52 protein-coding genes and 2 tRNA genes (2 of these 54 cut by a window edge) are annotated in these 55707 nt (G+C 68.4%); 28 read left to right on the top strand and 26 right to left on the bottom strand.

Annotated features, from left to right (window positions below):
* From truA to AABM56_RS13090, 11 genes are all read left to right on the top strand, one after another.
* A protein-coding gene (truA, locus tag AABM56_RS13140; RefSeq protein ID WP_133860858.1) for a tRNA pseudouridine(38-40) synthase TruA crosses the window boundary here: on the top strand, nt 1-522 show its 3' portion. It extends 330 nt beyond the left edge of the window; the window shows 522 of its 852 coding nt (coding positions 331-852); its start codon lies off the left edge, out of view; the stop codon is at nt 520-522.
* Nucleotides 523-576: 54 nt separating this feature from the next.
* Nucleotides 577-1206 carry a phosphoribosylanthranilate isomerase gene (locus AABM56_RS13135; protein ID WP_133860857.1) on the top strand — a complete coding sequence of 210 codons (630 nt, stop codon included), beginning with the start codon at nt 577-579 and terminating at the stop codon, nt 1204-1206.
* A gap of 211 nt (nt 1207-1417) precedes the next feature.
* Nucleotides 1418-2287, top strand: a complete 870-nt coding sequence (gene accD / locus AABM56_RS13130; protein WP_133860856.1) for an acetyl-CoA carboxylase, carboxyltransferase subunit beta — start codon at nt 1418-1420, stop codon at nt 2285-2287.
* On the top strand, nt 2287-3579 hold the full coding sequence (gene folC / locus AABM56_RS13125) for a bifunctional tetrahydrofolate synthase/dihydrofolate synthase (RefSeq protein WP_133860855.1): 1293 nt from the start codon (nt 2287-2289) through the stop codon (nt 3577-3579). The genes accD and folC overlap by 1 nt, the downstream gene beginning before the upstream one ends.
* A 3-nt stretch (nt 3580-3582) precedes the next feature.
* Nucleotides 3583-4248 (top strand): SPOR domain-containing protein, encoded by a 666-nt coding sequence (locus tag AABM56_RS13120; RefSeq protein WP_133860854.1) that lies wholly within the window; start codon nt 3583-3585, stop codon nt 4246-4248.
* Nucleotides 4249-4302: 54 nt separating this feature from the next.
* Nucleotides 4303-4848 (top strand): CvpA family protein, encoded by a 546-nt coding sequence (locus AABM56_RS13115; RefSeq protein WP_017641289.1) that lies wholly within the window; start codon nt 4303-4305, stop codon nt 4846-4848.
* Nucleotides 4849-4930: 82 nt separating this feature from the next.
* The gene (purF, locus tag AABM56_RS13110; RefSeq protein ID WP_133860853.1) at nt 4931-6439 is read left to right on the top strand and encodes an amidophosphoribosyltransferase; all 1509 of its coding nucleotides are present in this window, start codon (nt 4931-4933) and stop codon (nt 6437-6439) included.
* A gap of 10 nt (nt 6440-6449) precedes the next feature.
* The gene (locus tag AABM56_RS13105) at nt 6450-7661 is read left to right on the top strand and encodes an O-succinylhomoserine sulfhydrylase (protein WP_133860852.1); all 1212 of its coding nucleotides are present in this window, start codon (nt 6450-6452) and stop codon (nt 7659-7661) included.
* The gene (locus tag AABM56_RS13100; RefSeq protein WP_133860851.1) at nt 7658-8425 is read left to right on the top strand and encodes an SDR family oxidoreductase; all 768 of its coding nucleotides are present in this window, start codon (nt 7658-7660) and stop codon (nt 8423-8425) included. The genes AABM56_RS13105 and AABM56_RS13100 overlap by 4 nt, the downstream gene beginning before the upstream one ends.
* An 80-nt stretch (nt 8426-8505) precedes the next feature.
* Nucleotides 8506-8581: transfer RNA gene (locus AABM56_RS13095), tRNA-Val, on the top strand.
* A 38-nt stretch (nt 8582-8619) separates the two neighbouring features.
* Nucleotides 8620-8696 (top strand) — tRNA-Asp (locus tag AABM56_RS13090).
* 146 nt (nt 8697-8842) lie between these two features.
* Here AABM56_RS13090 and AABM56_RS13085 read toward each other — a convergent pair.
* Nucleotides 8843-10468, bottom strand: a complete 1626-nt coding sequence (locus tag AABM56_RS13085; RefSeq protein WP_347883342.1) for a methyl-accepting chemotaxis protein — start codon at nt 10466-10468, stop codon at nt 8843-8845.
* A 198-nt stretch (nt 10469-10666) separates the two neighbouring features.
* Nucleotides 10667-11449: a DNA-binding transcriptional regulator KdgR gene (gene kdgR / locus AABM56_RS13080; RefSeq protein ID WP_133860849.1), complete on the bottom strand. Its 783-nt coding sequence runs from the start codon at nt 11447-11449 to the stop codon at nt 10667-10669.
* Between the two features lie 193 nt (nt 11450-11642).
* On the opposite strand from kdgR, the gene AABM56_RS13075 reads away from it, so the two are divergent.
* The 9 genes from AABM56_RS13075 to AABM56_RS13035 all read left to right on the top strand — a co-directional run bounded on the left by AABM56_RS13075 (nt 11643) and on the right by AABM56_RS13035 (nt 22686).
* On the top strand, nt 11643-12938 hold the full coding sequence (locus tag AABM56_RS13075; protein ID WP_263259649.1) for an MFS transporter: 1296 nt from the start codon (nt 11643-11645) through the stop codon (nt 12936-12938).
* A complete protein-coding gene (locus AABM56_RS13070) occupies nt 12925-13836 on the top strand; it encodes an SMP-30/gluconolactonase/LRE family protein (RefSeq protein WP_347883341.1) in 912 nt (303 codons plus the stop codon). Before AABM56_RS13075 ends, AABM56_RS13070 begins: the two co-directional genes overlap by 14 nt.
* Nucleotides 13833-14816, top strand: coding sequence for a sugar kinase (locus AABM56_RS13065; RefSeq protein WP_347883340.1), 984 nt, complete (start codon nt 13833-13835; stop codon nt 14814-14816). Before AABM56_RS13070 ends, AABM56_RS13065 begins: the two co-directional genes overlap by 4 nt.
* A gap of 4 nt (nt 14817-14820) precedes the next feature.
* Nucleotides 14821-16032, top strand: coding sequence for a D-mannonate dehydratase ManD (gene manD, locus AABM56_RS13060; protein WP_347883339.1), 1212 nt, complete (start codon nt 14821-14823; stop codon nt 16030-16032).
* Between the two features lie 14 nt (nt 16033-16046).
* Nucleotides 16047-17075 carry a Zn-dependent oxidoreductase gene (locus AABM56_RS13055; protein ID WP_347883338.1) on the top strand — a complete coding sequence of 343 codons (1029 nt, stop codon included), beginning with the start codon at nt 16047-16049 and terminating at the stop codon, nt 17073-17075.
* 70 nt (nt 17076-17145) lie between these two features.
* On the top strand, nt 17146-18423 hold the full coding sequence (locus AABM56_RS13050) for an MFS transporter (RefSeq protein ID WP_133860844.1): 1278 nt from the start codon (nt 17146-17148) through the stop codon (nt 18421-18423).
* Nucleotides 18420-19853: a mannitol dehydrogenase family protein gene (locus AABM56_RS13045; protein WP_133860843.1), complete on the top strand. Its 1434-nt coding sequence runs from the start codon at nt 18420-18422 to the stop codon at nt 19851-19853. The genes AABM56_RS13050 and AABM56_RS13045 overlap by 4 nt, the downstream gene beginning before the upstream one ends.
* Nucleotide 19854: 1 nt before the next feature.
* Nucleotides 19855-21039, top strand: a complete 1185-nt coding sequence (gene uxuA, locus AABM56_RS13040) for a mannonate dehydratase (RefSeq protein ID WP_133860842.1) — start codon at nt 19855-19857, stop codon at nt 21037-21039.
* A 90-nt stretch (nt 21040-21129) separates the two neighbouring features.
* Nucleotides 21130-22686 carry a UxaA family hydrolase gene (locus AABM56_RS13035; protein ID WP_133860841.1) on the top strand — a complete coding sequence of 519 codons (1557 nt, stop codon included), beginning with the start codon at nt 21130-21132 and terminating at the stop codon, nt 22684-22686.
* A 45-nt stretch (nt 22687-22731) separates the two neighbouring features.
* Here AABM56_RS13035 and AABM56_RS13030 read toward each other — a convergent pair whose 3' ends face one another.
* Genes AABM56_RS13030 through AABM56_RS13015 form a run of 4 tightly spaced genes read right to left on the bottom strand, consistent with a single transcriptional unit; the run spans nt 22732 to nt 29098 of the window.
* On the bottom strand, nt 22732-25746 hold the full coding sequence (locus AABM56_RS13030) for an efflux RND transporter permease subunit (protein WP_347883337.1): 3015 nt from the start codon (nt 25744-25746) through the stop codon (nt 22732-22734).
* 3 nt (nt 25747-25749) lie between these two features.
* Nucleotides 25750-26847, bottom strand: coding sequence for an efflux RND transporter periplasmic adaptor subunit (locus tag AABM56_RS13025; protein ID WP_133860839.1), 1098 nt, complete (start codon nt 26845-26847; stop codon nt 25750-25752).
* A 14-nt stretch (nt 26848-26861) separates the two neighbouring features.
* Nucleotides 26862-27647 (bottom strand): MipA/OmpV family protein, encoded by a 786-nt coding sequence (locus AABM56_RS13020; RefSeq protein ID WP_347883336.1) that lies wholly within the window; start codon nt 27645-27647, stop codon nt 26862-26864.
* An 11-nt stretch (nt 27648-27658) separates the two neighbouring features.
* Entirely contained in the window at nt 27659-29098 is a 1440-nt protein-coding gene (locus AABM56_RS13015; RefSeq protein ID WP_133860837.1) for an efflux transporter outer membrane subunit, read from the bottom strand.
* Nucleotides 29099-29194: 96 nt separating this feature from the next.
* Between AABM56_RS13015 and AABM56_RS13010 the strand changes: the two genes are divergently transcribed.
* Both AABM56_RS13010 and AABM56_RS13005 read left to right on the top strand, forming a co-directional pair.
* Nucleotides 29195-29869 carry a response regulator gene (locus tag AABM56_RS13010; RefSeq protein WP_133860836.1) on the top strand — a complete coding sequence of 225 codons (675 nt, stop codon included), beginning with the start codon at nt 29195-29197 and terminating at the stop codon, nt 29867-29869.
* Nucleotides 29866-31035, top strand: coding sequence for an ATP-binding protein (locus AABM56_RS13005; protein WP_347883335.1), 1170 nt, complete (start codon nt 29866-29868; stop codon nt 31033-31035). Before AABM56_RS13010 ends, AABM56_RS13005 begins: the two co-directional genes overlap by 4 nt.
* 55 nt (nt 31036-31090) lie before the next feature.
* Here the strand turns inward: AABM56_RS13005 and AABM56_RS13000 are convergent, their stop codons facing one another.
* From AABM56_RS13000 to AABM56_RS12960, 9 genes are all read right to left on the bottom strand, one after another.
* Nucleotides 31091-31645 (bottom strand): ProQ/FinO family protein, encoded by a 555-nt coding sequence (locus AABM56_RS13000; RefSeq protein WP_133860834.1) that lies wholly within the window; start codon nt 31643-31645, stop codon nt 31091-31093.
* Nucleotides 31646-32040: 395 nt separating this feature from the next.
* Nucleotides 32041-33492 (bottom strand): aldehyde dehydrogenase family protein, encoded by a 1452-nt coding sequence (locus AABM56_RS12995; protein WP_347883334.1) that lies wholly within the window; start codon nt 33490-33492, stop codon nt 32041-32043.
* Nucleotides 33493-33545: 53 nt separating this feature from the next.
* Nucleotides 33546-34733 (bottom strand): hypothetical protein, encoded by a 1188-nt coding sequence (locus tag AABM56_RS12990; protein ID WP_347883333.1) that lies wholly within the window; start codon nt 34731-34733, stop codon nt 33546-33548.
* Between the two features lie 22 nt (nt 34734-34755).
* Nucleotides 34756-35376 carry a hypothetical protein gene (locus tag AABM56_RS12985; protein WP_133860831.1) on the bottom strand — a complete coding sequence of 207 codons (621 nt, stop codon included), beginning with the start codon at nt 35374-35376 and terminating at the stop codon, nt 34756-34758.
* 8 nt (nt 35377-35384) lie between these two features.
* Nucleotides 35385-36866: an aminotransferase class III-fold pyridoxal phosphate-dependent enzyme gene (locus AABM56_RS12980; protein WP_347883332.1), complete on the bottom strand. Its 1482-nt coding sequence runs from the start codon at nt 36864-36866 to the stop codon at nt 35385-35387.
* Between the two features lie 8 nt (nt 36867-36874).
* The gene (locus tag AABM56_RS12975; RefSeq protein ID WP_133860829.1) at nt 36875-37531 is read right to left on the bottom strand and encodes a class II aldolase/adducin family protein; all 657 of its coding nucleotides are present in this window, start codon (nt 37529-37531) and stop codon (nt 36875-36877) included.
* A complete protein-coding gene (locus tag AABM56_RS12970) occupies nt 37528-39162 on the bottom strand; it encodes an FGGY-family carbohydrate kinase (RefSeq protein ID WP_133860828.1) in 1635 nt (544 codons plus the stop codon). Before AABM56_RS12970 ends, AABM56_RS12975 begins: the two co-directional genes overlap by 4 nt.
* 10 nt (nt 39163-39172) lie before the next feature.
* The gene (locus tag AABM56_RS12965; RefSeq protein WP_133860827.1) at nt 39173-40057 is read right to left on the bottom strand and encodes a TorF family putative porin; all 885 of its coding nucleotides are present in this window, start codon (nt 40055-40057) and stop codon (nt 39173-39175) included.
* Nucleotides 40058-40078: 21 nt separating this feature from the next.
* Entirely contained in the window at nt 40079-40498 is a 420-nt protein-coding gene (locus tag AABM56_RS12960) for a DUF2147 domain-containing protein (RefSeq protein WP_133860826.1), read from the bottom strand.
* Nucleotides 40499-40644: 146 nt separating this feature from the next.
* Here AABM56_RS12960 and AABM56_RS12955 point away from each other — a divergent pair, with 146 nt between their 5' ends.
* Nucleotides 40645-41292 (top strand): helix-turn-helix domain-containing protein, encoded by a 648-nt coding sequence (locus AABM56_RS12955; protein WP_347883331.1) that lies wholly within the window; start codon nt 40645-40647, stop codon nt 41290-41292.
* An 81-nt stretch (nt 41293-41373) separates the two neighbouring features.
* A complete protein-coding gene (locus tag AABM56_RS12950; RefSeq protein ID WP_133860824.1) occupies nt 41374-42021 on the top strand; it encodes a transferase in 648 nt (215 codons plus the stop codon).
* On the opposite strand, the gene AABM56_RS12945 is transcribed toward AABM56_RS12950, so the two are convergent.
* On the bottom strand, nt 42006-42554 hold the full coding sequence (locus AABM56_RS12945; protein ID WP_133860823.1) for a cysteine hydrolase family protein: 549 nt from the start codon (nt 42552-42554) through the stop codon (nt 42006-42008). The genes AABM56_RS12950 and AABM56_RS12945 overlap by 16 nt on opposite strands.
* Before the next feature lie 106 nt (nt 42555-42660).
* Between AABM56_RS12945 and AABM56_RS12940 the strand changes: the two genes are divergently transcribed.
* Nucleotides 42661-43647, top strand: a complete 987-nt coding sequence (locus AABM56_RS12940) for a GlxA family transcriptional regulator (protein WP_133860822.1) — start codon at nt 42661-42663, stop codon at nt 43645-43647.
* Nucleotides 43648-43980: 333 nt separating this feature from the next.
* On the opposite strand, the gene AABM56_RS12935 is transcribed toward AABM56_RS12940, so the two are convergent.
* On the bottom strand, nt 43981-44541 hold the full coding sequence (locus tag AABM56_RS12935) for a hypothetical protein (protein WP_347883330.1): 561 nt from the start codon (nt 44539-44541) through the stop codon (nt 43981-43983).
* A 374-nt stretch (nt 44542-44915) separates the two neighbouring features.
* Here AABM56_RS12935 and AABM56_RS12930 point away from each other — a divergent pair, with 374 nt between their 5' ends.
* Nucleotides 44916-45383, top strand: coding sequence for a DUF1566 domain-containing protein (locus AABM56_RS12930; RefSeq protein WP_166655891.1), 468 nt, complete (start codon nt 44916-44918; stop codon nt 45381-45383).
* Nucleotides 45384-45435: 52 nt separating this feature from the next.
* On the opposite strand, the gene AABM56_RS12925 is transcribed toward AABM56_RS12930, so the two are convergent.
* From AABM56_RS12925 to AABM56_RS12905, 5 genes are all read right to left on the bottom strand, one after another.
* Entirely contained in the window at nt 45436-46146 is a 711-nt protein-coding gene (locus AABM56_RS12925; protein ID WP_347883329.1) for an SOS response-associated peptidase family protein, read from the bottom strand.
* A gap of 87 nt (nt 46147-46233) precedes the next feature.
* Nucleotides 46234-46680: a YeeE/YedE family protein gene (locus tag AABM56_RS12920; protein WP_263259408.1), complete on the bottom strand. Its 447-nt coding sequence runs from the start codon at nt 46678-46680 to the stop codon at nt 46234-46236.
* Entirely contained in the window at nt 46677-47087 is a 411-nt protein-coding gene (locus AABM56_RS12915) for a YeeE/YedE family protein (protein ID WP_133860818.1), read from the bottom strand. The genes AABM56_RS12920 and AABM56_RS12915 overlap by 4 nt, the downstream gene beginning before the upstream one ends.
* The gene (bigR, locus tag AABM56_RS12910) at nt 47084-47380 is read right to left on the bottom strand and encodes a sulfite-sensing transcriptional repressor BigR (RefSeq protein WP_218568710.1); all 297 of its coding nucleotides are present in this window, start codon (nt 47378-47380) and stop codon (nt 47084-47086) included. The genes AABM56_RS12915 and bigR overlap by 4 nt, the downstream gene beginning before the upstream one ends.
* A gap of 72 nt (nt 47381-47452) precedes the next feature.
* The gene (locus tag AABM56_RS12905) at nt 47453-48397 is read right to left on the bottom strand and encodes an NmrA family NAD(P)-binding protein (RefSeq protein WP_347883328.1); all 945 of its coding nucleotides are present in this window, start codon (nt 48395-48397) and stop codon (nt 47453-47455) included.
* A gap of 106 nt (nt 48398-48503) precedes the next feature.
* On the opposite strand from AABM56_RS12905, the gene AABM56_RS12900 reads away from it, so the two are divergent.
* Both AABM56_RS12900 and AABM56_RS12895 read left to right on the top strand, forming a co-directional pair.
* Nucleotides 48504-49382, top strand: coding sequence for a LysR substrate-binding domain-containing protein (locus tag AABM56_RS12900; RefSeq protein ID WP_347883327.1), 879 nt, complete (start codon nt 48504-48506; stop codon nt 49380-49382).
* A gap of 109 nt (nt 49383-49491) precedes the next feature.
* A complete protein-coding gene (locus tag AABM56_RS12895) occupies nt 49492-51693 on the top strand; it encodes an OsmC domain/YcaO domain-containing protein (RefSeq protein ID WP_347883326.1) in 2202 nt (733 codons plus the stop codon).
* Nucleotides 51694-51734: 41 nt separating this feature from the next.
* Here AABM56_RS12895 and AABM56_RS12890 read toward each other — a convergent pair whose 3' ends face one another.
* The 4 genes in view from AABM56_RS12890 to AABM56_RS12875 are tightly spaced (at most 16 nt apart) and all read right to left on the bottom strand, a layout consistent with a single transcriptional unit that may run on beyond the window.
* Nucleotides 51735-53351 carry a gamma-glutamyltransferase family protein gene (locus tag AABM56_RS12890; RefSeq protein WP_347883325.1) on the bottom strand — a complete coding sequence of 539 codons (1617 nt, stop codon included), beginning with the start codon at nt 53349-53351 and terminating at the stop codon, nt 51735-51737.
* 16 nt (nt 53352-53367) lie between these two features.
* The gene (locus tag AABM56_RS12885; RefSeq protein WP_347883324.1) at nt 53368-54456 is read right to left on the bottom strand and encodes a polyamine ABC transporter substrate-binding protein; all 1089 of its coding nucleotides are present in this window, start codon (nt 54454-54456) and stop codon (nt 53368-53370) included.
* A gap of 13 nt (nt 54457-54469) precedes the next feature.
* On the bottom strand, nt 54470-55246 hold the full coding sequence (locus AABM56_RS12880; protein WP_187979483.1) for an amino acid ABC transporter ATP-binding protein: 777 nt from the start codon (nt 55244-55246) through the stop codon (nt 54470-54472).
* 2 nt (nt 55247-55248) lie between these two features.
* On the bottom strand, nt 55249-55707 hold the 3' portion of the coding sequence (locus tag AABM56_RS12875) for an amino acid ABC transporter permease (protein WP_132832225.1). It continues 309 nt past the right edge of the window; 459 of the gene's 768 nt are visible here — the last part of the coding sequence; its start codon lies beyond the right edge, outside the window; the stop codon is at nt 55249-55251.

Here is a 55707-nt window from a genome sequence, read left to right as displayed (position 1 = left end):
TTCCATGCCCGCTTCAGCGCCATGGCGCGGCGCTACCGCTATGTGATCTACAACGATCCCATCCGACCCGCGCACCTGGCGGAGGAGGTCACCTGGAATCACCGTCCGCTGCGGATCGAGCCGATGCGCGAGGCGGCCCAGGTGCTGCTCGGTACCCATGATTTCACCTCCTTCCGAGCAAAGGCCTGCCAGGCGAAGTCGGCGATCAAGACCATCCATCATCTGCGTCTCTGGCAGAGCGGACGGCTGATCGTCCTCGACATCCGCGCCAATGCCTTCCTGCACCACATGGTGCGCAACATCGCCGGGGTGCTGATGGCGGTGGGCTGTGGCGAGCGGCCGGTGGAATGGGTGGGCGAGGTCCTGGCCGCGCGCGAGCGGCGGCTGGGTGGCGTCACCGCCCATCCCTATGGCCTCTACCTGGTGGACGCCGAGTATCCCGAGAGCACGCCCGTGCCGAAGCGGCCGCTGGGTCCGCTGTTCCTGGGGCATATCCCCGAGCTGGATGACCCCCAAGGCTGACGCTGCGCGGGTGGTCTGCTAACATCCATCGATTTGGAACGAGGTCATTCCGGTTTGGCTAACGTTCGAGTGAAGATCTGCGGGATCACCCGGGTCGAGGATGCACTGGCTGCGGCTGCTGCCGGCGCCGATGCCATCGGCCTGGTGTTCTATGCGCGCAGCCCGCGGGCGGTCAGCGCTGCCCAGGCCCGCCAGATCGTGGCGGCCCTGCCGCCCTTCGTGACCAGTGTCGGGCTGTTCGTCGATGCCTCGCCCTGCGAGATCGAGGAGACGCTCGACGCCGTGCCCCTGGACCTCCTGCAATTCCATGGCGACGAGTCACCGGCGCAGTGCGCCCGTTATCGCCGTCCCTACATCAAGGCCCTGCGCATGCGCGAGGATATCGACCTCGCCGCCGTCGCCCGGGACTATGCCGGCGCCCGCGGGCTGCTGCTCGACACCTATGTCGCCGGCGTGCCCGGGGGCACCGGCCAGGCCTTCGACTGGACCCGGGTGCCGCAGGACCTGTCGCTGCCACTGATCGTGGCGGGCGGGCTCGAGGCGGATAACGTCGCCACGGCCATCGCCGCGTCCCGGCCCTTTGGGGTGGACGTGAGTGGCGGCGTGGAGCAGGCCAAGGGCATCAAGGATGCCGCCGAGATCGCCCGTTTCATGGCGGCCGTGCGGGGTGCGCCAATCGCCTGATGTGACCCCCGTCGGGTGGTTGCCGTCCACACCTGCGACATATTCAAGCAGACCCGCCCCGGGTGGGTCTGACGTCCGGCTCCCCGGGAGCCGGCATGCGACAAGAGGGTAGCGGCCCGGGATACAGCGGGCGCTGCCGAACCTATTACAGATGCTCAAGGAAGGCGTGGCCCAGGCCACGCTGGGAGCCCATGCAAGTGGAGAGAGATGCATGAGCAATTGGCTGGTCGACAAACTGATTCCTTCCATCATGCGGTCCGAGGTGAAGCGCAGTTCGGTGCCGGAAGGTCTTTGGCACAAGTGTCCGGCCTGCGAAGCGGTCCTCTACCGTCCGGAGCTGGAAAAGAATCTGGACGTGTGCCTCAAGTGCGGTCACCACATGCGCATCAACGCGCGACGCCGCCTGGACATCTTCCTCGACGCCGAGGGTCGTGAAGAGCTGGGTACCGAGCTGGAGCCGGTGGATCGCCTGAAATTCCGCGACAGCAAGAAGTACAAGGACCGTTTCACCGCGGCGCAAAAGGAAACCGGCGAAAAAGACGCGCTGATTTCCATGCGAGGCACCCTCAAGGGCATGCCGGTAGCGGTCTGCGCCTTCGAATTTTCCTTCATGGGCGGCTCCATGGGTGCCGTGGTCGGCGAGCGTTTCGTCCGCGCGGCCAATGTGGCCCTGGAAGAGCGCTGCCCGTTGATCTGCTTCTCCGCCTCGGGCGGTGCGCGGATGCAGGAAGCCCTGATCTCCCTGATGCAGATGGCCAAGACCTCCGCGGTGCTGGCGCGTCTGCGCGAAGAGGGCATTCCCTTCATCTCGGTGCTGACCGATCCGGTCTATGGTGGTGTCTCCGCCAGTCTGGCGATGCTGGGCGACGTCATCGTCGCCGAGCCCAAGGCGCTGATCGGCTTCGCCGGTCCGCGCGTGATCGAACAGACCGTGCGCGAAAAGCTGCCGGAAGGCTTCCAGCGCAGCGAGTTCCTGCTGGATCACGGCGCCGTCGACCTCATCGTCTCGCGCAAGGAATTGCGTGATCGCCTGGCGCGCCTGCTGGCGACCTTCCAGCACCAGCCGGTCCCGGCGGCCTGATGGCTTCGCGCAGCCTCGCGCAATGGCTGGCCTATCTCGAGCAGCTGCATCCGTCGGCGATCGACATGGGCCTGGACCGGGTGCGCGAGGTCGCGCAGCGGCTGGGCCTGACCCGGCCGGCGCCGCGGGTGGTGACCGTGACCGGCACCAACGGCAAGGGCTCCACCTGCGCCTTTCTCGCCAGCCTGCTGCGCGCCAGCGGTCAGCGGGTCGGCGTCTATGCCTCGCCGCACCTGGTGCGCTACAACGAGCGCGTGGACGTGGACGGCACCCTCGCCAGCGATAGCGATCTCTGCACCGCCTTCGCCGCGGTGGAAGTCGCCCGCGGCGAGATCAGCCTGACCTATTTCGAAGTGGGTACCCTGGCCGCCTTCTGGCTGTTCGAGCGTGCCCGGCTGGATGTCGCCGTCCTCGAGGTCGGTCTGGGCGGACGCCTGGATGCGGTCAACCTGATCGATGCCGATCTGGCGCTGGTCACCAGCATCGGCCTGGATCACGCCGAATGGCTGGGCGACACCCGCGACAGCGTCGCCGTGGAAAAGGCCGGGATCTTCCGCGCCGGCAAGCCGGCCCTCTGTGGCGATCTGGAGCCACCCGCACCGCTGATCGACGCCGCCGAGCGCCTGGGCGCGCCCATGCTGCTGCGCGGCGAAGCCTTCGATCTGCGCATCGAGAGCGCCGGCTGGTTCTGGCGTGGGCGCGATGCCCAGGGCAACGACCTGGCGCTGCCGGGCCTGCCGCTGCTCGATCTGCCCATGGAAAATGCCGCCCTGGCCTTGCAGGCCTACGCGTTACTCGAACAACCCTGGCTGCCGCAGCAGATCGCGGCGGCGCTCCAGGCCACGCGCATGACCGGACGGCTTGATCGCCGTCAGGTCGAGCGGGCAGGGCAGAGGCGCAGCGTCCTGCTGGACGTGGCCCATAATCCTCATGCCGCCGAATACCTGGCCCGCCGCCTGGCGATGAAGCCGGTCGCCGGCGTACGGCGCGCGGTGTTCGGCGTCCTGGCCGACAAGGACCTGGACGGCATCCTGGCGCCCCTGGAAAGCCTGTTCGCCAGCTGGGCGGTGGCGAGTCTGCCGACCCCGCGCAGTTGCGACGGTGCCGAGGTGGCCGCTCTCCTGGCGGCGCGCGGTGCGCGCGCCGAGGCCCATGCCTCGCTGCTGGCCGCCTTCGAGGCGCAACTGGCCGCCAGTGCAGCTGACGACGAGGTGGTGGTGTTCGGCTCCTTCTACAGTGTCGCCGAGGTCCTCGCGCAGCTCTCTTCTCCATCCGAATCCGCGGAGGCATAACCCATGCTCAAGCAAAGAGTCATCGGTGCGCTGGTGCTGCTGGCGCTGATCATCATCTTCGTCCCCATGCTCTTCAATCGCCAGGACGATGCCCGCAAGGTGGCGGTCGAGGCGCCGGCCCAGCCGGCCGCACCCACGGTGCCCAGTACCGAGGTGCAGCCGGTGCAGACACCCGAGGCGCCGCCGGTGGTGGTAGTGCCGGACGAGCCGGCCAAGCCGCTCGGCAAGCCGCAGACGCCGATCGCCGGCACCTCCGGCCAGGCGCCGACGCAGAATGCGCCGGCGAACCCCGCGCCGGCGCCATCCCAGCCTGCCGCGCCGGTCGCCAAGGCGCCCGCCGCCAGCGCACCCGTCGCCAGTCCTCCGGCGGCACCTGCGGCGGCCCCGGCACCCGTGGCCAAGCCGGATTCGCGCCTGGGCGCGGCCAATCTACCCAACAGCTGGTCGGTCCAGCTCGCCAGCCTGTCGTCGCGGCCCAGCGCCGATGCCCTGCAGGCCAAGCTGCGCAGCCAGGGCTACAACGCCTATGTACGGACCGCCGACGGCATGAACCGGGTCTTCGTCGGGCCGGTGATAGAGCGCAGCGAGGCGGATCGCCTGCGCGACCAGCTCAACAAGCAGAATGGCGTCAAGGGCTTCGTAGTCCGCTTTCAGCCGGAGCGCGGTTAACCCGGTCACAAGGCTCTGCTAGAATGCAGGGCCTTTTTGTAAGTGGACCTTGCCGTGGGCTTCACCTGGGTGGACTGGGCGATCGTCGCCGTTGTCATCGTTTCCTGCCTGATCAGTCTCAGGCGCGGCTTCGTCAAGGAAGCGTTGTCATTGGCCACCTGGATCGTGGCCGGTGGCGTGGCCTGGGTCTTCGGCGGGGCCCTTTCCAATTACCTGGTGGACTATATTCAGGTGCCGTCCGGACGGGTGATCGCCGCCTGTGTCATTCTCTTCGTGCTGACACTGCTCGTCGGCGCCCTGGTGAGCTTCTTGCTTGGCGAATTGATCCGCGTCACCGGCTTGTCGGGCACCGATCGCTTTCTCGGAATGGCCTTTGGCGCCGCCCGCGGTGCGTTGCTGATCACCGTGGCGGTGGGGCTGCTGAGCCTGGGGCCGGTCCAGCAGGACGGCTGGTGGCAGCAGTCGGTGCTGGTTCCACATTTTCTCCTGGTGGCCGATTGGTCGAAGAATCTGCTGTTGGGCTTTGCCGGCCAATGGCTGGGCGCGACGCCCATGCCCAGTCTGCAACTGCTGCCACAGCTGGGGCCCAAGGCTCCTTGAACGGTTTTCCAGGCCTCGCACTGCCGGGGTCATCCTGCGATGGTTCGCCGTCGCATCACTTGAAACAGTGGGGTCGCGTCGCATGTGTGGCATCGTAGGTATCGTGGGCAAGACGAACGTCAACCAGTCGTTATACGACGCGCTCACCGTCCTTCAACATCGCGGTCAGGATGCCGCCGGTATCGTCACCAGCCTGGACGGTAAACTCTTCCTGCGCAAAGACAACGGCCTGGTCCGCGACGTCTTCCAGCAGCGGCACATGCAGCACCTGGTCGGCCGCATGGGCATCGGCCATGTGCGCTACCCCACGGCCGGCAGCTCCAGCTCCGCCGAGGCGCAGCCGTTCTATGTCAACTCGCCCTATGGCATCACCCTCGCGCACAACGGCAACCTGACCAACGTCGAGCAGCTGTCCCGCGAGATCTACGAATCCGATCTGCGCCACGTCAACACCAATTCCGATTCCGAGGTGCTGCTCAACGTCTTCGCCCACGAACTGGCGGTGCGCAACAAGCTGCAGCCGACCGAGGACGACGTCTTCGCCGCGGTCTCTGAAGTCCATGAGCGCTGCCGTGGTGGCTATGCCGTGGTGGCCATGGTGACGGGTTACGGCATCGTCGGCTTCCGCGATCCCAATGCCATCCGGCCCATCGTCTTCGGCCAGCGTCACACCGAATACGGCGTGGAATACATGATCGCCTCCGAGAGCGTCGCCCTCGACGTGCTCGGCTTCACCCTGATCCGCGACCTGGAACCGGGCGAAGCGGTGTACATCACCGAAGACGGACGGCTCTACACCCGCCAGTGCGCGCAAAATCCGCAGTACGCGCCCTGCATCTTCGAGCACGTCTACCTGGCCCGTCCGGATTCCATCATCGATGGCATCTCGGTCTACAAGGCCCGCCTGCGCATGGGCGAGAAGCTCGCCGAGAAGATCCAGCGCGAGCGGCCCGAGCACGACATCGACGTGGTCATCCCGATCCCGGACACCAGCCGCACCGCGGCCCTGGAGCTCGCCAACCACCTGGGCGTCAAGTTTCGCGAGGGCTTCGTCAAGAATCGCTACATCGGCCGGACCTTCATCATGCCCGGCCAGGCCGCGCGCAAGAAGTCGGTACGCCAGAAGCTCAACGCCATCGAACTGGAATTCCGCGGCAAGAACGTGATGCTGGTGGACGACTCCATCGTCCGCGGCACCACCTGCAAGCAGATCATCCAGATGGCCCGCGAAGCCGGCGCCAAGAAGGTCTATTTCTGCTCGGCGGCTCCGGCGGTGCGCTTCCCCAACGTCTACGGCATCGACATGCCCAGCGTGCACGAGCTGATCGCCCACGGCCGCACCACCGAGGAAGTCGGCGAGCTGATCGGCGCCGACTGGCTGATCTACCAGGACCTGCATGACCTGCAGGAAGCCGTGCGCACCCGCAAGGCACCCAAGGTCGAGCAGTTCGACTGCGCGGTGTTCGATGGCGAGTACATCACCGGCGACGTCGATGCCGCCTATCTGAATCGGATCGAGCAGGCGCGCAACGACGCGGCCAAGGTCAAGCACAAGGCCGTCAGCGCCATCATCGATCTTTACAACGACTAAGGAGCTGCACATGAGCCAAGACTGGGATGCCGGACGCCTGGACAGTGATCTCGAGGGCGCGGCCTTCGAGACCTTGGCGGTGCGGGCAGGGCAGCAGCGCTCGCCGGAAGGCGAGCATGGCGAAGCCCTGTTCCTGACCAGCAGCTACGTGTTCCGGACCGCTGCGGATGCCGCGGCGCGCTTCGCCGGCGAGGTGCCGGGCAACGTCTATTCGCGCTACACCAATCCCACGGTGCGTACCTTCGAGACCCGCATCGCGGCCCTCGAAGGGGCCGAGCAGGCGGTGGCCACCGCCTCGGGCATGTCGGCCATCCTGGCCATGGTCATGAGCCTGTGCAGCGCTGGCGACCACGTGCTGGTCTCGCGCAGCGTGTTCGGCTCGACCATCAGCCTGTTCGAGAAGTACTTCAAGCGCTTCGACATCGAGGTGGACTATCCGCCGCTGGCCGACCTGGACGCCTGGCAGGCGGCCTGCAAGCCCAATACCCGGCTGTTCTTCGTCGAGTCGCCGTCCAATCCCCTGGCCGAGCTGGTGGACATCGCCGCCCTGGCCGAGATCGCCCATGCCCAGGGTGCGCTGCTGGCGGTCGACAACTGCTTCTGCACCCCGGCGCTGCAGAAGCCGCTGGCGCTGGGTGCCGATATCGTCATCCATTCGGCGACCAAGTACATCGATGGTCAGGGCCGGGGCATGGGTGGCGTGGTCGCCGGCCGTGCCGAGCAGATGAAGGAAGTGGTGGGTTTCCTGCGTACCGCCGGTCCGACCCTGAGCCCCTTCAATGCCTGGCTGTTCCTGAAGGGCCTCGAGACGCTGAAGATCCGCATGCAGGCGCACAGCCAGACCGCACTGGAGCTGGCGCGCTGGCTGGAAGGCCAGCCCGGCGTCGAGCGGGTCCACTACGCCGGCCTGGAAAGCCATCCGCAGCATGGGCTGGCGTGCCGCCAGCAGAGCGCCTTCGGCGCCGTGGTGAGCTTCGAGGTCGCCGGTGGACGTGACGCCGCCTGGCGCTTCATCGATGCCACCCGGATGATCTCCATCACCACCAACCTGGGTGATACCAAGACCACCATCGCCCACCCGGCGACGACCTCGCACGGGCGGCTGTCGCCGGCCGAGCGTGCCAACGCCGGGATCCGCGACAGCCTGATCCGTATCGCCGTGGGTCTCGAAGACCTGGGCGATCTGCGCCAGGACCTGGCCCGCGGACTGGCGGCCCTATGAGTCTGACGTTCGCACCGGTTGAATTGCGCGTCGCCCTGGTCACCGGCGCGGCGCGTGGGATCGGGCTGGGCATCGCCGCCTGGCTGGTAGCCGAAGGCTGGCGGGTAGTGGTGGCCGACATCGAGCAGGAGCGCGGCGCCAAGGTGGCCGCCGCCCTTGGCGACCGCGCCTTGTTCGTCGCCCTGGACGTGGCTGACGAGAGTCAGGTGGAGTCCGCCGTCGCCCAGGTGATCGGCCAGTTCGGGCGGCTGGATGCCCTGGTCAACAATGCCGGTCTCGCCACTGCCCAGGGCCAGCCGCTGGAAAGCCTGGCACTGGCCGAATGGCGCAGGGTGCTCGGGGTGAATCTGGACGGCCCCATGCTGCTGGCCAAGCATTGCGCACCCTATCTGCGCGAGCAGCAGGGCGCCATCGTCAACATCGCCTCGACCCGTGCCCAGCAGTCCGAGCCCCATGGCGAGGCCTATGCCGCGAGCAAGGGCGGGCTGCTGGCCCTGACCCACGCCCTGGCCATCAGCCTGGGTCCGGAAGTGCGGGTGAATGCGCTCTCTCCGGGCTGGATCGATGCGCGCGATGCCCATGTCCGCGCGGCCGAGCCGCTGTCCGCTGCCGACCACGAGCAGCATCCGGTCGGGCGGGTAGGGACGGTGGAAGACGTCGCGGCCTGCGTGGCCTGGCTGCTGAGCGGCAACGCCGGCTTCATCAGCGGCGAGGCCATCACCCTGGACGGCGGCATGACCCGCAAGATGATCTACCGAGAATAGCGCCTCGTAGAAAATTAAATTGGAAAAATCCTTGACGGATCAAGGGGCTACGAGGAGAATGCGCGTCACCCGAAGGGGATGGCTGATTAGCTCAGCTGGGAGAGCACCTGCATCACACGCAGGGGGTCGGCGGTTCGATCCCGTCATCAGCCACCAAACTCTTCGGGAAGTGTTCCGCAAGGTACACGCAATGCGCGGCGGTAGTTCAGTCGGTTAGAATACCGGCCTGTCACGCCGGGGGTCGCGGGTTCGAGTCCCGTCCGCCGCGCCATACAAGTTGTTCCGGGTCCTCTGAACTGCCCGAACGACGCAAGAGAAGCTGCCCCAGGGCAGCTTTTTTTGTGCCTGAAGAAAAGGCCGGTCGATCGTTCGCGGGCTGGCGCCGCTCTGGCGGCCAGCGCCAGCCGGCGGCTCCGTTCAGATCACGAATTCCGCCACCACCTGCCGGAGACCGGCCGCCAGGCGCGACACCTCGGTGCTGGCGCTGGAGGTCTGGCTGGCACCTGCCGCGGTCTGGTCGGACAGGTCCTTGATGCTGATCAGGCCACGGTCGATGTCCTTGGCCACCAGCGCCTGTTCTTCGGCGGCCGTGGTGATCAGCGCCGTGCGCTCATCGATGCCGCCCATGGCGCCGGCGATGGCCCGCAGGGCACCATTGGCCTCCCGCGCAACGGCGAGGGATTGCTCGGCGGTCTGGCTGCTCTGCTGCATGGCCTTCACCGCGTCCGTAGAATCGTGCTGGATGGTGCCGATCATGGCTTCGATCTCCCGCGTCGACTGCTGGGTGCGATGGGCGAGGGCGCGGACTTCATCCGCGACCACGGCGAAGCCGCGGCCCTGATCACCGGCGCGGGCGGCCTCGATGGCGGCGTTGAGCGCCAGCAGATTGGTCTGCTCGGCAATGGCGCGGATGACGTCGACGACGTTGCTGATTTCCTGGGCGCGACCCGACAGCGTCTGGATCTGACCGCTGCTCCGATCGACCTGGGTGGCCAGTCGTTCGATGGCGGTCAGGGTCGCGGCCACGTGCTCCAGGCCGGCCTGGGTAAGGGCGCTGCCCCGTTGCGAGGCGCCGGCGCTTTCCTCCGCATGGCGTGCCACCTCGTCCACCGCGACGCTCATCTCCGTCACCGCTGTGGCGACCTGGCCGATCTCGTCGTTTTGCCTGAGCAGGCCGCGATTGCCATCGTCAATCACCGCGGTCATCTCCTCGGCGGCGGCGGCCAGTTGACTGGAGCTGTCCGCCAGATGGGCCACGGTGGCGCGCAGGTTGGCCTGCATGCCGGCCAGGGCGGTCAGCAGGCCGGCGGCCTCGTCGCTGCCCGCTACCTGGATGTCTTCGGCGAGATCCTTGTTGGCGATCCGCTGGGCGATGCGCAGGGCTTCGCCGATGGGCACGGTGATGCTGCGCGTCAGCAGGATGGCCAGGGCGACGGTGGCCAGCAGGGTGGCGAGGATCAGGCCGACGACCCAGGCCAGGCCGTGGTCGTAGATCCGGCCCGCCTCGATTCCCGACGCGACCGCACCACGGTCGTTCAGCGCGGCCAGGCTTTCGATCTGCGCCTGTACCTGGTCGGCGGCGATCCGCATGTTGCCATCGGCCAAGGCGGTGGCGCCTGCCAGGTCACCGCTGCGATAGAGGGTCTCGAAGCTGTCCAGCAGGCTCAGGTAGCCCGCGGCGCCGTTCTGTACGGCCTGGTAGAGCTGCTGTTCCGCGTCGCTGGACACCAGCGGCGCATAGTCCGCGATTTCCTTGGCGAAGCGGCTGCGCAGCTCGACCAGTGCAGTGGCCATTTCCGACCTGCGCCCCGAATCCTGCGTGCCCAGGCTTCTCAGGCTTTCGAGGCGCAATCGGAGCAGCGCCGCGGTCATCTGCCCGGCCTGGCGCACGCTGGGCATCCAGTCCGTCTCCACCTCGATTTCCGACTGCCTGAGTTGCCGCATCTGGATCAGGGCGATGGCCCCAAGCGCGATGACGATTGCTACGATAACCGAAAAGGTCAAGGTCGACCGACGACCCACCTTTAGTGTGCGCATCATCATGACAGTCACCATGAAGGAGGCCCGAGGGAACACCGGGCTGGAGTTGTGATGTGCATCACACGCTATAGGGGGTGGCTTAGCGGCGGCTTAAGGCTGAGCCGCCCATCGGACCAGTGGTCTGACGATGGCGGTGCGCCCTGAACAGGGCCGGGCGCAGCGAGGCAGCTGTCGCTTCAGGCGCGGCGATCCCTGGCGGCGCTAGCGGGCCGGGGCACCCATCTGCGCCGAGATGCGCGCCGTGGTAGCGAGCATCTGCTCGACGTACTCGGCCTTGAGATCTTCACGAAAGCGGAAGCAGGGAAAGGACACGCTCAGGCCGGCCACGACCTGGCCGAAGCGGTCGCGGATCGGCGCCGCCAGGCACCTCATGTTGGCCTCGAATTCCTCGTGGTCTTCGGCGAAACCCAGCTCACGAACCCGCGCCAGCTCCGTCAGATAGGCGGCCAGGCTGTCGAGGGTGTTGGGCGTGCGGCGGACAAAGGTCTCCTGGGCGAGGATCTGGCGTACCTCGGCTTCCGCTCGCCAGGCCATCAGCACCTTGCCGATCCCGGTGCAGTACAACGGCGCCCGCCGACCGATGCGCGAATACATGCGCAGGGTGTAGCGCGAGTCGAGCTTGTGCACATAGACGATGGCGCCCTCGTCGAAGATGCCGAGGTGGACGGTCTCGCCGGTGAGGTCGTTGAGCAGGCGCATGCCCGGCTCGGCCTCGCGGACCAGCTCCAGCTGGGGCAGGGCGCGGGCTCCCAGTTCGAACAGTTTGACGCTCAGCCGGTAGCGGTCTTCGGCGTCCTGGACCACATAGCCCAGGGCCTTGAGCGTCTGCAGGAAGCGGTGGACGGTGCTCTTCGACAGGTCCAGCTGCTGCGCCAGCTCCGAGACGCCGCAGTCGTCCTCGCGCTCGCCGAGGGCTTCGAGCACCGCCAGGGTACGCCCGACGGCGCTGACCATGTCGTTGCCGAGAATCTGATTCTTTTCCATGTAACCGCCGGTCGCCTGATTGCCGGAACACTGTTCCATTCTGATTGACGAACGCAGGAAAGGCCAGCAACACTGTCTTCCAGCGAATGGAACAACGTTCCAAAGTATTTCGCGCGTAAGGGTCTCTTTCCACCGCTGGCGGTCGCCGGGGGTGCGAACAAAAACAACAACGGAACCTGCGACGATGAAATCCATGACCAAAGTCCCGGGCGCTCTGGCGCCTGCCGCTCGTACCCCTGGCTGGTTGCCCCGTGCCCATCCGGTGTCCTGGCAGATGCTCGGCATCACCACCCTGGCGATGCTGATGATCTCGGTGGATCGCCAGCTGTTGCCGACCGTGTTGCCGGCGATCATGCAGGAATTCGGACTGGACGCCGCCCAGGGTGGCTGGCTCAGTTCGCTGAGTTTCGTCGGCACCCTGATCGGCGCCCTGGTGGTGGGGGTGCTGGCCGACAGCGTCGGCACCGGCCACCGCCGTGCCTGGAGCTGGGTGGGGGCCTGCGCCCTGACCATAGGCTCGGCCTTCGCCACCGTCTATGCGCGTTCGCTGGGCGCCCTGCAGGTGCTGAGGTTCACCATGGGCCTGGGCACCGGCGCCATGGAACCGGTCAACATCGCCGTGGCCAGTGAATTCTGGCAAAAGGAAAATCGCGGCTTCGCCCTCGGCGTCCACCACACCGGCATGCCGTTGGGGCAATTCGTCGGTCCGGTCCTGATGGGGCTGATCCTGGCCAATGGCGACTGGCGCGCCACCTTTCTCTGGATCCCGCTGATCGGCCTGCCGATCATCCTGCTGCAACTCTACCTGGGCCGCCGGCGCAACGAGGAGCAGGTCTATGCCTGGATCCGCGAGGAGGGGCTGACCGTTCCGGTCGATACCGCCGCGCCCGTCTCGCGCAATCCGCTGAGCAACCTGCGCCAGGCCTTCGCCGAGCGCAACGTGCGCCTCTGCCTGGTGATGAACTTCCTGTTTCTCTGGACCGAAATGGGCGTGGCCACCTTTCTGACCTACCAGCTCACCAGCCAGCTGGGGCTGAGTCTGGCCGAGGCCGCGGTGATCTCGGGCGCCTCGGGACTGGTGGGCTGGGCGGGACAGATCTTCTGGGGGACGCTGAGCGATCACCGTGGCCGCAAGTTCGCCCTGGGCATCCTGACCATCGGCTTCTCGGTCTGCGTCGCCCTGTGCATGTTCATCGACAGCCGCGCCATGGCCTGGACCCTGCTGCTGGCCTGGGGCCTGTTCCGCAATTCGCCCTATGTGGTGCTCTATTCGCTGGCGGTGGATTCCTCGCCGCGCGCGGCCGGCAGCGGCCTGGGGCTGCTCATCGGCGTGGGGCTGGGCCTGGCGGGCTTTCTGGTGGGGCCGGTGGCCGGTTACGTGATCGAGCATTTCGGCTGGCACTGGAGCTACGCCATGCTCGCCCTGAGCTGCCTGCTGGCGCTGATACCGCTGCGCTTCGTGGAGGAGACCCGCCATGGCGCCACCTGAGTGCCTGTTCGACCATAGGGATGAACTGGGCGAAGGCCCGGTCTGGGATGCCCGGCAGCAGCGGCTGCTGTGGGTGGATATCCTCGCCGGGCGGCTGTTGCGCGCGGCGCCCCGGCCGGCGGCCCCGGTCGACATACTGGGCTTCGGCCGACCGCTGGGTTGCGCCGTGCCCCATGTCGACGGCTCCACCTGGCTGGCCCTGAGCGATGGCGTCTGGCGCCTGGCCGCCGGTGCCTCCCAGCCGGTGCCGATCGCGCAGCCGCCCCAGGCGATCCATGGATCGCAGCACCGCTTCAATGACGGCAAGTGCGATGCGCTCGGTCGTTTCTGGCTGGGTACCACGCTGCTCGACGAGGCACCCGGCGGCGGCCGGCTGTATCGCCTGGACCTGGATGGCCAGCTGCAGCCGATGCTCGACGGCATCACCGTGTCCAACGGCCTGGGCTGGAGTCCGGACAACCGCACCTTCTACTACATAGATTCGCCCACCCGCCGGGTACAGGCCTTCGATTTCGATCTCGCCAGCGGCGCGCTCGGCCGCGGGCGCACCCTCATCGACTTCGGCGAGCAGCCCGGCGTGCCCGATGGCCTGGCCGTGGACAGCGAGGGGGCGCTGTGGATTGCCCACTGGGACGGCTACCGCCTGAGTCGCTGGAGCGCCGAAGGCGAATTGCTCGCCTGGGTGGAGCTGCCGGTGGCGCGGGTGACCTCCTGCGCCTTCTATGGCGAGCGCCTGGAGCAGCTGCTGATCACCACCGCCCGGGTGGGCCTCGATGAGTCCGCCCGCCAGGCGCAACCCCTGGCCGGGCGCACCTTTCGCCTCGATCCCGGCGTGACCGGCCTGGCGGTGTCCGCCTGCCGCGTGCGGGTTCCGGAGCACCTTCAGGAGTCTGCATGACGCTACCCCTCGTTTCGTCCCCGCTGACCCGCATCGGCCTCATCGGCGAATGCATGGTCGAGTTGCGCAGTCAGGGGGATGGCCAGCTGGGCCAGGCCTTTGGCGGTGACACCCTCAATACGGCCGTCTATCTGCGGCGGCTGCTCGGGGATGACCCGGTGCAGGTCGATTACCTCACCGCGGTGGGCGACGACAGCCTGAGCCAGGCCATGCGCGCCCGCTGGCGCGAGGAGGGGCTGAGTGACGCGCGGGTGCGGGTGCTGCCCGGGCGCCTGCCAGGCCTCTATCTGATCCAGACCGATGCCTACGGCGAGCGGCGCTTTCTCTATTGGCGCGGCGAGGCGGCGGCGCGGGAATGTTTCGACGGCGCCGAGGCCCAGCCGCTGCTGGCGGCCCTGGCGGAGTACCAGGTGCTCTATCTCAGCGGCATCAGTCTGGCGGTGTTGACCGACACCGGGCGCGAGCGGCTGCTGGAGGCGCTGCGCCTGGCGCGCGCCGCCGGCACCCGCATCGTCTTCGACAACAACTACCGGCCGCGGCTATGGCCGAACCTGCAGGCGGCGCGCACGGCCTATCACCGGCTGTTGCACCTCACCGATGTGGCGCTGGTGACCTGGGAAGACGACGCCGCGCTGTTCGGCTTCGCCGACGAGGCGGCGCTGTTCGCCCAGTACGCCGAATGGGGCGTGGCCGAGGTGGCGCTCAAGCGCGGTGCGCGCAGTTGCCTGCTGCAGCATCGCCAGGGGCGCCAGGAGGTGGCCGGCGAAGCCGTGGCCCGGGTGGTGGATACCACCGCCGCCGGGGATTCCTTCAGCGCCGCCTACCTGGCCTGCCGCCTCCAGGGCGGGGCCCCCGAGGCGGCCGCCGCCTGGGGTCATCGCCTGGCGGCCACGGTCATCCAGCATCCCGGGGCGCTCATTCCGCGCGCGGCCATGCCGGCGCTGCCGCCCCTGATTCCCGCTCTCACTGCCCAGGCCTGAAGCCATGAAGATCACCGAAGCCCGCGTCATCGTCACCTGTCCCGGTCGCAACCTGGTCACCCTCAAGATCGTCACCGACGAAGGCCTTTATGGCCTCGGCGACGCTACCCTCAATGGCCGCGAGCTGGCGGTGGTGGCCTATCTGGAAGAGCACGTGCTTCCAGCGCTGATCGGTCGCGATGCCCATCGCATCGAAGACATCTGGCAGTACCTCTACCGGGGCGCCTACTGGCGCCGCGGACCGGTCACCATGACCGCCATCGCCGCGGTGGACGTGGCGCTCTGGGACCTCAAGGCCAAGGCCGCTGGTATGCCGCTGTACCAGCTGCTCGGCGGCAAGAGTCGCGAGCGGGTGATGGTCTATGGCCACGCCACCGGCAAGGACATCGAGAGCTGCCTGGACGAGGTCGCCCGCCATGTGGAGCAGGGCTATCGCGCGGTGCGAGTGCAGTGCGGGGTGCCGGGCATGCCCACCACCTATGGCGTGGCCAAGCGCGAAGGCGAGCGCTACGAGCCGGCCGACAGCGATCTGCCGGCCGAGCACGTCTGGGACACCGCCAAGTACCTCAATCACGTACCCAAACTGTTCGCCGCGGTGCGTGAGCGCTTCGGCGACGACCTGCACCTGCTGCACGACGTGCACCACCGGCTGACGCCCATCGAGGCGGGGCGGCTGGGCAAGAGGGTCGAGGAATACAACCTGTTCTGGCTGGAGGACTGCACCCCGGCGGAAAATCAGGAGGCCTTCCGCCTGATTCGCCAGCACACCACCACGCCGCTGGCGGTGGGCGAGGTGTTCAACTCCATCCACGACTGCCGCGAGCTGATCCAGGAGCAGTTGATCGACTACATCCGCGCCACCCTGGTGCATGCCGGCGGCATCACCCATATGAGGCGCATCGCCGACCTCGCGGCGCTCTACCAGGTGCGCACCGGCTTCCATGGCGCCACCGACCTGTCGCCGGTGTGCATGGGCGCGGCGCTGCACTTCGACACCTGGGTGCCCAACTTCGGCATCCAGGAGCACATGCCCCACGAGGCGCGCATCGAGGAGGTCTTTCCCCATGCCTATCGCTTCGCGGACGGCCATTTCACCCCGGGCGAGGTGCCCGGCCACGGCGTGGACATCAATGAAGACCTCGCCGCCCGTTATCCGTACCAACGCGCCAGCCTGCCGGTGAACCGGCTGGTGGATGGCACCCTGTGGCACTGGTGAGCGAGGAATCCCGGATGAAAGCCTTTCAGGTCAGAGCACCCCACGAATTCAGCATCGAAGAGGTCGCGGTACCCACGCTGGCACCCGGCGAGGTCCGCGTCGGGGTGGCCTATGCCGGCATCTGCGGCTCGGACATGCACATCATCCATGGGCAGAACGCCTTCGTGCGCTTTCCCCGCGTCACCGGCCACGAATTCGCCGGCGTGGTGCGCGAGCTGGGCGCGGGCGTGAGCGGCCTGGCGGTGGGCGATCCGGTCTGCGTCGATCCGGTGATCGCCTGCGGCAGCTGCTATCCGTGCCGCATCGGTCGGCCCAATGTCTGCAGTCGCCTGCAGGTGCTGGGAGTACACCGCGATGGCGGCTTCAGCGAAGAGGTCTGCGTGCCCGCGGCCAATGCCCATCGCCTGCCGCCCGGTTTGCCGCTGGCCCAGGCCGCGCTGGTCGAGCCCTACAGCATCGCCCTCAATGTGCTGGAGCGGATGCAGTTTCTGCCCGGGGATTCCCTGCTCATCTACGGCGCCGGCGTGATGGGCCTGACCCTGGTGCAGATGGCCCGGGCGCTGGGCATCGCCGATATCACGGTGACCGATGTGCTGGACGATCGCCTGGCCACCGCCCGGACCCTGGGCGCGACCCGCACCCTCAATGGCCGCGAGACCAACGTCGAGGCGGCCATACGCGAGGCCACCGGCGGCGAGGGCGTGCCGCTGATCGTCGACGCCGCCTGCCATCCGGCCCTGCTGCCGGAGATCGTCCGGCTGGCGTCGCCGGCCGGGCGCATCGGCCTGCTGGGCTTCAGCGCCACGCCCAGCGAGCTGGTGCAGCTGGAGATCATCAAGAAGGAGCTGACCCTGGTGGGTTCGCGGCTCAACAATGGCCGCTTTCCCCGGGTCATCGAGCTGCTGGCGGCGGGCAAGCTGGATGCCGCGGCGCTGATCAGCCACCAGGTGGCCAGCCAGGAGATGCCGGGTGCCATCGAGCTGATCGAAAGGCACCCCGAGCAGACACGCAAGGTGCTGGTGCAGTGGGGTGGCAACGCCTGACAACGCGCGCTCCGCAAGGGGCGTCGCTTCGATGCCTTACCGAATAAAGACAATGAGCGGGAGGTAACAAATGGCTGGACAAGGTCGTGGACTGGTACTCGTCATGCTGTTCCTGGCGGGGGTCGTCAACTATCTGGATCGCTCGGCGCTGTCGGTGGCAGCGCCCCTGATCCAGAAGGACTTCGGGCTGGGCGCCGGGGAGATGGGGCTGCTGTTCAGCGCCTTCTTCGTCGGCTATGCGGCGTTCAATTTCATCGGCGGCTGGGCCGCCGACCGCTATGGCGCCAAGACCACGCTGCTGCTGGCCATGGTGCTCTGGTCGGCGTTCAGCGGCCTGACGGTGCTGGCCTCGGGCTTCGCCGCGCTGATCGTGATCCGGGTGCTGTTCGGCATGGCGGAGGGGCCCCTGAGCGTCTCCACCAGCAAGATGGTCAACAACTGGTACGCGCCCCACAACCGGGGTCGCACCCTGGGCCTGTCGATGTCGGGTACGCCTCTGGGCGGCGCCATCTCCGGCCCCATCGTCGGAGTGATCGCGGTGACCTACGGCTGGAAGGTGTCCTTCGTCGTCATCATGCTGATCGGCTTCGTCTGGGCGGTGGCCTGGTACCTCTGGATCAAGGACAAGCCCACCGGTCAGCTGGCCGCCGACATCGCCGCCGAGGAGCGCGCCGTGGCCGTGGTGGATACCGAGGTGCGACCGCTCAAGTACTACCTGCGCCAGCCCACGGTACTGTTCACCGCCCTGGCGTTCTTCGCCTACAACTACACCCTGTTCTTCTTCCTGACCTGGTTCCCCAGCTACCTGATCCAGGCCTACGGCCTCAATGTGAAGGACATGAGCATCGCCACGGTGATCCCCTGGGTGCTGGGCTTCATCGGCCTGGCGGTGGGCGGCTATCTGTCCGACTGGGTGTTCCGCAAGACCGGTCGCCTGATGTTTTCGCGCAAGGTGGTGCTGGTGACCTGCCTGCTGGCCTGCGCCCTGTGCATCGGCGTGGCCGGCCTGGTCAGCACCCTCTATGCCGCGGTGGCCCTGGTGGCGCTCTCGGTGTTCTTCCTCTATCTGACCGGCGCCATCTACTGGGCGATCATCCAGGACACCGTGCCGGCGGCACGGGTGGGCGGGGTGAGCGGTTTCATGCACTTCCTGGCCAACACCTCGGGCATCATCGGCCCGGCGGTGACCGGCTATCTGGTGCAATTCACCGGCGCCTTCACCAGTGCCTTCCTGCTCGCCGGCACCCTGACCGTGATCGGTTCGCTGTGCGTGGCGCGCTTCGTCAAGCCGCTGGCCGAGCGGCCGGCGGAGGCACCCGCCACGCTGGCTACCGGAGGCGTCCGATGAGCGATTTCGAACGCATTCCCTCGCGCTATCCGGCGCCGGCCATCGGCATCGTCCACCTGGGGCTGGGCGCCTTCCATCGCGCCCACCAGGCGGTCTACCTGGAGCGCAATCTGGCCCGCCACGGCGGCGGCGCCTGGGGCCTGTGCAGCGCCAACCTGAGATCGGGGCGGGCGCTGGTGGAGACCCTGAACGCCCAGCAGGGCCGCTATCACGTGGCCGAATACCGCAACCGGCGCGAAGGGGTGCTGCGCGAGATCGGTGCCCTGCGCGAGGTGCTCTACGCCGGCGACGGTGGGGCCGGGCGCGAGGCCCTGCTGGCGCGGCTGGCCGATCCCGGGGTGCGCATCGTCACCCTGACGGTCACGGAGAAAGGCTATTGCCTGAGTCCGGCCAGCGGCGCCCTGCGCCGTGACGATCCCGGCATCGTCCATGACCTGGCCGAACCGCGGGCGCCGCGCACCGCGCCGGGGCTGCTGGTGGAAGGCCTGCGCCGGCGCCGCGCGGCCGGTATCGCGCCCTTCACCGTGCTCTGCTGCGACAACATGCCGGACAACGGCCAGCGGACCCGCCAGGCAGTGGTGTCCCTCGCCGAGGCCCAGGACGCCGGGTTGGCGGCCTGGATAGCCTCTACCGTGGCCTTTCCCTGCAGCATGGTCGATCGCATCGTCCCGGCCATGGACGAGGCGGCCTTCGCGCGGCTGCGCGATCTCGGCTGCGATGATCCGGCCGCCGTGGTGGGCGAGGCCTTCAGCCAGTGGGTGGTCGAGGACCGCTTTCCGCAAGGGCGCCCGGACTGGGAACGGGAAGGGGTGCAGATGGTGGCGGACGTCCGCCCCTTCGAGACCATGAAGCTGCGCCTGCTCAATGGCAGTCATACGCTGCTGGCCTATGTCGGCAGCCTGGCCGGCCACGGCACCGTGGCCGAGGCCATGGCCGACGAACGCCTGGCGGCGCTGGTGCACCGCTACATGAGTCGCGAGGCGGCGCCGACCCTGGACATGCCGGAGGGCGTGGATCTGCAGGCCTATGCCGCGGCGCTGGTCGCGCGCTTCCGTAACGACGCCCTGCAGCACCGCCTGCAGCAGATCGCCATGGACGGCTCGCAGAAGCTGCCCCAGCGCTGGCTGCTGGGCGCCCAGCGGCTGCTGGAGCAAGGTGGCGAACTGGCCTGCACCGCGCTCGGCGTGGCGGCCTGGATTCACTATGGTGAAGGGGAGGGCGAGGCGCTGGACGATCCCCTGCGCGCCACCCTGGCCGCCTTGCCTGCTGGCGCGGCGCGGGTGGACGCCGTGCTGGCGCTGGCCGAGGTCTTTCCACCGGCCCTGGTCGCGCAACCCGTCTTTGGCGACGCGGTGCGACGGGCCCACGCGCGCATCGCCACGGCGGGTATCGCCGCGGCCATTGCCGATCTCACCGAACAAGGAGTCTGACATGGAACACACCTGGCGCTGGTTCGGCCCGCGCGATCCCATCTCCCTCGCCGACATTCGCCAGACCGGGGCCACCGGCATCGTCACGGCGCTGCACGAGCTTCCCAATGGCGAGGTCTGGCCGCTGGCGGCCATCGCCGAGCGCAAGGCGCTGATCGAGGCGGCGGGACTGACCTGGTCGGTGGTGGAAAGCGTCCCGGTCCACGAAGACATCAAGCGCGGCCTGCCAGGGCGCGAGCGCTATCTGGACAACTATCGGCAGAGCCTGCGCAACCTCGCCCAGTGCGGCATCGACGTGGTCTGCTACAACTTCATGCCGGTGCTGGACTGGACCCGCACCCAGCTGGCCCATCGACTGCCCGATGGCGGCTGGGCGCTGAGATTCGATCAGGACGCTTTCGCCGCCTTCGATCTCTGCATCCTGCAACGGGAGGGCGCCGAGGCCGAGTACGCCGCCGCGGAGATCGAACGCGCGCGCCGCTATCACGCCGGGCTCGACGACGCCGGGCGCGAGGAGCTGGTGCGTACCCTCATCGCCGGTCTGCCGGGCGCCGAGGAGGGCTACTCGGTCGCCGACCTGCGCACCCTGCTGGCCACCTATGCCGGCATCGATGCCGCGCGGTTGCGCGAGCACCTGGCGGTCTTTCTCCAGGCCGTGGTGCCAGTGGCGGAAGAGGTGGGCATTCGTCTGGGGGTGCACCCGGACGATCCGCCGCGACCGCTGCTGGGCCTGCCACGGGTGGTCTCCACCGCCGCCGACGCCCAGTGGTTGCTGGACGCGGTACCGAGCCCGGCCAACGGGCTGACCTTCTGTACCGGCTCCTATGGCGTGCGCGCCGACAACGACCTGGTGGCCATGGCCCGCCAATTCGCGCCGCGCATCCACTTCGTCCACCTGCGGGCGACCCGGCGCGAGGCGGATCCGCGCAGTTTCCACGAGGCCCATCACCTGGACGGCGACGTGGACATGGTCCGGGTGATCCGCGAACTGGTACGCGAGGAGCGTCGCCGCGAACGCGCAGGCGGGGCGCGGCTGCCCATGCGTCCGGACCACGGCCATCAGCTGCTGGACGACCAGGGGCGGCGGACCAACCCCGGCTATTCGCTGATCGGCCGGCTCAAGGGCCTGGCGGAATTGCGCGGCGTGGAACAGGCCGTGCGGCGGCTGGAAGAGGCGCGTGACTGATGCGGATCGGCGTCTCTCGGATATACCTCGTGCCGGACCCCGCCACCGGCGCGGTCACGGCCTACCTCGAATGCTGACGTGGAGACCCCTATGGAATTGATCACCCGCAGCGGCGCCGCGGCCGCTGCCCGCGCCACCCTGCGCCTGCATCCGCAAGACGATGTACTGATCGCCCGCCAGGCGCTGGTGCCGGGCCTCGAATTGCCGGAGGAGGGCGTGCAGGTCCGCGAGCCGGTACCGGCCGGCCACAAGGTCGCCGTGCGCGCCATCGCCGCAGGCGCGCCGGTACGCCGCTATGGCCAGATCATCGGCTTCGCCCGCGAGGCCATCGCCGCCGGCAGCCATGTGCACGTGCACAACCTGGCCATGGGCGACTTCACCCGCGAGCACGCTTTCGGGATCGAGGCCCGCGGCGCACCAGCGCCCATCGAGCGCAGCTTTCTCGGCATCGTCCGCCCGGATGGCCGGGTGGCGACCCGCAACTACATCGGCATCCTCACCTCGGTGAATTGCTCGGCTACGGTGGCCCGGGCGGTGGCCGACCATTTCCGCCGCGACGTCCATCCCGCGGCGCTGGGGCCCTATCCCAACGTCGACGGCGTGGTCGCCCTGACCCATGGTGTCGGCTGTGGCATCGATACCCAGGGCGAGGGCATGGCGGTGCTGCGCCGGACCCTGGGCGGCTATGCGTCCCATCCCAACTTCGCCGCGGTGCTGTTCATCGGCCTGGGTTGCGAAGCCAACCAGATCCCCACGCTGCTGGCCGATCAGGGCCTCAGCGAGCACGCGGGACTGCGCACCCTCAATATCCAGGACAGCGGCGGCACCACCGCCACCGTGGCCCGGGGCATCGCCGCCGTGGAAGCCTTGCTGCCCGCGGCCAATGCGGTGGCGCGCGAACCGGTCAGTGCCCGCCATCTGATCCTCGGCCTGCAGTGCGGTGGCTCGGACGGCTATTCCGGCATCAGCGCCAACCCGGCGCTGGGCCGGGCGGTGGATATGCTGGTGGCCGCCGGGGGCACCGCCATCCTCTCGGAAACCCCGGAGATCTACGGCGCCGAACACCTGCTCACCCGGCGCGCCGCCAGCCCGGCGGTGGGCGAACGCCTGGTGGAGCGCATCCGCTGGTGGGAAGACTATTGCGCGCGCTTCGGCGCCAGCCTGGACAACAACCCCTCGGCGGGCAACAAGGCGGGTGGCCTGACCACCATCCTGGAAAAATCCCTCGGCGCGGTGATCAAGGCCGGCTCCACCGATCTCATGGCGGTCTATGGCTACGCCGAGCCGGTGTGCAGCCCGGGCCTGGTGTTCATGGACACCCCCGGCTACGACCCTGTCTCGGCCACCGGCCAGGTGGCGGGGGGCGCCAACCTCATCGCCTTCACCACCGGCCGGGGTTCGGCCTATGGCTGTGCGCCGACGCCGTCGCTGAAGATCGCCACCAACACCCGCCTCTGGGAAAGCCAGCGCGACGACATGGACGTGGATTGCGGCGGCCTGGTCGACGGCAGCACCACCCTGGAAGAGCGCGGCGCCTTCATCTTCGAACGGTTGCTGGCACTCGCGTCGGGCGAGCGCAGCCGCAGCGAGTTGCACGGCTACGGGCAGAACGAATTCGTCCCCTGGCAACTGGGCGCCACCACCTGAGCCCGAGCTTGCGGGAGGGGGCCAGCCACGCCGCCGGTGCCTCGCTCAGCTGTCCTGGCGCCGGCCATACAGCAGGGCGTAGAGCACCGGGATCAGCCCCAGGGTCACCAGGGTGCCCAGCGCCAGGCCGCCGATCATGCTGATGGCCATGCCGGTCCACAGCGGACCGGCAAAGAGCATCAGAGGGATGAGGCCGAGGATGCAGGTGAGCTTGGTCATGATGATCGGCCGCAGGCGCTCGCCGGCGGCGTCGAGCAGCGCCGGGACGAGGGGCTTGCCGGCCTGCCTTTCGGCTTCTATGCGTTCGAGCAGCAAGACCGCGTTGTTGACGATGATGCCGGCCAGGGACAGCAGGCCGAAGGTGGCCATGAAGCCGAAGGGATGGCCGCTCAGCCACAGCGCCAGGGCCACGCCGATGAGGATGAAGGGGATGCTGGCGACAATGATCAGCACCTTGCGCCAGGAATCGAATTGCCAGAGGAACAGCAACAGCATGGCCACGGCGGCCAGCGGCAGATAGCGCAGCAGGGCGTCGTTGGCGGCGGCGGAATCCTCGCTCTCGCCGCCCAGCTCCAGGCGGTAACCGGGCGGCAGCTGCAGGGTGGGCAACTGGGGCGCGAGGGTGGCGACCAGGGTGGCGGCGGTCATGCCGGGATTGCGCGCGCTGACCGTGAGGGTGCGCTGCAGGTTGCGCCTGACCTTGACCCCGGCCTCGCTGGCCAGCTCGATCCGGGCCACCGCCGCCAGCGGCAGCGGCGTGGCGCCGCCCTGGGGATAGACCAGCAGGGTGCTCGGATCCCCAGCGCGGGGCGTGCTGCGCGCCGCGATCTCGACCGGATACTGGCCGTCGCGCAGCTGGGCGCCGCTCAGGCCGTCGCCGGCCAGTTGCAGCGCCTGGGCCAGGTCGCGCCGGTCGAGTCCGGCGGCGCGGGCCCGGGCCGGGTCGACCTCGACCTGGTAGCGCAGCAGACGCGGACCCCAGTCGTCCTGGATGTCGCGGGTCCCGGGGACGGCGGCGAGCAGGTCGGCGAGGTTGGCACCCAGCTGACGCAGGACCGTCTCGTCCGGACCGCTCAGGCGATAGACCGCCAGGCCGCTTTCGGTGGTGCCCAGGGAAAAGCGCTTGGGTTGGGCGCGCACCTCGGGATAGGCCCGGGTCAGCTGATCGCCGACCCGGGCCATGACCTGGGCGAGATCGGCGTCCGGGCGGGTGGTGACGGTGAAATAGGCGACATTGGGACCGGGCAGCGGCGGATTAAGGCCCAGCACGATGCGTGGTCCGCCCTCGGCGACGTAGCCGATGCTCTCGACGATATCGGCATCCTCGCCCAGCCAGCGGCTGAAGCCCTGCATGAGTTCCAGGGTGCGCTGGGCCGAGGTGCCCGGTTCCAGCTGCAGGGGGATCTGGAACTGGTTGCGATCCGAGGGCGGCAGGAAGTCGTAGGGCAGGCTGAGCACCTTGAGGGTGGCCAGGGCCAGCAGCCCGAGCATGGCCAGCAGATAGGCCAGCCGATGCCGCAGCAGGACCTCCAGCAGGCGGCGATAGCCGCGGTGCAGGGCGCTGTCGGTGCTGGTACTGGTATGACTGGGGTCCGGCACCAGGCGCAGGCAGAGCAGCGGTGTCACCGTCAGGCTCAGCGCCCAGGAACCCAGCAGGGTCAGCGCCAGCACCACGGCCAGGGACCTCAGGTATTCATTGGTGCTGGTCTGGCCGAGAAAGAAGGGCGAGAAGGCCAGGATGATCACCAGCGAAGAGGTCAGCAGCGGGATGGCCAGGGTCCGGCCGGCGGCTGCGCAGGCGGCGCGGCGCTCTTCGCCCGCGCGCAGGCGCCGTTCGATGTCCTCGGCGATGACGATGCCGTTGTCCACCAGCAGCCCCAGGGCCAGGATCAGCGCGGCGATGGACACCGTCTGCAACTCGATGCCCACGGCGCGCATGACCAGCAGGGTCGCCAGCACCGTGAGCGGGACGATGGCGCCGACGATCAGCCCCAGGCGCCAGCCCAGGAACAGCATGACCACGGCCATGACGATCACCATGGTTTCCATCAGCACGTGCTGCATGCGCGCCATGGCGTGGTGCACCACCTCGGCCTGGAAGGTCACCCGATGCAGGGCGAAGCCGGTGGGCAGGGTGGTCGCCAACTCCTCCAGCCGGTCGTGCAGCGCGGCGCCGAAGGCTTCGACGTTGCGGCCCGGGGTCATGGCGATGCCCAGCACCAGGGCGCGTTCGCCGCGATAGAAGGCGGCGCTGCGCACCGGTTGCTCGGGCTCGACCCGAAGCTGGGCCAGCTCGGCCAGGGGCACGGCGCGGCCTTTACCCAGCTGGATCGGCACGGCGCGCAGCGCGGCGGGATCGGCCAGTTCGCCGCTGATGGCCAGGCTGAGCACACGTTCTCCCGCGCGCAGGCTGCCGCCGCTGACCAGTTCGTTACGGGTGCGCAGTTGCGCCAGTAGCGCCTGGGGCGACAGGCCCAGGCGGGCCAGCGCCGTGGCGTCCAAGGTCAGGACGACGCGCTCGTCCTGCAGGCCATAGAGGGCGATACGGTCGACCCCGGGCAGGCCATAGAGGGCGCGGCGCAGGCCTTCCACCTCGCGGCGCAGTTCGCTCGGTGAAAAGCCGGGCGCGGTCACGGCGATGGACGCCACCGCCACCCGACCGAAATCATCGTCCACCCGCGGGCCCTGGGTACCCTCGGGCAGGCCTGGCGCCACCTCGGCGACCTTGTTGCGGACGCGCTGCCAGAGCGCCGGCAGGTCCTTGATCTCGTCCCGGGCGGTGAGCTGGATGATGGACTGCCCGGGTCTCAGGGTGGTCACCAGGGTCTTGAGTTCGGGTAATTCGCGCAGCCGGTCTTCCAGCGGCTTGGCCAGCAGTTCCTCCACCCGGTCGCTGGGCAGGCCGGGCAGGGCGACGCTGACCAGGGCGTCGCGCACGGTCACGCTGGGTTCCTCCTGGGACGGAAAGCCGAGAAAGGCGTAGATCCCGCCCAGCAACAGGGCCAGAGCGATGCAAAGCACCAGGCGACCCCGGCGCAGGGCGAAAGCGGTCAGGGACATGGCCTACTCCCCCGTGAGCACGGTGCTGGGCTGATAGGGCAGCACATGCTCGCCGGCGCGCAGAAAGGCGGCGCCGGCCACCACGATCTGCTCGCCCTCGGCAAGACCGCTGGCGATCAGCGCCTGGTCCTGCCGCAGTGCCGCCACCGTGACCGGACGCGGCTTCACCTGCTGGGTCTCCGGCTGGTAGACATAGACCTGACCGGCGGTGCCGCGCTGTCCGGGCAGCAGCGCCCCCAGGGGTACGGCCAGCTGCGCCTGGGCCGGCAGCGGCAGGCGCACGTCCAGCAGACTGCCGCTGGGCAGGGCCGGCGCCTCGCTGCCAAGGGCGAAGACCGCTTCCTGTAGCAGGCCCTGCTCGGCACGCGGCGAAAGACCGATCAGCCGGAGCGCCAGGGGCGCGCCGTCGCGCGTGGCATAGGCCTGCGCCTGGGCGCCCGGTGTCAGCCCCTGGGCCAGGGCGGCTGGCACCTGCACCACCACCTGGCGTTCACCCTCGGCCTGCAATCCGAGCAGGGTCTCGCCCGCGCCCAGTAGCCGCAGCGGCTCCGGCGCGCGCAGGATGATCTGGCCCGCGAAGGGCGCCACCAGCCGGGTCTGGGCCAGGGCGCGGCGCGCCAGCGCCAGCTCCGCCTCGGCGCCCCGTTGCTGCGCCTGGGCTGCGCCCAGGGCGGCATCGGCGCCTTCCAGCTCGGCCTTGGCCAGGTTGCCCTCGGCGAACAGCTGCCGTGCCCGTCGCTGCCCGGCGCGGCGCTGATCCAGCTCCACTCGGGCAGCCTGCACCCGGGCGCTGGCCTGGTCGAGGCGCAGACGCGCCGACTCGCCATCCTGCTCGGCGAGCAACTGACCGGCCGCAACCTGGGCGCCCACGTCCACGGCCACCCGCAGCACCCGCCCGCCATTCTCGAAGGCCAGCGCCGTACTGCGCGGCTGGCGCACCAGGCCGGGCAGCAGCGGCGCCTGGGCCGTCAGCCGGGCGACCGGCGCGAGCTTGACGGTGCGCAGGGGCAGCGGACCGGGGCGTTCATCCGGTGAGCAGCCGCCCAGCAGGGGGAGCAGCAAGAGGAGGGTGAGGGCGGAGGTCAGGCGCGGGCCGGGCATGGCGGGCTCCAGGATCAGAAGCTGTAGGTCAGGGCGACTTGGGCGGTGGTGGCGGTGACGCGCTGCCGCAGCGGGCTGTCGCGTGCCTGGTCGCCGTAATAGGTGGTGGTCAGGGTCGCCACCGAACTCCAGTGCGGATCGAAGGTGTGCAACCAGTTCAGCGCGACGGAATAGGCATAGATGCCCTGGTCGAGACGCGCCGGGGCGAAGCCGCTGGCGGCGCTCTGGGCGGCGGTGACGCCGAAATAGGTCTGGTTGAAGCGGCGGTCGCCGGCGTGGGCGTCGAGATCCAGCGCCAGGGTGTCCTGGTCGGTGTGCAGGCCGATGGCTTCCACCCCCAGCCGATAGCGAGTGCCGCGCTGGGCCCCGGCCAGCCGCCATTCGCCCTCGGCGTTGAGACTGAGCCAGGGCGCCAGGGCCTGGCTCAGGGTGAGGTCCAGCACCGTGGCGCCGTCGACCTCGCCCATCCCCCGCAGCCGGTCGGCGCCTGGCCGCGAGGCGTTGTCGCGGTCATCGCGGCCGACGTCGTAGTTCAGGGCGCCGCTGAGGGTCAGCCCCTGGACCGACTGCCATTGCAGGCCGAGGCCGCGACTGGTGTCGGCAAAGAACGGCCCACGCTGTACTACCACCAGCGGCAGCAACTGTGGCCGATAATCGGCCGAACCCAGGTAGCGACTGACCGCGCCGGCCACCAGGCCGAGGCTGACATCGGTGTGGTCGCCCCAGGGCGAGGCGTCGGCCGCCTGGCCGGCCAGGGGCGTCAGGCAGAGCAGCAGCGGCAGCAGGGGGGTGTGGGTCATGGCAGGTCCTCTCAGGTGGCGGAAGGGTGGTCCAGGCCGTGCAGGGCGCGGTGCAGGCGCAGGCGATTGAGGCGCAGCGCCTCCTCGGTCTGGCGCAGCGTCTCGCCGGCGCGTAGGTCGTCGAGACCGGCCTGCAGACTGGCGCCGGGATCGCCAGCTCCGGCCTGCCACTGGTGCGCCAGGCGCTGGCGGCGCTGGTGGCTCAGTTGCAGCTGGGCGTCCAGGGTCTGGCGCTGCGCGAGCAGCAGGCGGCGCTCTTCCAGGCCGTCGGCCAGTTCGCGAAAGGCGTCCTGCAGGGTGCGTTCGTAGGCGGCCAGGGCCAGGTCGCGAGCAGCCTTGGCCGCATCCAGATTGGCGCTGTTGCGCCCGCCGTCGAACAGCGGCAGGGACAGCGACGGCGTCAGCAGTCGCAGCCCATGGCCGGCGCTGAACAGATCCTGCAATTGCGGACTGGCCAGGCCCACCGCGGTGCTCAGGCGGATGGTCGGGAAAAAGGCGGCGCGGGCCGCGCCGATGCTGGCGTTGGCCGCCTGCAGACGTTCCTCGGCGGCGCGCACGTCGAGACGCTCCAGCAGGCGGCTGGAGGGCAGGTCGGCCAGCTCGCCGGGCAGCTCCGGCGGAGGACCGGCGAGGGCAGGCGCAGCGCCCGGCGAGGGCGCCAGCCGGTAGCCGGTGACCCAGGCCAGCGCTCCATAGGCCTGGGTGCGCTGACTCAGCCGCTGTTGCAGCTGCTGGCGCGCCTCGAGGGCAGCCTGGGTCAGGGGCTCCAGCGCGGCCGGAGCCAGGTCGCCGGCGGCGATGCGCGCCTGGGTCCGGTGCGCCAGCTGGTCGCTGAGCGCGGCCATGGCCTGGGCGCTGGCGACCTGGGCATCGGCCTCGCGGGCCAGCAGGAAGAGGCGCGCCACCTCGACCACCAGGGCGCCGCGCGCGGCCTGCTGACCATAGGCACTGGCCAGCAGCTGGTGGCGGGCTTCTTCCCCCAGACTGGCCACGCGGCCGAAGAAATCCAGTTCGAAGGCGTCCACGCCCAGGGTGGTGGTGGCCAGGTCCTGCTGGTAGCGCTCGTCCAGCGCCTGATCGGCGAAGCGCTGACGCGGACGCTGCGCCGCCAGGCCCAGGGTGGGCCAGCGCTCGGCCTGGCGGGCTCCCAGTTGCGCCCGCGCCTGCTCGACCCTGAGCTGGATTATCCGGTAGTCTCGATTGCCCGCCAGCGCCTGGCTCGCCAGCGTTGGCAGGAGGGCTTCAGCGCTGACCGCGGCCAGCAGTTGGCGCTCCTCCGGACTGAGGTCGACGACCGCCGCGGACGCCGCATCCTGCCGTTGCCACTGCCCCAGATGCGCGGGCACCGGCAGTGCCGGCCGCTGGTAGTCGGGAATCAGTGAGCAACCGCTGAGGCCCAGCAGGCTGATCAGCAGCAGCGGGCAGGTGACGGAAGCGGCGAGTGAAGGCATGGCAGGCAGACCCGGTGCAAGGCATGGATCGCAGCCTAGGGACGCCGAATCAAGATTCCTTCGGCGAATTGTCGAGATTCGATCAAGAGAGCGGACGTGGGCGACAAACTCATACTCATCGTCGAAGACGACGCCGACAGCGCCAGCGTGCTGGAGGCCTATCTGCTGCGCGACGGCTTCACGGTGATGCTCGCCGAGGACGGCCGCCAGGGGCTGGACCTGTTCCAGCGCGAGCGACCCGATCTGGTCCTGCTCGACATGATGCTGCCGCGCCTCGGTGGCACCGAGGTGCTGGCGCAGATTCGCCGCGCCGGGGATACCCCGGTGATCATGGTGACCGCCATCGGTGACGAGCCGGAAAAGCTCGGCGCCCTGCGCTATGGCGCCGACGACTATGTCGTCAAGCCCTACAACCCCAAGGAGGTGGTGGCGCGGGTGCACGCGGTGCTGCGTCGCTGTCATCAGGCGCCGCGCGATGACCGCTGGCTGCGCCATGGCGCCCTGACGGTGGATCTGGAGCGTTTCAGCGCCACGGTCGAGGCACGCCTCCTGGAGCTGACGCCTACCGAGTTCGGCCTGCTCGCCACCCTGATGCGCACCCCGCACAAGGCCTTTACCCGCGAGGAATTGCTGGAGCGCTGCCTGCCGGAGAGCGAGGCGCTGGCGCGGGTGGTGGACACCCACCTGCACAACCTCAGGCGCAAGCTGGAGGCGGCCGGCATTCCCGGCGTGCCGGTGACGGTACGCGCCATCGGCTATCGCTTTTCATGAAGCGCCAGGCCCCGCTGGGACGCTGGGTCGGCTGGCGCATGAGCCTGCTGGCACTGGGCGCGGTACTGCTGATCGCCGCCGGCATGTACCTCTGGTTTCTCTTCGGCGACTGGTGGGTGCTGCGCCAGGTGCCCCAGGCGGCGCGGGCGGAGATCCTCCAGCTGCGCGCCGATCCGCAGGAAAACGAGGCAAGGCTCTGGGCGCTGTTCAGCCACTACTATCCGGTGCGCTATTTCCTGCCCGGTATCGCCAGCCGCGACTGGTGGGTGCTGGCGGGCCTGGTGCTGGCAGCCGTGCCGTTGATCCTGCTGGCCGGCTTTCGGCTGTCACGCCCGCTGTCGAGCCAGTTCTCCGCCATCGCCGCGGCGGCGCGGCGAGTGGCGTCGGGCGATCTGGACACCCGGCTGGAGGTGGCCGAGACGGCCTCCGCGGAGTTGCGCCGCCTGGCGCTGGACTTCAACAGCCTCACCGCGCGGTTGCAGCAATACGAACGCGACGTACGGGATTCCAGCGCCATCCTCGCCCATGAGCTGCGCACCCCGCTCAACGCCGCCTCGGTGCGGGTGCAGGGCATCCTCGACGAGGTCTTTCCCGCGGATGCCCGCCAGTTGCAGATGGTCAAGCGCCAGCTCGACCTGCTCAACACCCTGGTCGGCGATCTGCATACCCTGTCGCTGGCCGAGGCCGGGCAACTGGCGCTGGACCAGCGGCCCTTCGCCCTGGCGGCGCTGGTGGAAGAGCGACTGGCCTGGTTCGCGCCCCAGCTGCAGGCCGAGGCGATACGACTCCACCTGGAACTGGATCCCCGCCAACGGCTGTACGCCGACCGCGATCGCATCGGCCAGTTGCTCAACATCCTGCTGGAAAATTTCCTGCGCTATGGCGCCAGCGGCGGCGAACTGGAGATCGTCCAGCGGGCCCTGGCCGAAGGCCTGGTGCTGGAATTCCGCGATCGCGGCCCGGGCATCGCCGAAGCCGACCGTGAGCGGGTCTTCCACCGCTTCTGGCGCACCGACAGCTCCCGGGCGCGTCACCTGGGCGGCAGCGGCCTGGGCCTGTCCATCGCCCGCGCCATCTGCGCGGCGCATCAGGGCCGCATCGTCGCCCTGGTGCGCGAGGGTGGCGGCACGGTCATGCGGATCGAGTTGCCGGGACGGCTGTCCTAGCGCGGCAGGCGTCTTGGAACGACTGCCCCTGTCAGAGCGACAGGGGCAGCGGGCCTCAGGCGGAGGCGTCGTCCGCAGGGGCGGCGACGGCCTCGGCCGCTGCAGGCGCCTCAGCTTCGACCGGCGTGGCGGTGTCCGCCTTGGCCTTGGCCTGCTCACGGCGGGCCTGGGCGCGCTGGCGGCGTGCCTGCTGCTTGGCATAGACCGCCTGGGAAGCGGTCACGGTGCCAGCCGGCTGGCCATCCAGATCCACGCGCGGGGCGTTTTCGGTCATGGCCGCCCAGTAGCGGGTGCCACGGCACCAGGTGGCGATCGACTGCTTGAGCTGGTCACCGGTGATGCCCAGGCGCTCCAGGTGCTGCTCGGCGTCCTTCAGGATGCCTTCCTTGAGCGGCACCTTGGGGGCCGGATTGACCGGGAAGGCCAGCGGGAAGTGCTTCTGCAGACGACGGATGCCTTCGACCACCGGATCCTGCTCGCGGGGCTTCTGCTCGCGGGGCTTGGCTTTCGGTGAAGGTCTCCGCGCCGGCCGCTCGTTGCTCTCGGTCTTTACCTGCGCTTTTTCGGCCCGCAGGCGGTCGCGTAGTTCAGCTAGTTGCTCAAAGCCCATCGTTCAGCTCACCGCTCCAATAGAATTCACGTGCAAGGGTAACCCATGCCGGGCTTGGACCGCGCCGATTGCAGATTGGCACGCCCAAGGCTGGCGGCCCGTCATTCTAAAGGCTGGTTTGCCGCTCGTGCATCCTCGGAAGCGTCATTCCCGGCGGATGGTGTGCCCTGCTGGGCGTTTTCTCGGCCCTTTACGAACGCCGCCGAGCGCAGGTGAGGCGAGTTGAAACGACCTTGGGGAGTAACGGCCCAGGGCGACTCGAAGGCTGAGCGCGCCCGAACCGGAAGGTCGAGGAAGGGCCGTGCAGGTGCGGTGAACGAGGCTTCCGACCGGGCTGGCGCTCCAGGCCTTGCAACAAAGCATCGCCGATGATGCAGGCACTTCTCGTCCTGGATCTAGCCGCCTCCGGTCAGGCGCGACACCCACTGCGCCAGTCGCAGCTTGAACGGCGAATAGGGCGGCAACAGCAGACGAACGGCCAGCAGCGGACCGGCGGCGAGCACGCTGCGCTCGTGGGAAAAGGTGCGAAAGCCCGCCTGGCCATGGGCGCTGCCGCTGCCGGAGTGATTGACGCCGCCAAAGGGCAGATGCAGCTGGGTGTACTGCTGCATGCACAGATTGAGGCCGACGCTGCCGGAGCTGGTACGGGCGACGACCCGTCGCTGCACCGCGCGATCACGACTCCAGAGATAGAGCGCCAAGGGCTTGGGACCGGCGTCGATGCGCTGCAGCACCTCCTCCAGGTCGTCGTAGGCGATCACCGGCAGGAGCGGACCGAACAGCTCCTGGCTGTCCAGGGGGCTGTCGACGGCCGAGCAATCCAGCAGCGTCGGGGCGAGATAGCACCCGGCCGCATCGTGCGCGCCGCCGTGGATCAGCTGGGCGCCGGCGGCCTGGGCCTGTTCCAGCAGCCCGATCAGCTGGCTGGCGTGGCGCGGGTGGATGAGCCGGGCGTAGTCCGGGCTGGCGGCGGCATCGGTGCCGTAGCGCTGCACCAGCAGGGCACGACAGCGTTCCTTGAAGGCTGGCAGCAGGCGGCGGGCGACGAAGACATGATCGGGCGCGACGCAGGACTGGCCGGCATTGAGGAATTTGCCCCAGAGCAGCAACTCGGCGGCGGCGTCCAGGTCGGCGCTGGCGTCGATGATCGCCGGCGACTTGCCACCCAGTTCCAGGGTCACCGAGGCCAGGTGCCGGGCAGCGGCCAGCATCACCAGGCGGCCCACGGCCGTGGAGCCGGTAAAGAAGAAGTGATCGAAGGGCAGTGCCAGCAGCGCCTGGGCGGTGGTGACGTCGCCTTCGCAAAAGGCCACGGTGTCGGGGGTGAAGGCCTCGGTCAGCAGCTCGCGCAGCACCGCATTGACCGCCGGGGTGAATTCCGAGGGCTTGAGCATCACGCTGTTGCCCGCCGCCAGCGCCGATACCAGCGGGCCGAGCAGGGTGGAGACCGGGTAGTTCCAGGGGCCGATGATCAGGCAGCGACCGCGTGGCTGGCTGTGGATGTGCGCCGGGCAGCCGAGGGAGGTCAGGGTCGGTCGCACCCGCCGCGGCTTCATCCAGCGGCGCAGATGGCGGCGCGCGTGCTGGATCTCTTCCAGCACCGGCATGATCTCCGACAGTTCCACCTCCACCTCGGGCTTGCCGAAGTCCTGGCGAAAGGCCGCATAGAGCGCCCCCCGCCGCGCCACCAGGGCGCCATGCAGGCGCTGCAGCAGGGTCAGGCGCTCGGCGGCGCTGGAATCGCGCAGGGCCAGGGCGCGCGGTCCCTGGGCGGCGAACAGCCGCTGCAGGGTCTCGGGGTCGACCGGGGCGGAGGCAGAAGCGGAATCGGGGAGGGGCGCATTCATGGCAGCAGTCCGCAAGGGGGCAGGAAGGGGCGACACGGCGACGACGGCAGTATTCAGCCTGGGCGTTGCCAGCGCCAGCGGGGTACCGGCCGGGAGCCGGGGGCACTGAGGGCGAGCAGGGCCGCCAACCCCAGCGCCAGCAGGGCGAGCAGGGCGCTGGTCAGGGCGGCGGGCCGGACCGCGGCGCCCTGCAGCCAGAGGGACGCCAGCGCCGGGCCGGCGGCGCAGCCGAGCAGCTGCAGCGAAGGCACCAGGGTGGCGACGCGGCCACTGGCGTCCAGCCGCAGGGCCAGGCTGATCTGGAAGGGGGTGAGGGTCTGCCAGAGAAAGGTGAAGGCCAGGCACAGCAGCGCAAAGGTCAGGTGCGCCCCTGGTGCCAGGCCATAGATCAGCGCAGCCAGGCTGCCCAGCAACAGGGTCGCCAGGGTCAGGGTGGTGGCGGCCGGCAGCCAGGCCACCAGCGCCGCGCCGGCCAGACCACCGAGCAACTGCGCGGCGAAGCTGGCGGCGATCAGGGTCTGGGCCTGGCTGGCGTCCAGCCCGAGGGCTTCACCATAGGGCTCCAGATAGGCCCAGAGCGCACCGATCGCCGCCAGCTGGCAGCCGACGAAGGCCAGCAGCAGGGCCTGGGGCAGCCGCCAGCGATGGCGGACGGGCACGCTGCCAGCAATCTCCAGCGCCGCCAGCCGGCGGGGCAAGGCGGCGGTCAGCGGCAGGGCCAGGGTGGTGACGCCGGCCAGCAGCCGGAAGCCGCCGGGGCTGCCCAGGCGCGGCAGGATCCACAGCGCCAGCAGGGCGGCCAGCAGGCCCTGGCAAAAAGTCTGCAGCGCCATGAACAGACCGGAAAGGCGCTCGGCGGCGGGTTGGCGCACGATCAGCGCGACCGCCGCCCAGAGCAGCAGGCCTTCGCCGAGGCCGGCGAGGGCGCGCAGGCCGAGTAGAAGCAGATCACCGCTGGCCTGGGCGCTGGCCAGGTCGGCGGCGACCGCCAGCAGCATCGCCGGTACCAGGACCCTCGGCAGTCCCAGACGGGGACCCAGGGCCTCGCCAGCGATGACCCCCAGGCCCAGGGCGACGACCTCGCCCATGGCCACCAGACCCAGGCCATCGAGGCTGGCGCGGCCGCTGGTGAACAGCTCGCCGAGCAGCAGCGGCTGCAGGCCGAGGATGAGCAGGGCCAGGGACCCCAGCAGCAGCGCGGCGCAGACCTGGCGGGGCGGAGAGGGCGAGGTGACGGTCATGGGCTCTACCTTCGATGAGTGGCTAGTAACCGAGGCTTTCCGCCGGCAGCCGGCCCTGGCGGAAGGCCTCGGCGGCAGCGCACTGGTCGCGCTGGAGCCGGCGGGTGGCGATCAGCACCACCCACCAGGGCAGGCGGGTGAGCGCCGCGCCGGTGGCCTGGGCCAGGGTGTAGGCCTTGGCGCATTTCTCGAACAGCTCGGCATTGAGGGCGGCGCGGCTGGCGGTGGTCCCCAGGCACAGCGGCTGGCCGCCGAGCAGCTGGATGTTGCCCTGGTCGGCCAGGGCTTCCGCCAGGGCGTTGCTCCTGGTCACCGCGGGCGCCATCCGGCCCAGGTGCCGGGCCTGCTCGTCGAACAGCTGTGGCAACTGGCCGCCGAAGTCCGCTACATGCTGCCCATAGCGCCCGGCCCCCTGGATGATGGCGCCGACATCCGGTCGCGAGCGGTAGATGAGTGCGTGATCGAGGGCGCCGCCGCTGCTGCGGGTCAGCTCGATCTCGTAGGGGGCGGCATCGCCCAGGGTGCCGCACCAGAGGCTGCCCGCCCCCGGTATGCGTACCGACAGGGCCAGGGCCGAGCGTTCGCCCTGGCGGGCCAGACGTTGCTGCAGATCCAGCCATTGCTGGCGCAGTTCGGCTTTCATGGGCGGCCTCATACCAGTTGGAAGACCCGGTCGAAACGCTCCAGGGCGTCGTCGATCACGGCGTCGGTGTCGGCCAGGCTGGTGTAGATGCGGCTGCCGGCCAGGGTGATGAGGCCATGGGCGGTGTAGGCCGCGCCCATCTCTTCCATCATGTGCTTGCGCGCCTTGGCTTCGTTGCGCACCCGCAGCAGCTTGAGCGGGTTGCCGGTGTCGAGCAGCAGCACGCCGGAGGTCTGCAGATGGACGATGGAGCCCAGGTTGTAGGCGACATAGGGCAGGTTGCGGCGCTGGATGATCTCGTCCAGCCCTTGGCGCAGCCGATCGCCGGCACGACCGGCCTGGCCGGCGGCGTCGAGGCGCTGGATCTCCTTGAGGGCGTAGTAGCCGGCCACGCAGCACAGCGGATTGGCCGACAGGGTGCCGCCGACGAAGGCGCGCTTCGACGAGGTGCCGATGCCGCCCACCAGCAGCTGCATGACCTCGGCCTTGCCACCCAGGGCCCCGGCCATGGGATAGCCGCCGGTAAGGCATTTGCCGAGCACGGTGAGATCCGGCAGCACCTTGAAGTAGCCCTGGGCACCGCCCATGCCGGCGCGAAAGCCGGTCACCACCTCGTCGAAGATCAGCAGGGCGCCGAATTCGTCGCAGAGCTTGCGCACCTCGCGATTGAACTGCGGATGCACCGGGCGGGTGCCGCTCTCCGGGCCGAAGGGTTCCACCAGCACCGCCGCGGTGCCGCCGCGCAGGCGATTGAGTTGCAACCGCCGGCGCAGGGCGTCGAGGTCGTTGGGCGGGCTTTCCTGGGTGTGGGCGGTGGCGCCCCGGGGAATGCCGAGGGCCTCCATGCGCCTGGTGCCGGGCAGGCGCATGCCGTACACCAGCTGATCGCTCCAGCCGTGATAGGCCCCGCCGGTCTTGATGATCCAGCCGCGCCCGGTATAGGCCCGTGCCAGGCGCACCGCGGCCATGGCCGCCTCGGTGCCCGAGCCCAGCAGCCGCACCTGGTCGATGCCGGGCACGCTCTGGCAGACCAGTTCGGCGAGCTTGACCTCGTATTCGTGCAGCAGGCCGGTGACCGGGCCGCACTCGGCGAGGATGCGCTGGACCTGCTCGCGCACGCCCGGATGATTGGAGCCGAGCAGGGTGGGGCCGCCGGCCTGGAGAAAGTCGATGTAGCGGTTGCCGTCGACGTCGGTGAGGTGGGCGCCTTCCGCCCGGGAGATGGCCAGCGGGAAGGGATGGTTGAACGCCAGGTTGTGCTGGATGCCCCCGGGAATGAAGCGCTTGGCTTCTTCCGCCAGTCGCCGCGAGCCCTGGCAGCGCTCGTCGAAATAGCCCATGACCTTGGCCAGGGCATCGCGGCGCAACGGGCGCATGGGTTGTTTGACCAGGGCGTCGAAACGGCGATAGAGCGTCTCGGTATCCGGCCAGGCGGAAATCGCCGGCGGCGTGGGCACCAGGGGCGGCGGGGTGGTCAGGGGCTGGTTCATGGCGGACCTCAGGACGGGAGGGAGGCGGTGAGGGTGGTCAGCAGGCGCTGACGCGCCAGGCTGTCGGCGGCGGAGACGCCGGGGCGGTTGGCGATACGGTCGACCAGGTAGTGCTCGCAGAAGGCTTCCAGCTGCTCCAGCACCGCCAGGGTCTGGCGCGCGCTGGCGCCGTAGCAGAGCACCCCGTGGTTGCGCAGCAGATAGGCCGGGCTCTCGGCGCTCAGGGCGCGATCCAGGCGCTTGGCCAGCCAGCCGGTGCCGGAGGGGGCATAGCCCACCAGCGGCAGGCGGCGGCCCAGTTCGGGCCAGCGCTCGGGGTCGTCGACGCTCAGGGCCTCGCCCAGCAGGGTGCAGGCACTGGCCAGCGGCTGGTGGGTATGCAGGCTGCAGCCCGCGGCCGGAAAGCGCCGCAGCACCCGGGCGTGCAACCCGGTTTCCACCGAGGGCGCGCGATCGCCTTCGAGCTGGTGCAGGTCGGCCAGGCGCAGGATGCAGACGTCTTCCGCGCCCATCTGGTAGTAGTCGAGGGCGGAGGGGGTCACCGCGATGCGCTCGGCGTCCAGGCGCAGCGCCAGGTTGCCGCCGGTGGCGGCAAAGAAGCCGCGGCGCACCAGGTGCAGGCAGAGATCGACCACCTGTTCGCGCGCTTCGAGGGTATCGCTCATGGTCGGGCTCCCTGGTTGGGGTTGAGGCGGCGGTAGAGCGGCGCCAGGCGCCGGCGGACTTCGAGAAAGGTGGCGTAGCTGTCGTCGTAGCGCGCCCGCGCCTGGGGGCAGGGCTGGTAGAGGCGCGGCGGTCGCTGCAGCGCCGGCACATCGCTGAAGGTCAGGGCGCCGATGCCGGCGGCGGCGATATAGGCCGAGCCCCGGGCATTGGCCTGGATGGGCGCATCGGGCTGGGCGATCACGTGGCCGGTGACGTCGGCCATGATCTGGCACCAGAGATTGGACTGGGCGCCGCCGCCCACCGCGGTGATCCGCTCCGGTCGGCGGCCGAGGAAGCGACCGAAGGGTTCCAGCATCCAGCGGGTGTTGAGCGCCACCCCTTCGAGAAAGGCGCGGATGATGTCTTCGCGGGTGTGCTCCAGCGACAGGTTGATCAGCGCCGCGCGCAGGCTGGGATCGTCCACCGGGCTGCGCTCGCCATACAGCCAGGGGGTGTAGAGCAGCCCGCGGGCGCCGGCCGGCACCCGGGCGGCGATGCGGTCGAGCAGGGCATAGAGATCCGGGTGCTGTTCGTCGCTGAGGAGTTCGTCCGGGTGGTAGAGCACCTTGTCGCGCAGGAAGGACAGGTTGGCACCCGCCGCGGTCTGCAGCGCCATGGCCAGGTAGCGGCCCTTGACCGCGCTGGGCACGGCGGCCATGTGGCGCAGGACATCGGACTTCTTGAAGGGCACATGGGCGCCCAGCCAGGAGGAGGTGCCCAGGTAGAGGTGCGGCGCGAAGTCTTCCACCGCGGAGCCCACCGCCACCGCCGAGGTGTCCACCGAGCCGGCCACTACCGGGGTGCTGCGCGGCAGGCCGAGCTGGTCGGCCACCGCGCCGGTCAGGGTGCCGATCACCTCCGCGGAATCCACCAGGTCGGGCAGCTTGTCGCGGTCGAAGCCCAGGGTGCGGATCAGCCCGGCGTCGTACTTCACCTGGCGCGAATCGCGGTTGTCGGTGATCCAGGCGGTGCAGATGGAATCGGCGGTGGCGCAGCAGCGCCCGGTGAGGCGCAGATTCATGAAATCGAGGACATTGAGAAACTTCACCGTGCGCGCATAGCGCTCCGGCTGATGGTCCTGCAGGTAGGCGATATGGCCCGCCGAATCCTTGCCCGACAGCGAGGGCGCGCCACCGGTGAGGCGGATCCAGCGCCACAGCTTGAACGGCGAGTAGCCGGCCACCTTCAGCCGGCCGCCGCCGACCCGCCGCGCCACGGATTCGGCGCCGCGCATGTCCAGCCAGAGCAGCGCCCGGCCCAGGGCCTGGCCGTTGGCGTCCACGCACACCGTGCCCTCGGTCTGGGTCGAGCAGCACACCGCCACCACCCGCCGCCGCCGCGCTGGATCCGCCGCCAGCAATTCGCCGGCCCCGCGCAGGAAGGCCTGCCACCAGTCTTCCGGCTCCTGTTCGGCGCTGTGGCCTTCGACGTACAGGCTGACCCCATGGAAGGTCCAGGCGACCACCTCGCCGCCGAGGGTGACCAGGGCGCTCTTGCAGCCGGAGGTGCCGAGGTCCACCACCAGCACCAGGCCGTCGAGGGCGGTGGCCTGGGCCGGTGCGGGCGGCGTGGCGAAGACGTGAGGTTTCATGGGCGCCGGCTCAGAAGGGACGGGCCACGGACAGCACCCAGCGGGCCTCGTCCGTCGCGCGCTGATGGTCGCCGTCTTCGGCGATATAGAGTTCGCGCGCCCGGGTATGGGGGCTCAGGTAGTCCAGGCCGAAGTCGAAGCCCCAGTGGCGATGCACCAGGCCCACGCCGTAGTCGCTGAAGTTGGCCTCGGAAAAGTTGCGGATCTGCTGGTAGCCGGCGTGCAGCTTGAGGCTGGTGCGCGGGGTCAGCTCGTAGCGATAGTCCAGGTCGTAGAGCAGGCTGCCGCGGGAGTTGTGCTCGCCCTTGGCATAGCACTCCAGGCCCTTGGTCGGGTCGGGATTGAATTGCAGCTGGGCGCCGCAGACCCCGGCGGTGTTGGCGCCGCGGTAGTTTTCCGAGAGCACGTTGAGGATGCGCCCCTGCAGGGCCCCGTAGCCGATCTCCAGCACGGCGAACTGGCTGTTGTAGTTGGTGCTACGCAAGCCATCGGGGGCGCCGGTCTCCGGATCGATGCGGCTGGGCGCCTTGAAGTGGGCGCCGGGAAAGAATTCCCCGGCCAGCCCGACGCCGAAGTGCCAGGCCTCCGGATCGCCGAAGCGGTAGCCGCCGGCCAGCAGCACGTTGGCGCCATCGCCGTCGATGAACTGCTTCTTGCTCACGGTGCCGATTTCCGCCAGGCCGATCAGGCCGCTTTCGTGGGCGAATTCCACGGTGACCTTCGCCCCCGGCCGATTGAGCGAGTCGGAGATGCCGCGGTTACGCACGTCCGAGAGCAGACGCGGGGTGATGGTCAGGGCATAGCTGGCCAGGTCGTCGTCGGCCTGGACCGCGCTGCCGAGAACGCTCAGGCACAGCAGGGCCGCCGCCTGGGTGCGGTGAAGAATCCGGTTCATGGGGTCGCTCCTTGCGGTGGCTTAGCTGCAGTGCGGAGTGGCGGGAAGGGCGCTCAGCGGGGTGAGCTGTTCGGTCTTGCCGAGCACCTCGGTGCCGACATAGGCGCGGATGTTGAGGTCGTCGCCCTTGAGGCGGACGTAGCCCTTGTACTTCTTGCCATCGCGCGGATCGAACACCCAGCCGTCGCGCCAGGTGCCGCCGTCGTCGCGACTCATCTGGAATATGCGGGTGCCGCAGGTGTCATGGGCATTGCCGGCGTCCTTGTCCCAGACGATGGTGCCGCACAGGGCACCGGCGTTGTCGGCGCAGGGCATGACCTTGACCGCGGCGCCCTGGTCGGCGGTCAGCCAGAGACCCTGGACCGGTGCGGTGTCGGCGGCCAGCACGGGGGCGAGGGGGAGCGCCAATAAGGCGGCGGCGAGCGCGAGGGGTGTTTTCATGGAGGAGACTCCTGCTGATTGTTGTGGTTGTGGCTGCAGGCAGTAAGGCAACGCTGTTGCTGATATGATAGTTATCGCTACACGATAGTTATAACTATCATTTTACTGCCCATCAAGGGTTTTTTCGTTCAGCCGAGAGCTTTTTCATGGTCGCCAAAGAGTCCGCTCCATCCTCCCGCGCCACGCCCAAGGCCCGCCCCAGCCAGCAGCGGGCAGCGGAAACCTACGAACGCATCCTGGCGGCGGCGGCGGAGGTGCTCTGTCAGGTCGGCATCGAGCGGCTGTCGACCAATCTGGTCTGCGATTGCGCGGGGCTGACCCCGCCGGCGCTCTACCGCTACTTTCCCAACAAGTACGCCCTGCTGGAGGAGCTGGGTCGGCGCCTGCTGGAAAAGCAGAATGCGCAGATAGATGGGCGGATCAATGCCGAGCTGCTGGCCGGTCCTTTGGAGCGGGTGGAAGACGTCCTGACCGGGCTTTTGCTGGATACCTATCGGGTCACCGCCGAGACCGCCGGGGGCATGTGGATCCTCAAGGCGCTGCGCGCGGTGCCCTCGCTGGAGCACGTGCGCCTGGATTCGCACCGCCGGGTGGCGGCGCAGCAGACCACGTTGCTGGTGCTGCTGCTGCCTGGCGTGCCGCCGGCCACCGTCGCCCAGGTCGCGCGGATCGTGGTCGAGCTGATCCACTCCACCGTGGAGCTGCTGTTCGATGAGGAGCTGCCGACGGAAAGCACCTGCCGCACCGTCGCGGCCATGCTCAGCGGTCATCTGGGGCGCCTGCGCGACGGCTGAATCTTTCGCCCGCCGGGGCGAGCATCAGGCGGGGGACTCAGGTCAGAATCGGCAGGTGTTCCACCACTGCCGAGGCCCGTCATGCCTGATCTGGATATCGCCACCTTCATCGCTGCCTGGCCCACCCTGGGTCTGGAACCCGCTCAGCCCTGGACCCATACCGGCGCCTGCGAGCATCGGGTCAGGCTGCTGCTGGCGCGGCTCGGTCCCGGCTATCGCCGCCAGGGCGACAGCGCCATCCACGAAACGGCGGTGGTGGAGCCCGGTGCCGTACTCAAGGGACCGGTCATCATCGGCCCCGGCAGCCTGGTGGCGGCAGGCGCCTATCTGCGCGGCGGTGTCCATCTGGGCGCTCACTGCGTGGTGGGCCCGGCCTGCGAGCTGAAGAGCAGCTTGCTGCTGGACGGTAGCAAGCTCGCCCACTTCAACTTCGTCGGGGATTCGCTGATCGGCAGCGGGGTGAATCTGGAGGCGGGGGCCATCGTCGCCAACTACCGCAACGAAAGTGAGGGCGCGCTCATCCGCATCCGCCACGGCGACCAGGTGATAGACACCGGGGTGGTCAAGTTCGGCGCCCTGATCGGCGACGGCTGCCGGCTGGGCGCCAATGCGGTCATCGCGCCGGGCGCCCTGCTGCCGCCAGGCACCCGGGTCGCGCGGCTGGAACTGATCGACCAGGGGGTGCCGGACGCCGCCACGGGCGCGGCGCCCTCTCAGCCGGCTAGATAGGTGTCGGTGGCTTCCAGCGTCGCATAGGCGAAGGCCAGGGCCGCCATCAGGGCGGCATGCACCTGGGCGGCCGGCACCCTGACGCCCCCGAATTCCAGATCCAGGGTGGCGCAGGCGTCGTGGATCACGGTCACGGCGTACCCCAGGTCGGCTGCGGCGCGCACGCCGGCATCGATGCACATATGGCTCATGGCCCCCACCACCACCAGTGACTCGATACCGCGCTGGTCCAGCAGTTGTTTCAGGTTGGTTTCGCGAAAGGCGTTGGGATAGTGCTTTACCACCACCGGCTCGCCGGCCTGGGGCACAACGGCGGCCTGGATTTCGATGCCGTCGCTGCCGGGCACGAAGATTGGCGCCTCGGCGCTGAGCGACTGATGCTGCACATGGATCACCGGAATGCCCTGGTCGCGGGCGTGGGCGATGATCCGCGCGGCCTTGGCGACCGCGGCCTCGATGCCACTGAGGGGCAGTTTGCCGCTGGGAAGGTATTCGTTCTGCAGATCGATGACGACGACGGCGTGCTTGCTCATGTCCAGCCCCTCGGAAGATGCTTCAGGTTTGGGTCCGGCCATGATTGGCCAGCCGCGCCTCCGGGCGAAGAGGCGTGACCGACAACTTCAGGGGCGCCAGCGACACATGCACGATCAACCGCCGATCGAACTCGGTCTGCTGCTCTATCCCGGTGTGCAATGGGCGACGGTGCACGGCCTCACCGATCTGTTCGAGATCGCCGGGCGCTTCACGGGAACGGCGGAGGATGCCGAGCGGCCCCGCTTGCGCGTCAGCCACTGGCGGCTGGAGGAGGGCGCAGCAGCGCCCAGCCGGGTCTACGACTCGCTGCCCGCAGCGAGCGGCTCACCCAGCGTGCTGATCCTGCCACCCAGCCTGGCTGAGCCGATCACAGCGGAGGCCGCTGCGCCCTATCGCGAGTGGCTACGTCGCCAGCATGACGGCGGCGTGCGTCTGGCCTCGATCTGCGCAGGCGCCTTTCTGCTGGCGGAAACCGGCTTGCTCGACGGTCGCACCGCCACCACTCACTGGCTCCATGTCGAGCGCTTCAATGCGCGTTTTCCTGCCGTCAACCTGGACGCCGACCAGCTCCTCATCGATGGCGAGGATCTCGTCACCGCGGGCGGCCTCATGGCCTGGACCGACCTCGGCCTGCGCCTGGTCGATCGCTACCTGGGCGCCAAGCGGATGCTCGACACCGCGCGCATCCTGGTCATCGACCCGCCGGGTCGACAGCAGCGCTACTACAGCGCCTTTTCCCCGCGCCTGAGCCACGGCGACAGCGCCATCCTCGCCGTGCAGGAGTGGCTGCAGGAAAGCGGCGCCCAGGACATCGCTCTGGACACCCTGGCCCGCCGCGCCGGCCTGGAACCGCGCACCTTTCTGCGCCGCTTTCGCCAGGCCACCGGCATGACCGCCACCGCTTACGGCCAGCAACTGCGCGTCGGTCGTGCCCGGGAACTGCTGCAGGCCAGCCGCCTGCCCCTCGAACGGGTCGCCTGGGAAGTGGGCTACAGCGATCCGGGTGCCTTCCGCAAGGTCTTCACCCGCGTGGTGGGGCTGAGCCCGGGGGATTATCGGCGGCGGTTCGGGGGTGTGGCGAGCGGACGGTAGACTGGCCGCGTTGCGGTAAGGCATCGTCATCTGGGGGTGGAGTCGGCGCCTGGCAAGGGCAAGGTCTTCCGCGATGTGGGCGGCCATCCGTGCCATGTTACCGGCACCTGCGCCGATATCTCCGGGCGAAAACTGGCGGAGAAGGCGCTGTCCGAACTCAACCAGACCCTCGAGACGCGGGTCGTCGCCAAGGTGGCCGAGCGCTCGCGGGTGGAAGACACCCTGCACCAGGCGCAAAAGATGGAGGCGGGAAGACCGTTCCGGCGCTCTGGCGAAGAACCGCACAGGGGAACGTTACCCGTCCTTGGTCAAAGGCGCTTACCGAAGAAGGCTTCACCCTACCTTTTCATAGACGGCAACGCTCCAGTAGCTACTACCGCTATTACTTGTTTCGGCCCAGCCGCCACGCTGCAGCTGCCTGGCGATCAGGCGGTTCATGAAGCCGTGTTCTAGCAGCAATACGCTTCCCGAGGTGCGCCCGGCCAGCGCGACGAGCTGATCCGCCGCCTGGTGCGCCCGCTCCTTTGCCTGGGCATAGGACTCCTGCTCCTTCGCCAGCCCGCAAAGCCAGAGCAGACGAAAGACGAACGCCCAGGAGAAGGGCGACAGGCGCAGAATCGGAACGCTCACTACGGGCAGCACTGCCTCGCAGAAGACCGAATCCATGATGGTTGGTGCTATGTCCAGCGCGGCAAGAGAGGTCAGGGCGCGTGGGGCAGTGCTGGTGGCTGTCAGCCCGATATCGCTGACTGCGGCTATTGCCTCCAAAGTGGGGGCATCCGTGCCTATTTCGGACCGATCATAGTCCGAGATCCAGCGCGCCATGGCAGAGGAAGCCATGGCGGGACCGCTCTTCAGCGCCGGCTTGCCATGGCGCATCAGTATGATTTTCATCGAGCTTGGCCATTTAACGAAGATGATACGGTTGGAGTCATGGATAAGTCGCTGGAATCGTGCTTCGGCCAGCGTACCCATTCTTCTGGCGATAAGTTTCTATAATTTTGCTGACGTGGTTCTAAATTATCGCAAAGGACGGCTGCAAGCTTAAGATCTTAAGAAAAAAGCGTCGAAGTTTGGATAAATACCTCAGCATCAATGGCTTATAAATCGTTGATAGTGCGTTCGTAGTATTTTTGTTGTTTGCTTTTCGTGATATACACGCGCTCGTTTATTTAGTCTTATTTGTTGTTTGGCGTTCTGGAGTATTTATTTTGCTAGGGGTATTGATGAGGCTGGTAGTGGGGTTGTCGTGTTTGGGAGGACTCCTGTTGAATTCGGCTGTAGCAGCCACCTGCGTCGAGCATCCGCCAATACAACTGCAGATCGCGGGCGACAGCGCCCTGGACAGCCAGGCCCAACTGGTCTGGAAGCGTTGTCTGCTGGGAACGACCTGGAACGCACGGACCAAGGGTTGCGAGGGTGTGGCAAAGGGGTACTCCCAGAAGGAGGCCCAGCGCGCCGCTCAGGCTGTTCCCGGCGAGTGGCGTCTGCCCACGGAGCCTGAGCTGGAAACCCTGTTGGTGGATAGCTGCGCAGGCCTGAAACTCGATCGACGCGTCTTTCCCAATGTCGCAGCGGCGGATTTCGGCGAAGGCGCGAAGATCTGGACGACTTCGGAAGCCTTGCCGGGAATGTTCTACTTCCTCAATTTCAGCGTTGGCGGTCTGGACATGCACTCCGCTGGCTTCGGTCTTGGCGTCTTGCTGGTCAAAAATGCCAAAGGCAATAGACAGTAAGGGCTGACCACGGGCGCAGCGGGCTGGATGCCAAGGATCACGCTGATCGCGCCTACACCACCGGCTCGGCGATCCGCTCCAGCAGTTCGGGCCCATCGTTTTTCACGCTGCCCACGGCCTTGCCGACCGGATACCAGTCGAAGGCCTCCACCGCCGTTCCTTCGATCTCACCAATCTCGGCGGCGCGCTCCATGGACAGGTCGGGGTCCAGCCATTCGCGGGCCACGGCCGGCGGCAGGACCAGCGGGCGGCGGTCATGGATATCGACCATGCCGGCGTTGGAGGCGGCGGTGACTATGACGAAGCCACCATCCTCCTGAGGTGCCTGGTCAGTTGGCCGGAAGTGGCCGATGGCTGCGAAGAACAGCGGCTCGCCGGTTTTCAGCCGGATGAAGTAGGGCTGCTTGAGCTTGGGATCTGTAGGGTCCTTTTTCCACTCGTACCAGCCATCCGCGACCACCAGAGCACGGCCGTTCTTCCAGAGGCCGCGAAACATCCGGCTGGTGGCCGCCGTTTCGACGCGCGCGTTGATCACCGGCGGACGCTTGGCCTGGCGCGCCCAGGTGGGCTGGTAGCCCCAGAGCACCGGGTCCAGGTGCAGGCCGTCCTGCTGCTGGTGGAGCAGCTGGACGCGGGTGCCCGGCGCCACGTTGTAGCGACCCAGGGCGCGGGGTTCCAGGCCGGTGCGGACATCCGCAGGCGCGGCGCCCAGGGCGTCCAGGTAATCGAGGGCATAACGGTACTGGGCAAAGCGGCCACACATGGGATGCTCCTGTGCGCGGGAGACGCAGGTTGAAATGCCCCCGCATCCCTACCTAGGACCACGCCTCACGCCCGAAGTACCTGGCGCTCAGGCCTTGGGCGCCGCCGTCTCGCGTCGGGCCAGCTCCCGGTCATGCAGCACCATCCCCACGACCATCGCCGCGACGAAGCCATAGACCTTGGCGATACCCAGCCCCAGGCCTGCCAGCGCGGGCCCGGGGCATAGCCCGGCCAGCCCCCAGCCCAGGCCGAAGAGCGCGGCGCCCAGCAGCAGGCGGCGGTCGACGGGTACGGTGGGCGGCAGGTGAAAAGCCCTGTCGAGCAGGGGGCGCGTCAGCCGGCGCTGGAGCTGGACCGCGGGCAGCGCCACCAGCAGGGCGCCGCCCAGGACGAACAGCAGGCTAGGGTCCCAGCGTCCGCTGGCGAGGTCGAGAAAACCTAGTACGCGGGCGGGATCGAGCATCCCCGAGAGGGCCAGGCCGCTGCCGAAGACCAGGCCGGCCAGCAGCGCTACAACCAGCCGCCACGATTTCATCGCAGCAGCCCCAGGAGGGTGGCCGTGGCCAGGCCACAGGCCAGGAAGACGGCGGTGGCGGCCAGCGAGCGGCGTGAACCGCGGGCCACGCCGAGGATGCCATGGCCCGAGGTGCAGCCCGAGCCCAGCCGCGTCCCGAAGCCGACCAGCAGCCCGGCCAGTAGCAGTTGGGGCCAGGTCGCGTCCACGGTCAGGGAAGGACGCGCGTGCAAGCCGCTCACCAGCAACGGCCCCAGCACCAGACCCAGCACGAAGACCAGGCCGGTGCCGGCTTGTTGCGCCCCGAGCAGCCGACCAAAGATCCCGCTGATGCCGGCGATCCGGCCGTTGACCAGCAACAGCAAACTGGCGGCCAGGCCCAGCAGCAGACCGCCACCCAGGGCGGGCATATAGGAGTCGAGGATCATGGCGTCTGGCTCTCGGGCTGGCAGAAGATCTGGTAGAGCGCCTGCAACAGCTGGGCGGCCTTGTCTTCGGTGAGCCGGTAGAAGATCTGCTTGGCCTCGCGGCGGGTGGCGACCAGACCAGCCTCGCGCAGCACGCCGAGTTGCTGGGAAAGGGTGGGCTGGTGGATGTCCAGGCGGGCCTCCAGTTCGCCGACTGCGTATTCACCTTCGGCGAGGGCGCAGGCCAGCAGCAGCCGGACCGGATGCGCCAGGGTCTTGAGCAGGGCGGCCACTTCCTGGGCTCGCGCCTGCATGTCTTGAGGGGAGAGGATGCCGCCGGGGAGGGGCCGGGTGGGAGGAGTCATCTTGAACGCGCCTAGGTCAGGTCAATATACATTTTTATATAACGTATAATGTTCGTTGGCAAGCGTGCACTGTCGAGCCACCCAGCGCCAGGGTGATACCCGCCAGCCGATCAGCGCCCTGGCGAAGTCCCGATAGCTGTGCAGCGGTCGCCCCAGCAGCCGGACCAGCCGTTCGCGGTCGCCGGGCTCGGGCAACATGCCGTCGCTGACATAGCGCTCGGCCATGAGCCTCATCTCGTAGGCCATCCAGGCCGGCATGAAGGTCGCCATGTTCTGTTCGAAGCCGCGCGGATCGTCACCGGCGTAGTGGACGGGGCGGCCCAGCAGTTCGCTCCAGATCGCCGCGGCGCCTGCGCCTGTGAGGCTGTCCGGGCCGACCAGGTTGATCGTTTCGCTGGGCAGCTTGTCGATCGCCTGATCGCGGCGGATGAGTTCGAGCGCTGCGACCTCGGCGATATCCCGGGCGTCGACCATGGCCACGCCCTTGCTGCCGATGGGCATGGGATAGATCCCATGCTGCAGGATGATGTCCTTGATCATGACCTCGTTGTCGATGAAGTAGGTGGGCCGCAGGACGGTGGCACTGAAACCCATGGCGTCCAGCATCCGCTCGCCGCCGAATTTCACCGCGAAGTGCGGTACGTTGACCGCGCTGTCGGCGCCGAAGACCGAGAGGTAGACGACCCGCTCGACGCCGCTTTCCCGGGCGATGTTGAGGGTGATGAGCGCCTGGGTGAATTCGTCGCCGGTCACGGCGTTGAGCAGGAAAAGGGTGGACACGCCAGCGAAGGCGCGGCGCAGGGCGGCGAGATCGAGCAGGTCGCCCTGCATGACTTCGACGGTGGCAGGAAAATCGGCGCTGGCCGGAGTGCGGGTCAGCACCCGCACCTTGGCATCGCGCTGCACGAGCTGTTGCACGAGGTGGCGGCCTACGCGGCCGGTGGCGCCAGTGACGAGGATGGTCATGTCGGTAACTCCAGGTGGGTGAGGGGTAGAGCCACCTTAAGTCGTCCCATATCGAACCAATAGCCGCTAGGATAGGGACATACCGTTCCACAATCGAGACAGTGCCTTGGACTTCAGTCTGCTCCTCGACTTCCAGCTCATCGCCACCCACGGCGGCATCGGCAAGGCCAGTCGCGCCAGTGGTCGACCCAAGGCCAGCCTGTCGCGGCGACTGGCCGAACTGGAAGTCGCCCTGGGCGTCAGGCTGATCGAGCGGGGTGGACGCAGTCTCGTCCTGACGCCTGCCGGTGCCGACCTGGCGGCCCGGACCCTGGGGCCGCTGCGCGAGTTGCAGGAGGCGCTGGCGGCCGTGCAGGAGGGGGTGGCGGTGCCACGCGGGCGGTTGCGCATCGCGGCGCCACTGCTGTTTTCCCAGGTGGCGCTGGGCCGGCTGAGTGCGGATTTCCGCCGGCAGTACCCGGAGATCCTGATCGAGGCGGTGGCCGAGGATCGCCTGGTCGATCTGGTGGAGGAACACTTCGACCTGGCCATTCGTATCAATCCCGCGCCCGACAGCGCCCTGGTGGGTCGCTGCTTCGCCCGGGACCGCCGGGTGCTGGTCGGCGCCCCGGGCCTCGAAGGCCCTCTGACGGCTGGTGCCGAGCCTGCGCCTCTGCCTGCGGTGGTCATGCCCGGCCAGCGCGAGGGCGAGGTCTGGACGCTGACGGAGGGCGGGGAGCGCTTCCTGCCCCAGCCGGTCTTGCAGCTGACTTCGCTGCTGACCATCCGCGAGGCGGTACTGGCCGGTGCAGGTGCAGCGCTATTGCCGCTCTCGCTGGTGCAACGTCAGCTGGACGAAGGCGCGCTCAGGCGCTGGGGCACCCTCGCCGGTGAGACCGAACTCTGGGTGCTGCACACCTCGCGACGACTGCAGAGCCCCAAGGTGAAGGCCTTTGTCGACTTCCTCTGCGCACGGTATCCAGACGGCATCTTTCTGCTGGACTAACGACTGACGAGGCCTGCCCCGGGGTCCACGAGACGACGGCCTGCATATCGCCCGCGCCCCTTTGTCCGGATAATGGCGGCCAATCTGTCTCCAAACCGGAATGCTGTGCATGGAAATCAAGGTCAATTTTCTCGACAACCTGAGGCTCGAGGCCAAGTTCGACGACTTCTCGGTGATCGCCGATCAGCCCATCCGCTACAAGGGTGACGGCTCGGCCCCGGGTCCCTTCGACTATTTCCTGGCGTCCTCGGCGCTCTGCGCGGCCTATTTCGTCAAGCTCTACTGCCAGACCCGCGACATTCCCACCGACAACATCCGCCTGGCGCAGAGCAACATCGTCGACCCGGAGAATCGCTACAAACAGACCTTCAAGATTCAGGTCGAGCTGCCCGCGGATCTCTCCGACAAGGATCGCCAGGGCATCCTCAGGTCCATCGACCGCTGCACGGTGAAGAAGGCGGTGCAGGCCGGCCCCGACTTTATCATCGAGGCGGTGGAGAGTCTGGACGCCGATGCCCAGGCCCTGCTGCTGCCCAGCGATACCGGTAGCCAAACCTACATCCCCGGCAAGGACCGGCCGCTGGAAGAGACCATCGCCAAGCTCTCCGGCATCCTCGCTGACCTGGGCATGAAGGTGGAGATCGCCTCCTGGCGCAACATCGTGCCCAACGTCTGGTCGCTGCACCTGCGCGATGTGCAGTCCGCGCTGTGCTTCACCAACGGCAAGGGCGCGACCAAGGAAGCGGCCCTGGCCTCGGCGCTGGGCGAATTCATCGAGCGCCTCAACTGCAATTTCTTCTACAACGACCAGTACTGGGGCGAGGCCATCGGCAACGCGGCCTTCGTCCACCACCCCGACGAGCGCTGGTTCCAGCCCGGGCCCAAGGACGCGCTGCCCCGGGAGATCCTCGACCGCCATTGCCGCAAGCTCTACGACCCGGAAGGCGAATTGCGCGCCTCGCACCTGCACGACACCAACTCCGGCAACGTGGCGCGCGGCATCTGCGCGCTGCCCTTCGTGCGCCAGTCCGATGGCGAGGTGGTGTACTTCCCTTCGAACCTGATCGAGAACCTCTACCTCAGCAACGGCATGAGCGCGGGTAACACCCTGGCCGAAGCCCAGGTGCAGTGCCTGTCGGAAATCTTCGAGCGGGCGGTGAAGCGCGAGATCCTCGAAGGCGAACTGGCGCTGCCCGACGTGCCCGAGGCGGTGCTGGCGCGCTATCCCGCCATCGTCGAGGGTATTCGCGGCCTGGAAGCCCAGGGCTTTCCGGTGCTGGTCAAGGATGCCTCCCTGGGTGGCGAATTCCCGGTGATGTGCGTGACCCTGATGAATCCGCGCACCGGCGGGGTGTTCGCCTCCTTCGGCGCCCATCCGCGCCTGGAAATTGCCCTGGAGCGCAGTCTCACCGAGCTGCTGCAGGGCCGCAGCTTCGAGGGCCTCAACGACCTGCCGCAGCCGACCTTCGAGAGCCAGGCGCTGATGGAGCCGAACAACTTCGTCGAGCACTTCATCGACTCCAGTGGCCTGGTCTCCTGGCGCTTCTTCAGCGCCAGGGCCGACCATGACTTCGTCGACTGGGATTTCTCCAGCGAGGACGAAGACGCCACCGCCCAGGAGGCCGCCACCCTGTTCGGCATCCTCGCCGAACGGGATCTGGAAGCCTACATGGCGGTGTACGAGGAGTTGGGCGCGCCGGCCTGCCGCATCCTGGTGCCCGGCTATTCGGAGATCTATCCGGTCGAGGACCTGATCTGGGACAACACCAACAAGGCGCTGGCGGTGCGCGAGGACATCCTCACCCTGCACCAGCTGGACGATGCGGCCCTGGAGTCCCTGCTCGAACGCCTGGACGATACCCAGGTGGACGACTACACCCGCATCGCCACCCTGATCGGCGTGGAATTCGACGAGAACACCGTCTGGGGCCAGCTGACCGTGCTGGAGCTCAAGCTGCTCATTCACCTGGCGCTGCAGCAATTCGAAGAGGCCAAGGAAGAGGTCGAGACCTTCCTGCAGTTCAACGACAACACCCTGGAGCGCGGCCTGTTCTACCAGGCGCTCAATGCGGTGCTGGAAGTCGAAATGGACGACGAACTGGAACTGGCCGACTTCGAGGTCAACTTCCGCCGGATGTTCGGCGAGGAGCGCCTGGACGCCGCCCTGGGTTCGGTCTCGGGCAAGGTGCGCTTCCCTGGCCTGACGCCCACCAGCCTCAGGCTGGAAGGCCTCGACAAGCACCTGCGGCTGATCGACAGCTATCGCAAGCTGCACGCGGCGCGGGCCAGGGCGGCCGGTATCGCGCTCTGAGGGGGCGCCCCGCCCGGAGCCGGGCGGGGCCGTTCCGGCGGTCAGCAGACCGCGATATGGGAATCCGCGCGCGGTTCGGTGCCGCCGCAGAGCACGCCGGTCTGCGAATCGCGGACGATGATCTGGCCGCGACCGAAGTCGGTGGAGTCGTGGGCGATCTCGATCTGGTGACCGCGCCGCGCCAGGCCGCTGGCCAGGGCGCGGGAAGCCGCCTGTTCGATGCCGACCTTCATCTCCCCCAGCCACTGCCAGCGCGGGGCGTCCAGCGCCGCCTGGGGATTCAGGCCGAAGTCCACCAGGTTCATCACCATCTGCACGTGGCCCTGGGGCTGCATGTAGCCACCCATGACGCCAAAGGGACCGATGGGCACGTCACCCTTGCTCAGGAAGCCCGGGATGATGGTGTGGAAGGTCTGCTTGCCCGGCGCCAGGGCGTTGGAGTGGCCGGCATCCAGGCTGAATTCCGAACCGCGATTCTGCAGGCCGATGCCGCTGTCGGGCAGCACCACGCCGGAGCCGAAGCCGTGGTAGGCGCTCTGGATGAAGGACACCATGTTGCCCTCGCCATCGGCGGTGGCGATGTAGACGGTGCCGCTGGCCTGGGGATCGCCATGCAGCGGCGGCTGGGCCTGGTCGGTGATCTCGGCGCGGCGGCGGTCGGCGTAGGCGTCGTCCAGCAGGACGCTGGCGGCGACTCTCATGTGCTCGGGATCGGTGATGTAGTGCAGGCCGTCGGCATAGGCCTTCTTCATGGCTTCCAGCTGGCGGTGCCAGGTGAGCTGGCTGTCGCGCTGGTCGAAGTCGTAGCCCTTGAGGATGTTAAGGGTCATGAGGGCGATCAGGCCCTGGCCACTCGGCGGAATCTCCCACACCTGATAGCCGCGGTAGTCGACCTTGATCGGCTCCACCCAGCGCGGCTGGTAGCCAGCCAGGTCCGCTGCGCTCAGCTGGCCGCCGCTGGCCGCGGCATGGTCCGCCAGGCGCTTGGCGATGGCGCCCCGGTAGAAGCTCTCGCAGCGGGTCTGCGCCAGTTCCTCCAGCGTGCGGGCCTGGGCCGGATTGCGGTATAGCTGGCCGGCGACCGGCGCCTGGCCGTCGATAAGGAAGGTGTCGAACCAGGCCGCCAGCTCGGGGGACTGGTCCCGGCTGGCCTGGTACTCGGCCTGGGCGATGCGCCACTGGTGGGCGACCACCGGCGACACCGGGAAGCCGTCGCGGGCCAGGGCGATCGCGGGTTCGAACAGGGTGGAGAAGGGCAGCTTGCCGAAGCGCCGCGACAACTCGGCCCAGGCCGCGGGGCAGCCCGGCACCGTGACCGGCAGCCAGCCGTGCACAGGCATGCGCTCGTGGCCGGCGGCCTTGACCGTGGCGATGTCGAGGCTGGCCGGGGCATGGCCGCTGGCGTCCAGGCCGTGCAGCTGGTCCTTGACCCAGACCAGGGCGAAGGCATCGCCGCCGATAGCATTGCCGGTAGGTTCCACCACGGTCAGGGCCGCGGCGGTCGCGATGGCCGCATCGATGGCGTTGCCACCCTGGCGCAGCATGGTGATGCCGGCTTCGGCGGCCAGCGGCTGGGAGGTGGCGACCATGCCATTGCGCGCGAAGACGCTCTGGCGTTGCGAGGCGTAGGGGTAGTCGTGAGCAGAGAAATTCAGCATGGCAGGCTCTTCGAGGTCATTGTCCGGTCTTGATGCGGGTCCACTCGCGGGTCATCAGCCGCTGGATCTGCGGCGGCAGATCGGCGGAGACGTAGAGGCGCTCGGCGATGGCCGCGCTCGGGTAGATGCCCGGGTTGTCGCGGACCTTTGCATCGAGCAGGGCGGTGGCGTCGCGGTTGGGATTGGCGTAGCCGACATAGTCGCTGACCGGGGCGATCACCTCGGGGCGCAGCAGGTAGTCGATCAGCGCCAGGGCCCCCTGGGGATTCTTGGCGTCCTTGGGGATGGCCAGCATGTCGAACCAGAGATTGGCGCCTTCCCTGGGGATCACGTAGCGCACGTCGCTCGCCTTGCCGGCTTCTCTCGCACGGCTCTGGGCCTGCAGGACATCGCCGGAATAGCCCATGGCCACGCAGACGTCGCCATTGGCCAGGTCGGTGATGTACTTGCTGGAGCTGAAATAGGTCACCGACGGCTTGAGCTGCTGCAGCAACGCGGAGGCCTTGCGGTAGTCCTCGGGATTCCGGCTGTTGGGGTCCAGGCCCAGGTAGTGCAGGGTCTGGGCGAAGACCTTTTGCGGCGCATCGAGCAGGGCCACGCCGCAGCCCTTGAGTCTGGCCAGGTTCTCCGGCTTGAACAGCAGGTCCCAGGAATCCACCGGGGCGCCATCGCCCAGGGCGGCGCGGACCTTGGCGGCGTTGTAGCCGATGCCCACGGTGCCCCAGAGGTAGGGGACGGCGTAGCGATTGCCGGGATCGGCCGCTTCCAGGCGCTGCATGAGCCGTGGATCCAGGTGCTGCCAGTTGGACAGCCGGCTGCGATCCAGCGGCTGGTAGGCACCCGCCTTGATCTGCTTGGTGAGGAACTGGTTGGACGGCACCACCAGGTCATAGCCGGAGTGGCCGGACAGCAGCTTGGCTTCGAGCATCTCGTTGGTGTCGAAGACGTCGTAGCGCACCTGGAGGCCGCTGGCCTCGGTGAACTGCTTGAGGGTGTCCGGACCTATGTAGTCCGACCAGTTGTAGAAACGGACCTCGGACTCGGCGGCCTGGGTCAGGGGCGCCAGGCAGAGGGCGAGGACGGCCAGCAGGGGACGAACGGCCATGGAGGTCTCCGGTCTAGAGCACGCGGCTGAGGAATTCGCGGGTGCGCGGATGGGTGGGATTGCCGAACACCTGGGCCGGCGGGCCTTCTTCGATCAGTTCGCCCTGGTGCAGCACCACCACGCGATCGGCCACCTCGCGGGCGAAGCCCATCTCGTGGGTCACTACCACCATGGTCATGCCGTCTTCGGCCAGCTCCTTCATCACCTGCAGCACCTCGCCCACGGTTTCCGGATCGAGGGCACTGGTGGGTTCGTCGAACAGCATGGCCTGGGGTTTCATGGCCAGGGCGCGGGCGATGGCCACGCGCTGTTGCTGGCCGCCGGAGAGTTGCGCCGGATAGTGCTCGGCCTTGTCGGACAGCCGCACCCGGGCGAGCAGGGCGCGGGCCTGTTCCACGGCGGCGGCGCGCGCCACGCCCAGCACCTGGATCGGCGCCTCGATGATGTTTTCCAGCACCGTCATGTGCGGGAAGAGGTTGAACCTCTGGAACACCATGCCGATGTCGCGGCGGCGGCGGGCGATATTGCGCTCGGAGTCCCTGACTCTCGAGCCATCGGCACGCTCGCGAAAGCCCATCAGCTCGCCGTTGACGCGGATGGTGCCGCCCTGGATGTCTTCCAGGTGGTTGAGGCAGCGGATGAAGGTGGTCTTGCCCGAGCCGGAGGCGCCGATCAGCACCACCACCTCGCCACGGCGCACCTCCAGGGTCACGCCCTTGAGGATCTCCAGCTCGCCGAAGGCCTTGTGCACCTCCAGCGCCTGGATCACAGATTCTTGCGTGGTCGTCATGGCTAGCGTCCCCGTAGCTTGAAGCCCTGCAGGCTGAACAGCCGGCCGGTGGCGGTGGGCCGGTGACCGTCGGCCTTGCCGAAGCGCCGCTCCAGCCAGGCCTGGAAGAAGCCCCAGAGGGTGGTCAGGACCAGGAAGTAGATGGCCACCACCAGGTACAGCTCGAAGACGCGGAAGGTCGCCGAGGTGATCATCTGGGTGCTGAGCAGCAGCTCCTGCACCCCGATGACGCTGACCAGGGTGGTGTTCTTGAGCATCACGTTGAACTCGTTGCCGAGCGGCGGGATGATCACCCGCAGCGCCTGGGGCAGCACGATGCGGCGCATCAGCTTGGCCGGCGTCATGCCCAGGGAGCGTGCCGCCTCGTACTGGCCGCGATCCACCGCACCGATGCCGGCGCGGATGATCTCGGCCATGTAGGCGCCTTCGTTGAGGCCTAGGGCGATGATGGCCGCCTGGAT

Source organism: Pseudomonas aestiva (assembly GCF_039908605.1).
In the GTDB taxonomy this organism is placed as follows: Bacteria; Pseudomonadota; Gammaproteobacteria; order Pseudomonadales; family Pseudomonadaceae; genus Chryseomonas; species Chryseomonas aestiva.
This window is presented reverse-complemented; position numbering and strand designations above follow the sequence as displayed.

Bases quoted from the DNA above. Each gene is read 5' to 3' on its own strand.
- accD (WP_133860856.1), top strand. From the start codon at position 1,418: ATGAGCAATTGGCTGGTCGACAAACTGATTCCTTCCATCATGCGGTCC.
- folC (WP_133860855.1), top strand. From the start codon at position 2,287: ATGGCTTCGCGCAGCCTCGCGCAATGGCTGGCCTATCTCGAGCAGCTG.
- AABM56_RS13120 (WP_133860854.1), top strand. From the start codon at position 3,583: ATGCTCAAGCAAAGAGTCATCGGTGCGCTGGTGCTGCTGGCGCTGATC.
- purF (WP_133860853.1), top strand. From the start codon at position 4,931: ATGTGTGGCATCGTAGGTATCGTGGGCAAGACGAACGTCAACCAGTCG.
- AABM56_RS13105 (WP_133860852.1), top strand. From the start codon at position 6,450: ATGAGCCAAGACTGGGATGCCGGACGCCTGGACAGTGATCTCGAGGGC.
- AABM56_RS13100 (WP_133860851.1), top strand. From the start codon at position 7,658: ATGAGTCTGACGTTCGCACCGGTTGAATTGCGCGTCGCCCTGGTCACC.
- AABM56_RS13085 (WP_347883342.1), bottom strand. From the start codon at position 10,468: ATGATGATGCGCACACTAAAGGTGGGTCGTCGGTCGACCTTGACCTTT.
- kdgR (WP_133860849.1), bottom strand. From the start codon at position 11,449: ATGGAAAAGAATCAGATTCTCGGCAACGACATGGTCAGCGCCGTCGGG.
- AABM56_RS13075 (WP_263259649.1), top strand. From the start codon at position 11,643: ATGACCAAAGTCCCGGGCGCTCTGGCGCCTGCCGCTCGTACCCCTGGC.
- AABM56_RS13070 (WP_347883341.1), top strand. From the start codon at position 12,925: ATGGCGCCACCTGAGTGCCTGTTCGACCATAGGGATGAACTGGGCGAA.
- AABM56_RS13065 (WP_347883340.1), top strand. From the start codon at position 13,833: ATGACGCTACCCCTCGTTTCGTCCCCGCTGACCCGCATCGGCCTCATC.
- manD (WP_347883339.1), top strand. From the start codon at position 14,821: ATGAAGATCACCGAAGCCCGCGTCATCGTCACCTGTCCCGGTCGCAAC.
- AABM56_RS13055 (WP_347883338.1), top strand. From the start codon at position 16,047: ATGAAAGCCTTTCAGGTCAGAGCACCCCACGAATTCAGCATCGAAGAG.
- AABM56_RS13050 (WP_133860844.1), top strand. From the start codon at position 17,146: ATGGCTGGACAAGGTCGTGGACTGGTACTCGTCATGCTGTTCCTGGCG.
- AABM56_RS13045 (WP_133860843.1), top strand. From the start codon at position 18,420: ATGAGCGATTTCGAACGCATTCCCTCGCGCTATCCGGCGCCGGCCATC.
- uxuA (WP_133860842.1), top strand. From the start codon at position 19,855: ATGGAACACACCTGGCGCTGGTTCGGCCCGCGCGATCCCATCTCCCTC.
- AABM56_RS13035 (WP_133860841.1), top strand. From the start codon at position 21,130: ATGGAATTGATCACCCGCAGCGGCGCCGCGGCCGCTGCCCGCGCCACC.
- AABM56_RS13030 (WP_347883337.1), bottom strand. From the start codon at position 25,746: ATGTCCCTGACCGCTTTCGCCCTGCGCCGGGGTCGCCTGGTGCTTTGC.
- AABM56_RS13025 (WP_133860839.1), bottom strand. From the start codon at position 26,847: ATGCCCGGCCCGCGCCTGACCTCCGCCCTCACCCTCCTCTTGCTGCTC.
- AABM56_RS13020 (WP_347883336.1), bottom strand. From the start codon at position 27,647: ATGACCCACACCCCCCTGCTGCCGCTGCTGCTCTGCCTGACGCCCCTG.
- AABM56_RS13015 (WP_133860837.1), bottom strand. From the start codon at position 29,098: ATGCCTTCACTCGCCGCTTCCGTCACCTGCCCGCTGCTGCTGATCAGC.
- AABM56_RS13005 (WP_347883335.1), top strand. From the start codon at position 29,866: ATGAAGCGCCAGGCCCCGCTGGGACGCTGGGTCGGCTGGCGCATGAGC.
- AABM56_RS13000 (WP_133860834.1), bottom strand. From the start codon at position 31,645: ATGGGCTTTGAGCAACTAGCTGAACTACGCGACCGCCTGCGGGCCGAA.
- AABM56_RS12995 (WP_347883334.1), bottom strand. From the start codon at position 33,492: ATGAATGCGCCCCTCCCCGATTCCGCTTCTGCCTCCGCCCCGGTCGAC.
- AABM56_RS12990 (WP_347883333.1), bottom strand. From the start codon at position 34,733: ATGACCGTCACCTCGCCCTCTCCGCCCCGCCAGGTCTGCGCCGCGCTG.
- AABM56_RS12985 (WP_133860831.1), bottom strand. From the start codon at position 35,376: ATGAAAGCCGAACTGCGCCAGCAATGGCTGGATCTGCAGCAACGTCTG.
- AABM56_RS12980 (WP_347883332.1), bottom strand. From the start codon at position 36,866: ATGAACCAGCCCCTGACCACCCCGCCGCCCCTGGTGCCCACGCCGCCG.
- AABM56_RS12975 (WP_133860829.1), bottom strand. From the start codon at position 37,531: ATGAGCGATACCCTCGAAGCGCGCGAACAGGTGGTCGATCTCTGCCTG.
- AABM56_RS12970 (WP_133860828.1), bottom strand. From the start codon at position 39,162: ATGAAACCTCACGTCTTCGCCACGCCGCCCGCACCGGCCCAGGCCACC.
- AABM56_RS12965 (WP_133860827.1), bottom strand. From the start codon at position 40,057: ATGAACCGGATTCTTCACCGCACCCAGGCGGCGGCCCTGCTGTGCCTG.
- AABM56_RS12960 (WP_133860826.1), bottom strand. From the start codon at position 40,498: ATGAAAACACCCCTCGCGCTCGCCGCCGCCTTATTGGCGCTCCCCCTC.
- AABM56_RS12955 (WP_347883331.1), top strand. From the start codon at position 40,645: ATGGTCGCCAAAGAGTCCGCTCCATCCTCCCGCGCCACGCCCAAGGCC.
- AABM56_RS12950 (WP_133860824.1), top strand. From the start codon at position 41,374: ATGCCTGATCTGGATATCGCCACCTTCATCGCTGCCTGGCCCACCCTG.
- AABM56_RS12945 (WP_133860823.1), bottom strand. From the start codon at position 42,554: ATGAGCAAGCACGCCGTCGTCGTCATCGATCTGCAGAACGAATACCTT.
- AABM56_RS12940 (WP_133860822.1), top strand. From the start codon at position 42,661: ATGCACGATCAACCGCCGATCGAACTCGGTCTGCTGCTCTATCCCGGT.
- AABM56_RS12935 (WP_347883330.1), bottom strand. From the start codon at position 44,541: ATGAAAATCATACTGATGCGCCATGGCAAGCCGGCGCTGAAGAGCGGT.
- AABM56_RS12925 (WP_347883329.1), bottom strand. From the start codon at position 46,146: ATGTGTGGCCGCTTTGCCCAGTACCGTTATGCCCTCGATTACCTGGAC.
- AABM56_RS12920 (WP_263259408.1), bottom strand. From the start codon at position 46,680: ATGAAATCGTGGCGGCTGGTTGTAGCGCTGCTGGCCGGCCTGGTCTTC.
- AABM56_RS12915 (WP_133860818.1), bottom strand. From the start codon at position 47,087: ATGATCCTCGACTCCTATATGCCCGCCCTGGGTGGCGGTCTGCTGCTG.
- bigR (WP_218568710.1), bottom strand. From the start codon at position 47,380: ATGCAGGCGCGAGCCCAGGAAGTGGCCGCCCTGCTCAAGACCCTGGCG.
- AABM56_RS12905 (WP_347883328.1), bottom strand. From the start codon at position 48,397: ATGACCATCCTCGTCACTGGCGCCACCGGCCGCGTAGGCCGCCACCTC.
- AABM56_RS12895 (WP_347883326.1), top strand. From the start codon at position 49,492: ATGGAAATCAAGGTCAATTTTCTCGACAACCTGAGGCTCGAGGCCAAG.
- AABM56_RS12890 (WP_347883325.1), bottom strand. From the start codon at position 53,351: ATGCTGAATTTCTCTGCTCACGACTACCCCTACGCCTCGCAACGCCAG.
- AABM56_RS12885 (WP_347883324.1), bottom strand. From the start codon at position 54,456: ATGGCCGTTCGTCCCCTGCTGGCCGTCCTCGCCCTCTGCCTGGCGCCC.
- AABM56_RS12880 (WP_187979483.1), bottom strand. From the start codon at position 55,246: ATGACGACCACGCAAGAATCTGTGATCCAGGCGCTGGAGGTGCACAAG.